The organism is Streptomyces sp. GB4-14 (genome assembly GCF_022696125.1).
Classification (GTDB): Bacteria; Actinomycetota; Actinomycetes; order Streptomycetales; family Streptomycetaceae; genus Streptomyces; species Streptomyces werraensis.
This window is the reverse complement of sequence record NZ_RZHO01000002.1, coordinates 5,722,501-5,776,775: the sequence shown is the minus strand read 5'-3', so window position 1 is coordinate 5,776,775 and position 54,275 is coordinate 5,722,501. Positions and strand designations below refer to the sequence as shown.

56 protein-coding genes, 2 rRNA genes, 2 pseudogenes and 1 riboswitch (2 of these 61 only partly in view) are annotated in these 54,275 nt (G+C 71.5%); of the genes and pseudogenes, 25 read left to right on the top strand and 35 right to left on the bottom strand.

Annotated elements, in window-relative coordinates:
* The 3 genes from ELQ39_RS27660 to ELQ39_RS27650 form a co-directional block, all read right to left on the bottom strand.
* Positions 1–120, bottom strand: partial view of a hypothetical protein gene (locus ELQ39_RS27660; RefSeq protein WP_242594524.1) — the 5' portion only. Its footprint begins 171 nt before the window's first position; 120 of the gene's 291 nt are visible here — the first part of the coding sequence; its start codon is at positions 118–120; its stop codon lies beyond the left edge, outside the window.
* An 84-nt stretch (positions 121–204) separates the two neighbouring features.
* Complete coding sequence (locus tag ELQ39_RS27655; protein WP_242594523.1) at positions 205–486, bottom strand: hypothetical protein; 282 nt, start codon at positions 484–486, stop codon at positions 205–207.
* Between the two features lie 2 nt (positions 487–488).
* On the bottom strand, positions 489–734 hold the full coding sequence (locus ELQ39_RS27650; RefSeq protein ID WP_242594522.1) for a helix-turn-helix domain-containing protein: 246 nt from the start codon (positions 732–734) through the stop codon (positions 489–491).
* A gap of 250 nt (positions 735–984) precedes the next feature.
* Between ELQ39_RS27650 and ELQ39_RS27645 the strand changes: the two genes are divergently transcribed.
* From ELQ39_RS27645 to ELQ39_RS27625, 5 genes and pseudogenes are all read left to right on the top strand, one after another.
* Positions 985–1,353 carry a hypothetical protein gene (locus ELQ39_RS27645; RefSeq protein WP_242594521.1) on the top strand — a complete coding sequence of 123 codons (369 nt, stop codon included), beginning with the start codon at positions 985–987 and terminating at the stop codon, positions 1,351–1,353.
* A 148-nt stretch (positions 1,354–1,501) separates the two neighbouring features.
* Positions 1,502–1,699 (top strand): hypothetical protein, encoded by a 198-nt coding sequence (locus ELQ39_RS27640; protein WP_242594520.1) that lies wholly within the window; start codon positions 1,502–1,504, stop codon positions 1,697–1,699.
* 65 nt (positions 1,700–1,764) lie between these two features.
* Complete coding sequence (locus tag ELQ39_RS27635) at positions 1,765–3,159, top strand: integrase (RefSeq protein WP_242594519.1); 1,395 nt, start codon at positions 1,765–1,767, stop codon at positions 3,157–3,159.
* 5 nt (positions 3,160–3,164) lie between these two features.
* A pseudogene (locus ELQ39_RS27630) lies at positions 3,165–3,296 on the top strand (undecaprenyl-diphosphatase); the annotation flags it as partial.
* Between the two features lie 170 nt (positions 3,297–3,466).
* Positions 3,467–3,646, top strand: a complete 180-nt coding sequence (locus tag ELQ39_RS27625; protein WP_190003598.1) for a hypothetical protein — start codon at positions 3,467–3,469, stop codon at positions 3,644–3,646.
* A 24-nt stretch (positions 3,647–3,670) separates the two neighbouring features.
* Here ELQ39_RS27625 and ELQ39_RS27620 read toward each other — a convergent pair whose 3' ends face one another.
* Positions 3,671–4,411: an SDR family NAD(P)-dependent oxidoreductase gene (locus ELQ39_RS27620; protein ID WP_242594518.1), complete on the bottom strand. Its 741-nt coding sequence runs from the start codon at positions 4,409–4,411 to the stop codon at positions 3,671–3,673.
* A 141-nt stretch (positions 4,412–4,552) separates the two neighbouring features.
* Here ELQ39_RS27620 and ELQ39_RS27615 point away from each other — a divergent pair, with 141 nt between their 5' ends.
* Positions 4,553–5,035 carry a nuclear transport factor 2 family protein gene (locus ELQ39_RS27615; protein ID WP_242594517.1) on the top strand — a complete coding sequence of 161 codons (483 nt, stop codon included), beginning with the start codon at positions 4,553–4,555 and terminating at the stop codon, positions 5,033–5,035.
* Between the two features lie 60 nt (positions 5,036–5,095).
* The gene (gene lnt, locus ELQ39_RS27610; protein WP_242594515.1) at positions 5,096–6,664 is read left to right on the top strand and encodes an apolipoprotein N-acyltransferase; all 1,569 of its coding nucleotides are present in this window, start codon (positions 5,096–5,098) and stop codon (positions 6,662–6,664) included.
* On the opposite strand, the gene ELQ39_RS27605 is transcribed toward lnt, so the two are convergent.
* Both ELQ39_RS27605 and ELQ39_RS27600 read right to left on the bottom strand, forming a co-directional pair.
* A complete protein-coding gene (locus tag ELQ39_RS27605; RefSeq protein WP_242594513.1) occupies positions 6,588–7,493 on the bottom strand; it encodes a Gfo/Idh/MocA family protein in 906 nt (301 codons plus the stop codon). The two genes, lnt and ELQ39_RS27605, sit on opposite strands and share 77 nt — an antisense overlap.
* Positions 7,490–8,773, bottom strand: coding sequence for an FAD-dependent monooxygenase (locus ELQ39_RS27600; protein WP_242594511.1), 1,284 nt, complete (start codon positions 8,771–8,773; stop codon positions 7,490–7,492). The genes ELQ39_RS27605 and ELQ39_RS27600 overlap by 4 nt, the downstream gene beginning before the upstream one ends.
* A gap of 89 nt (positions 8,774–8,862) precedes the next feature.
* Between ELQ39_RS27600 and ELQ39_RS27595 the strand changes: the two genes are divergently transcribed.
* Positions 8,863–9,507 (top strand): TetR/AcrR family transcriptional regulator, encoded by a 645-nt coding sequence (locus ELQ39_RS27595; RefSeq protein WP_242594509.1) that lies wholly within the window; start codon positions 8,863–8,865, stop codon positions 9,505–9,507.
* On the opposite strand, the gene ELQ39_RS27590 is transcribed toward ELQ39_RS27595, so the two are convergent.
* Complete coding sequence (locus tag ELQ39_RS27590) at positions 9,440–10,300, bottom strand: DUF3626 domain-containing protein (protein ID WP_242594507.1); 861 nt, start codon at positions 10,298–10,300, stop codon at positions 9,440–9,442. The genes ELQ39_RS27595 and ELQ39_RS27590 overlap by 68 nt on opposite strands.
* Positions 10,301–10,411: 111 nt before the next feature.
* Here ELQ39_RS27590 and ELQ39_RS27585 point away from each other — a divergent pair, with 111 nt between their 5' ends.
* Complete coding sequence (locus tag ELQ39_RS27585) at positions 10,412–10,924, top strand: DinB family protein (protein ID WP_225644844.1); 513 nt, start codon at positions 10,412–10,414, stop codon at positions 10,922–10,924.
* Positions 10,925–11,037: 113 nt separating this feature from the next.
* The gene (locus ELQ39_RS27580) at positions 11,038–11,544 is read left to right on the top strand and encodes a hypothetical protein (protein WP_443334351.1); all 507 of its coding nucleotides are present in this window, start codon (positions 11,038–11,040) and stop codon (positions 11,542–11,544) included.
* A gap of 12 nt (positions 11,545–11,556) precedes the next feature.
* Here the strand turns inward: ELQ39_RS27580 and ELQ39_RS27575 are convergent, their stop codons facing one another.
* The 5 genes from ELQ39_RS27575 to fabG all read right to left on the bottom strand — a co-directional run bounded on the left by ELQ39_RS27575 (position 11,557) and on the right by fabG (position 16,353).
* Positions 11,557–12,066 (bottom strand): hypothetical protein, encoded by a 510-nt coding sequence (locus ELQ39_RS27575; protein ID WP_242594505.1) that lies wholly within the window; start codon positions 12,064–12,066, stop codon positions 11,557–11,559.
* Positions 12,067–12,206: 140 nt separating this feature from the next.
* A complete protein-coding gene (ung, locus tag ELQ39_RS27570; RefSeq protein ID WP_242594503.1) occupies positions 12,207–12,890 on the bottom strand; it encodes a uracil-DNA glycosylase in 684 nt (227 codons plus the stop codon).
* Positions 12,891–12,980: 90 nt separating this feature from the next.
* On the bottom strand, positions 12,981–14,567 hold the full coding sequence (locus ELQ39_RS27565; RefSeq protein WP_225644737.1) for an ABC transporter substrate-binding protein: 1,587 nt from the start codon (positions 14,565–14,567) through the stop codon (positions 12,981–12,983).
* 254 nt (positions 14,568–14,821) lie between these two features.
* Positions 14,822–15,580 (bottom strand): SDR family oxidoreductase, encoded by a 759-nt coding sequence (locus ELQ39_RS27560; protein ID WP_242594501.1) that lies wholly within the window; start codon positions 15,578–15,580, stop codon positions 14,822–14,824.
* An 11-nt stretch (positions 15,581–15,591) separates the two neighbouring features.
* The gene (gene fabG / locus ELQ39_RS27555; RefSeq protein WP_225629126.1) at positions 15,592–16,353 is read right to left on the bottom strand and encodes a 3-oxoacyl-ACP reductase FabG; all 762 of its coding nucleotides are present in this window, start codon (positions 16,351–16,353) and stop codon (positions 15,592–15,594) included.
* 275 nt (positions 16,354–16,628) lie between these two features.
* Here fabG and ELQ39_RS27550 point away from each other — a divergent pair, with 275 nt between their 5' ends.
* Positions 16,629–17,204 carry an excalibur calcium-binding domain-containing protein gene (locus tag ELQ39_RS27550; protein WP_242594499.1) on the top strand — a complete coding sequence of 192 codons (576 nt, stop codon included), beginning with the start codon at positions 16,629–16,631 and terminating at the stop codon, positions 17,202–17,204.
* A gap of 496 nt (positions 17,205–17,700) precedes the next feature.
* Here the strand turns inward: ELQ39_RS27550 and ELQ39_RS27545 are convergent, their stop codons facing one another.
* Together ELQ39_RS27545 and ELQ39_RS27540 are read right to left on the bottom strand one after the other, a co-directional pair.
* Positions 17,701–18,084, bottom strand: coding sequence for a DUF3037 domain-containing protein (locus ELQ39_RS27545; protein ID WP_190003583.1), 384 nt, complete (start codon positions 18,082–18,084; stop codon positions 17,701–17,703).
* Positions 18,081–18,845 (bottom strand): HipA family kinase, encoded by a 765-nt coding sequence (locus tag ELQ39_RS27540; RefSeq protein ID WP_242594497.1) that lies wholly within the window; start codon positions 18,843–18,845, stop codon positions 18,081–18,083. Before ELQ39_RS27540 ends, ELQ39_RS27545 begins: the two co-directional genes overlap by 4 nt.
* 201 nt (positions 18,846–19,046) lie before the next feature.
* On the opposite strand from ELQ39_RS27540, the gene ELQ39_RS27535 reads away from it, so the two are divergent.
* On the top strand, positions 19,047–19,541 hold the full coding sequence (locus tag ELQ39_RS27535) for a Rieske (2Fe-2S) protein (RefSeq protein WP_242594495.1): 495 nt from the start codon (positions 19,047–19,049) through the stop codon (positions 19,539–19,541).
* Positions 19,542–19,612: 71 nt separating this feature from the next.
* On the top strand, positions 19,613–20,083 hold the full coding sequence (locus tag ELQ39_RS27530) for a pyridoxamine 5'-phosphate oxidase family protein (RefSeq protein WP_242594493.1): 471 nt from the start codon (positions 19,613–19,615) through the stop codon (positions 20,081–20,083).
* Here ELQ39_RS27530 and ELQ39_RS27525 read toward each other — a convergent pair.
* Positions 20,058–21,053 carry a LysR family transcriptional regulator gene (locus tag ELQ39_RS27525; protein ID WP_242594491.1) on the bottom strand — a complete coding sequence of 332 codons (996 nt, stop codon included), beginning with the start codon at positions 21,051–21,053 and terminating at the stop codon, positions 20,058–20,060. The two genes, ELQ39_RS27530 and ELQ39_RS27525, sit on opposite strands and share 26 nt — an antisense overlap.
* A 75-nt stretch (positions 21,054–21,128) precedes the next feature.
* Between ELQ39_RS27525 and ELQ39_RS27520 the strand changes: the two genes are divergently transcribed.
* A complete protein-coding gene (locus ELQ39_RS27520) occupies positions 21,129–22,085 on the top strand; it encodes a DMT family transporter (RefSeq protein WP_242594489.1) in 957 nt (318 codons plus the stop codon).
* A gap of 194 nt (positions 22,086–22,279) precedes the next feature.
* Here the strand turns inward: ELQ39_RS27520 and ELQ39_RS27515 are convergent, their stop codons facing one another.
* A complete protein-coding gene (locus ELQ39_RS27515) occupies positions 22,280–23,617 on the bottom strand; it encodes an aminotransferase class I/II-fold pyridoxal phosphate-dependent enzyme (protein WP_242594487.1) in 1,338 nt (445 codons plus the stop codon).
* 35 nt (positions 23,618–23,652) lie between these two features.
* Between ELQ39_RS27515 and ELQ39_RS27510 the strand changes: the two genes are divergently transcribed.
* Both ELQ39_RS27510 and ELQ39_RS27505 read left to right on the top strand, forming a co-directional pair.
* Positions 23,653–24,339 (top strand): pyridoxamine 5'-phosphate oxidase family protein, encoded by a 687-nt coding sequence (locus ELQ39_RS27510; protein ID WP_190003576.1) that lies wholly within the window; start codon positions 23,653–23,655, stop codon positions 24,337–24,339.
* Positions 24,339–24,974, top strand: a complete 636-nt coding sequence (locus tag ELQ39_RS27505) for an FMN-binding negative transcriptional regulator (RefSeq protein ID WP_242594485.1) — start codon at positions 24,339–24,341, stop codon at positions 24,972–24,974. The genes ELQ39_RS27510 and ELQ39_RS27505 overlap by 1 nt, the downstream gene beginning before the upstream one ends.
* A 141-nt stretch (positions 24,975–25,115) precedes the next feature.
* Here ELQ39_RS27505 and ELQ39_RS27500 read toward each other — a convergent pair whose 3' ends face one another.
* The 4 genes from ELQ39_RS27500 to ELQ39_RS27485 all read right to left on the bottom strand — a co-directional run bounded on the left by ELQ39_RS27500 (position 25,116) and on the right by ELQ39_RS27485 (position 28,814).
* A complete protein-coding gene (locus ELQ39_RS27500; protein WP_242594484.1) occupies positions 25,116–26,078 on the bottom strand; it encodes a DMT family transporter in 963 nt (320 codons plus the stop codon).
* A gap of 224 nt (positions 26,079–26,302) precedes the next feature.
* The gene (locus ELQ39_RS27495; protein ID WP_190003958.1) at positions 26,303–27,256 is read right to left on the bottom strand and encodes an EamA family transporter; all 954 of its coding nucleotides are present in this window, start codon (positions 27,254–27,256) and stop codon (positions 26,303–26,305) included.
* 195 nt (positions 27,257–27,451) lie between these two features.
* Positions 27,452–27,985 carry a Clp protease N-terminal domain-containing protein gene (locus tag ELQ39_RS27490; RefSeq protein ID WP_190003573.1) on the bottom strand — a complete coding sequence of 178 codons (534 nt, stop codon included), beginning with the start codon at positions 27,983–27,985 and terminating at the stop codon, positions 27,452–27,454.
* A gap of 187 nt (positions 27,986–28,172) precedes the next feature.
* On the bottom strand, positions 28,173–28,814 hold the full coding sequence (locus tag ELQ39_RS27485) for a helix-turn-helix transcriptional regulator (RefSeq protein WP_190003572.1): 642 nt from the start codon (positions 28,812–28,814) through the stop codon (positions 28,173–28,175).
* A 181-nt stretch (positions 28,815–28,995) separates the two neighbouring features.
* Between ELQ39_RS27485 and ELQ39_RS27480 the strand changes: the two genes are divergently transcribed.
* Positions 28,996–29,805 carry a PhzF family phenazine biosynthesis protein gene (locus ELQ39_RS27480; protein ID WP_242594483.1) on the top strand — a complete coding sequence of 270 codons (810 nt, stop codon included), beginning with the start codon at positions 28,996–28,998 and terminating at the stop codon, positions 29,803–29,805.
* A gap of 74 nt (positions 29,806–29,879) precedes the next feature.
* Here ELQ39_RS27480 and ELQ39_RS27475 read toward each other — a convergent pair whose 3' ends face one another.
* Together ELQ39_RS27475 and ELQ39_RS27470 are read right to left on the bottom strand one after the other, a co-directional pair.
* Positions 29,880–30,683 carry a CPBP family intramembrane glutamic endopeptidase gene (locus tag ELQ39_RS27475; protein ID WP_242594482.1) on the bottom strand — a complete coding sequence of 268 codons (804 nt, stop codon included), beginning with the start codon at positions 30,681–30,683 and terminating at the stop codon, positions 29,880–29,882.
* A gap of 100 nt (positions 30,684–30,783) precedes the next feature.
* Complete coding sequence (locus ELQ39_RS27470) at positions 30,784–32,304, bottom strand: glutamate-cysteine ligase family protein (protein ID WP_242594481.1); 1,521 nt, start codon at positions 32,302–32,304, stop codon at positions 30,784–30,786.
* Positions 32,305–32,869: 565 nt separating this feature from the next.
* Here ELQ39_RS27470 and ELQ39_RS27465 point away from each other — a divergent pair.
* From ELQ39_RS27465 to ELQ39_RS27435, 7 genes and pseudogenes are all read left to right on the top strand, one after another.
* A complete protein-coding gene (locus tag ELQ39_RS27465; RefSeq protein ID WP_242594480.1) occupies positions 32,870–33,454 on the top strand; it encodes a hypothetical protein in 585 nt (194 codons plus the stop codon).
* A gap of 329 nt (positions 33,455–33,783) precedes the next feature.
* A complete protein-coding gene (locus ELQ39_RS27460; RefSeq protein WP_190003567.1) occupies positions 33,784–33,984 on the top strand; it encodes a DUF5999 family protein in 201 nt (66 codons plus the stop codon).
* A 3-nt stretch (positions 33,985–33,987) separates the two neighbouring features.
* Positions 33,988–34,197, top strand: a pseudogene (locus tag ELQ39_RS27455) (substrate-binding domain-containing protein); the annotation flags it as partial.
* Positions 34,198–34,238: 41 nt separating this feature from the next.
* Positions 34,239–34,634 carry a TOBE domain-containing protein gene (locus tag ELQ39_RS27450; protein WP_242594477.1) on the top strand — a complete coding sequence of 132 codons (396 nt, stop codon included), beginning with the start codon at positions 34,239–34,241 and terminating at the stop codon, positions 34,632–34,634.
* A gap of 162 nt (positions 34,635–34,796) precedes the next feature.
* The gene (gene modA / locus ELQ39_RS27445; RefSeq protein WP_242594476.1) at positions 34,797–35,564 is read left to right on the top strand and encodes a molybdate ABC transporter substrate-binding protein; all 768 of its coding nucleotides are present in this window, start codon (positions 34,797–34,799) and stop codon (positions 35,562–35,564) included.
* Positions 35,561–36,394: a molybdate ABC transporter permease subunit gene (gene modB, locus ELQ39_RS27440; protein ID WP_190003564.1), complete on the top strand. Its 834-nt coding sequence runs from the start codon at positions 35,561–35,563 to the stop codon at positions 36,392–36,394. Before modA ends, modB begins: the two co-directional genes overlap by 4 nt.
* Positions 36,395–36,397: 3 nt before the next feature.
* Complete coding sequence (locus ELQ39_RS27435; protein WP_242594475.1) at positions 36,398–37,456, top strand: ABC transporter ATP-binding protein; 1,059 nt, start codon at positions 36,398–36,400, stop codon at positions 37,454–37,456.
* 69 nt (positions 37,457–37,525) lie between these two features.
* Here the strand turns inward: ELQ39_RS27435 and gcvP are convergent, their stop codons facing one another.
* Positions 37,526–40,411 carry an aminomethyl-transferring glycine dehydrogenase gene (gene gcvP, locus ELQ39_RS27430; RefSeq protein ID WP_242594474.1) on the bottom strand — a complete coding sequence of 962 codons (2,886 nt, stop codon included), beginning with the start codon at positions 40,409–40,411 and terminating at the stop codon, positions 37,526–37,528.
* Between the two features lie 174 nt (positions 40,412–40,585).
* Positions 40,586–40,681: riboswitch (glycine riboswitch) on the bottom strand.
* A 113-nt stretch (positions 40,682–40,794) separates the two neighbouring features.
* Between gcvP and ELQ39_RS27425 the strand changes: the two genes are divergently transcribed.
* Positions 40,795–41,169 carry a PRC-barrel domain-containing protein gene (locus tag ELQ39_RS27425; protein WP_190003561.1) on the top strand — a complete coding sequence of 125 codons (375 nt, stop codon included), beginning with the start codon at positions 40,795–40,797 and terminating at the stop codon, positions 41,167–41,169.
* A 235-nt stretch (positions 41,170–41,404) separates the two neighbouring features.
* Here ELQ39_RS27425 and ELQ39_RS27420 read toward each other — a convergent pair whose 3' ends face one another.
* From ELQ39_RS27420 to ELQ39_RS27365, 12 genes are all read right to left on the bottom strand, one after another.
* Complete coding sequence (locus ELQ39_RS27420) at positions 41,405–42,811, bottom strand: DNA polymerase IV (RefSeq protein WP_242594473.1); 1,407 nt, start codon at positions 42,809–42,811, stop codon at positions 41,405–41,407.
* Between the two features lie 65 nt (positions 42,812–42,876).
* Complete coding sequence (locus ELQ39_RS27415; protein WP_190003559.1) at positions 42,877–43,560, bottom strand: MerR family transcriptional regulator; 684 nt, start codon at positions 43,558–43,560, stop codon at positions 42,877–42,879.
* A gap of 188 nt (positions 43,561–43,748) precedes the next feature.
* On the bottom strand, positions 43,749–44,222 hold the full coding sequence (locus tag ELQ39_RS27410) for a bifunctional nuclease family protein (protein ID WP_004934251.1): 474 nt from the start codon (positions 44,220–44,222) through the stop codon (positions 43,749–43,751).
* 103 nt (positions 44,223–44,325) lie between these two features.
* On the bottom strand, positions 44,326–45,069 hold the full coding sequence (gene ftsR / locus ELQ39_RS27405) for a transcriptional regulator FtsR (protein WP_242594472.1): 744 nt from the start codon (positions 45,067–45,069) through the stop codon (positions 44,326–44,328).
* Between the two features lie 39 nt (positions 45,070–45,108).
* The gene (locus ELQ39_RS27400) at positions 45,109–46,032 is read right to left on the bottom strand and encodes an FHA domain-containing protein (protein ID WP_225629145.1); all 924 of its coding nucleotides are present in this window, start codon (positions 46,030–46,032) and stop codon (positions 45,109–45,111) included.
* A 61-nt stretch (positions 46,033–46,093) separates the two neighbouring features.
* Positions 46,094–47,122 (bottom strand): DUF881 domain-containing protein, encoded by a 1,029-nt coding sequence (locus tag ELQ39_RS27395; RefSeq protein WP_242594471.1) that lies wholly within the window; start codon positions 47,120–47,122, stop codon positions 46,094–46,096.
* Between the two features lie 5 nt (positions 47,123–47,127).
* Positions 47,128–47,460: a small basic family protein gene (locus ELQ39_RS27390; RefSeq protein WP_006134295.1), complete on the bottom strand. Its 333-nt coding sequence runs from the start codon at positions 47,458–47,460 to the stop codon at positions 47,128–47,130.
* Positions 47,457–48,359: a DUF881 domain-containing protein gene (locus tag ELQ39_RS27385; protein ID WP_242594470.1), complete on the bottom strand. Its 903-nt coding sequence runs from the start codon at positions 48,357–48,359 to the stop codon at positions 47,457–47,459. Before ELQ39_RS27385 ends, ELQ39_RS27390 begins: the two co-directional genes overlap by 4 nt.
* A gap of 119 nt (positions 48,360–48,478) precedes the next feature.
* Entirely contained in the window at positions 48,479–50,974 is a 2,496-nt protein-coding gene (locus ELQ39_RS27380) for a mannose-1-phosphate guanyltransferase (protein ID WP_190003554.1), read from the bottom strand.
* A 113-nt stretch (positions 50,975–51,087) separates the two neighbouring features.
* Positions 51,088–51,696 (bottom strand): CDP-alcohol phosphatidyltransferase family protein, encoded by a 609-nt coding sequence (locus ELQ39_RS27375; protein ID WP_167742542.1) that lies wholly within the window; start codon positions 51,694–51,696, stop codon positions 51,088–51,090.
* Positions 51,697–51,805: 109 nt separating this feature from the next.
* A 5S ribosomal RNA gene (rrf, locus tag ELQ39_RS27370) occupies positions 51,806–51,922 on the bottom strand.
* 89 nt (positions 51,923–52,011) lie between these two features.
* Positions 52,012–54,275: ribosomal RNA gene (locus tag ELQ39_RS27365) — 23S ribosomal RNA — on the bottom strand; it runs 861 nt beyond the window's last position.

The following is a 54,275-nucleotide window of genomic DNA, read 5'->3' as shown; positions in this document are numbered from 1 at the left end:
GGCGTGCGTCTTAGTCGCGCAGAGGGTGTGGAGCAGGTACTCGCGCGGCGTCAGGTTCTGCAATGCCGCGTTCTTCGCGCGGACCCGCGCCTTCGCAGCGGCCTTCTGGTCTGAGATCATGGACACGGTGGTCCCTTTCGTTGCGTGCTCTGGATGGGGATCACGAGGCCGGTCCCGTAGGCGCGGGGTCGGCCTCACTGCCGCTCAGGCGGCGACGCGGGCCGGCTTGCTCTGGGCGCGGCGGAGGCGGGCGATCTTCGACCGGTCGGCGGGGATCGCGCAGAGGGCGCGGATCTCGCGGATGTCGTCCTGGCTGAGCCACTTCGCGCGGCCCATGCGGGTGTGGGGGAAGCCGTGACGGTTCAGGCCGTCGAGCAGCCACCGCTCGCCGCAGCCGAGCTCGCGTGCGGCCTCCTTCGGCTTCATGTAGCCGTCGCGGCGCATCATCGAGTCGATGTCGACCTGGGTGGCGTTGGGGGCGGACATGTTCACCTCTCTTCTGAGGGCTCTTCTGGTGGGGGTGAGAGCTGGTCGTCTGTTGCGTTGAGGGCTGTGCGGAGCCGGATGTAGCGCGGGGGTCCCATCCGCTCCCGGGTGCCGGTTTCCAGCCGCTGGAGGTAGCTGCGGGATATGCCCGCTCTGGCGGCGGCTTGCTGGACGGTGAGGCCGAGGCTCTTGCGCTGCTTGCGGAGCGACGGCCCGTGCACCAGGTAGGTGGCTGGGGTTCTTGCCATGCAGAGAATCTACGCGTTTCTACGAGTCTTCGCTACCAGTACTTGTTAGTAACATGCAGAAACTCGCAGTTTTGCCCGCCCTAGATCACGATCGTGGCGGGATGCAGGTCAAGGTTTAGGCCAGAAAACCGGGTGTTCCTAGCTGTTCCTGAGAGTCCCTGCGATGATGTGCGTCATGGCACCCCCATATGAAGAAAGTGCACTTCAGAGGCTCGCCACGCTGGTTATCCAGCGGCGCTCCAGCCTCGGCATGAACAAGATCGACGTCGCCCGTGCCGCCCAGATCCAGATCAACACGTACAGCAAGGTCGAAGACGGCAAGGCGGTGCGGCCAGTCACCTACGGGAAGATCGAACCTGTCATCGGCTGGGCGCGCGGCAGCTGCCTGGAGGTCCTGCGAGGCGCCGCCGGCCCCACCGTGGTGGAGCCCGGACCGGCAGGGGCCGCCGTCTCCCCTGTCCGTGCGGGCGACCTGGCCGACGACGTTGCCGCCGCCGTACAGGATGCCGCCGTATCCGTGAGTGACTCGCTCACGTCGGCCGAGATCCGCGAGCTGAAGCGTCGCGTGGTGGAGGAACTGGCGAAGCGGGGCCGCCTTACCGCAAATGAGCGAAGTTGATCAGCCCTGACGTACAACCTTTTGCGTTTACCGATTCGTTACCTTCCGCGCCCGTGTCACTTACAACGAACATGGTCACAACAGCGCGTCAACGTGGCAGCATCTGAGATCACTTGGGAGGTTCCCTCTCACCCGAAAGGGGGGGCCCATGCACGAACTGCTCACCATCGATCTCGGGCCCGGCTTCAACGGTTTCCGAGGGCAGGTGGATGGGAGAATCGTGTGTGTTGCGACGCCGCGGGTTGAACACGACGAGCAAGCACGACGCGCCGTGCAAGACCTGATAACGCGTCAAGGAGGCGACTGCGCCGCCTGCCGGGCCTGTGTGGTCGGCAAGCACGCGTAGCCGCAGCGGTGGGGCCGGCATCGGGGAAGAATGCCGGCCACCCCGCAAGCACGACAGGGGACAACGTGGCTTACGTCGAGTGGCGCGGGAACACCTGCCGGGTCGTATGGAACACCCGCAAGAAGGACGAACGCGGTAAGTGGATCTACGACCAGAAGGGCGGCTTCACCGACGAGGTCACAGCCAAGAACTACGGGCTGGACCGCGAAGCCGAGATCCGCAACGACTCCTACATCTCCCGCCGCGACGGCTCCGTCACCATCGGCGAGTACGCCAAGACCTGGGTCGACACTCTCGACGTCGGGCACCTGCGCGAGAAGGCCATCCGGTCCATGCTGCGGCTCTACATCGAACCACGCTGGGGCGAGACCGCCATCGCCGACGTCCAGCCGTCCCTCTACCGGGCGTGGAAGAAGCAGCTGAAAGCCCTCCCCAACGTCGGCGACAAGTACGGGGACGAGATCCTCACCGTCTTCTCCATGCTCATGGACGATGCCGTCGACGACGGGCTCCGCAAGACCTCACCCGTCCCCAAGGGGCGCAAGCAGCGCCGCGGCCGGTACAAGAAGAAGCCGCGTGAGCGGAAGCGCGAGATGCGCATCGAGGACGTCCACCAGCTCGCCTGCAACGCGCTTGGCTTCTGGGGGCTGGACGGCTTCGTGTTCGTGTGGACGATGGCCACAACCGGCATGCGGCCCGCCGAGCTGTACGCGCTGCGCCGCGTCTACACCCACCCCCTCTGGCCGGCCTCCGACCCGCTCGACGACCCGGACGAGGCGGGCAGGGAGGAGCGGCACGCCGAGGACCTCGAACGGTACGGGCCCGGCCTGATGCCCGCGGTGCGGGTGCAGTGGCAGCACCAGCGGGAGAACGGCGTGCTGAAGCTGTTCCCGCCCAAGTACGAAAGCAGGCGGACCCTCGTCGTCCCGCCGTTCCTGGCGGAGCTGCTCGAGCTGCTGCTGAAGAGCCACGACGGCGAGTACGTCTTCCGCTCGATCTCCGGCGGCCTGCTGGCAAACGCGAACTTCACCTACCACTACTGGCGGCCCATCGCCGACGGCCGCCCCGCCTCGGAGGAGTTCGAGCGGGTGCGGCTGGGGCAGCGGCAGACGGTGACGTCGCGGCGTCCTGTGCCGGAGCTGCCGGCGACTGCCTACGCGGGGAAGCGTCTGTACCTGCTGCGGCACGGGCACAAGGAGTGGATCGACGAGGCGGGTGGCGTGCACTCGCGTATCGCTGTCGAGTCCCGCATGGGCCATGAAGTCGCAGGCGTGGAGGGCCTCTACGCGAACGTGACAACGGCAATGGAGCGGCGGATGATGGACTCGTTGCAGGAGCGCTTCCTGCGCTTCGTGCGGGAGTCGGAGTGGGAGACGGCGGTGAGTTCTCCCAGTCGTCTCCCAGAGGGCCTGGCCGACTGGTGGAAGCGGCAGGTCACAGCCGCCGAGGCCCTTGAATGATGCACTGGTTCATGAAGTTCATCTCGACCAAGAGCTTCATGCCGTTCGTCTGGTACCGGGTCGCGCTCGGCCTGGTGATCATCGTCCTGGTCGCCGCCGGCGTGCTCAGCCCGCACGCGGCGGAGTCGGCGGGCTGAGCCCGGGCGTGGGGACGCGGCTGGGACCGCGCGGCGCGGGCCGGGCGTGCGGAAACGGTTCTGCCGTGGAACGTACGCCCGGCCCGTGTCCGCGGCACGTGACCGAACCCATACGGGTCCCGTAGCCGTCCGGTAGCGCACCGTCAGTCCATGGCCCTAGGCTTGTCCGCATGTCCCCCGATTTAACGCCCCCTGGTTCCGTGCGGTCCGCCGCCGAGGTGAACGAGCAGATCCGCGCCCTGTGGCTGCGGGCGCGCGGCTCCCTGTCCGCCCAGGAGCGTGAGGAGTACGAGATGCTGGTCGTCGAGTGGGCGGCGGCGATCCGCGGACGGGTCGTCGAGGCGGCCTGACATCCGCCCGCTCCGCGCCCCCTTTCAGCGTCCGCCCGCGACCCTCAGCACCGTCCCCGTGGTGTACGAGGCCTCCGGCGACATCAGCCAGGCGACCGCCGCCGCGATCTCCTCCGGCTGTCCCGCCCGCCGGAGCGGAATGGTCCCGGCCATCTCCCGGACCCGGTCCGGCGCCCCCATCGCGGCGTGCATCTCCGTGTCGATCAGACCCGGGGCGACCGCGTTGACACGCACCCCGGCCGGCCCGAGTTCCTTCGACAACCCCAGAGTCAGCGCGTCCACGGCCGCCTTGGTCGCCGCGTAGTGCACGTACTCGCCGGGGCTGCCCAGGGTCGCGGCGCCCGACGAGACGTTCACGATCACGCCCTCGCCGCGCGGCGTCATCAACTGGGCGGCCCGCCGTGTGCACAGCAGCGTGCCGATGACGTTGACGTCGACGACCCGCCGCAGGGTGTCCGTACTCACCTCCGTGAACGGCCCGAGCGGCCCGGAGACCGCCGCGTTGTTCACCAGCCCCGTCAGCGGCCCGAGTTCGCGCTCCGTCACCTCGAAAAGCCGCTCCACGTCGGCCTCGACGGACGTGTCCGCCCGCACGGTCACCGCCCGCGCCCCCGCGGCCCGCACATCCTCGGCCACCTTCTCCGCGGCGTCGGCGTCCCGCACGTAGTTCACCGCCACGTCGTGCCCTTCCGCCGCCAGCCGACGGCAGGTCGCGGCGCCGATGCCGCGGCTCCCCCCGGTGACCACCGTGACCAGACGCTTCATGAGTACCTCCTGGCGCAGAACGCGGAACGAAGATCCCCAGACTCGCAGACGCCCCCGACCGCGTCGCGCCCGGCCCGGCGGGCCGGGGAAAGTCCGCGCACGCACCTTGGCCGCGTCCCCCGCATGGCCAACACTGAGCCGATGACGCAGCGTGTGGAGTTCGCGACCGTACGGGACCGGATGGACCTGGACGGGCTCGTCACCGACTACGCGGCGGCCGTCGACGACGGCGACTGGGCGGCGTACCGGCGGCTGTTCACCCCGGACGGGCGGGCGGATCACCGTACCGCGGGCGGTGTCGAGGGGGACGCGCAGGCGGTGGCCGGATGGCTGGCCGAACGGTGCGCGGAGTTCCCCGTGCGGCAGCATCTGTTCGTCAACCGCCGGGTGCTCCTCGGCACGTGGGAGCGGGACACCGGGGACACGGCCGAGGTGCGGACCGACTACGTCAGCCCCGCCTCCCGGGGCGGCGGGGACGGGGCCGCCGTGCTCGATCTGCTGAGCGGCGGCCGGTGCGTGTTCACGGCGCTGCCCACGCCCGACGGCTGGCGGCTGAGCCGGGTCGTCGTGCGCGAGAAGTGGCGGCGCCCGACCGGCGGACGGCCGGCCGGTGTGATCGACTGATCCCGCGTCCGGCCGGGTCCGGGACGCACACTGGAGGCATCACGGGGTAGGGAGGCGCCCATGAGGAATCTCGACCACCACCTCGCGTCCCCGAGGCGCCGCTCGGCCGCCGCCGCGGTCGCCGGCGCGCTGCCCGTCCTGGCCTTCCCCGCCCCGAACCTGTGGTGGATCGCCTACGTCGCCCTGGTCCCCTGGCTGCTGCTGATCCGCACCGCGCCGACCGGGCGCCGGGCCGCGTTCGACGGCTGGTGGGGCGGGTTCGGGTTCATGCTGGCCATGCACCACTGGCTGCTGCCCAGCCTGCACGTGTTCACGTTCGTCCTCGCCGCGCTGCTGGGCGCGCTGTGGGCGCCGTGGGGGTGGCTGGTGCGCCGGACGCTGGGCGGCTCACCGTCCGGACGCCGGGTGACGGCCGCGCTGCTGGTGGTGCCGTCGGGCTGGCTGACGATCGAGCTGATCCGCTCCTGGCAAGGGCTCGGCGGGCCGTGGGGCGTGCTGGGCGCGAGCCAGTGGCGGGTGGAGGCGGCGCTGCGGCTGGCGTCGGTGGGCGGGGTGTGGCTGCCGAGCTTCCTGGTGGTGGCGCTGAACGTCGCGGTGGCCGTGCTGGTCGCGGTACGCCGGGCCCGGGTGCCGGCCGTGGCGGGGCTGGTCGCCGTGGCCGCCGCGGGGTCGGCCGCCTGGGCCGGGTCGCCGCGCCCCGAGCAGACCGGGGAGCGGACGCGGATCGCGCTCGTCCAGCCGGGCGTCATAGCCGGCCGGGACAGCGCCGACCGCCGCTTCGACCGCGAGGAGCAGCTGACCCGTGAGCTCGCGGGGCAGGACGTCGACCTGGTCGTCTGGGGCGAGAGCAGCGTCGGCTTCGACCTCGGCGACCGCCCCGAGCTGGCCAGGCGGCTGGCCGCGCTGTCCCGTGAGACGGGTGCGGAAATCCTCGTCAACGTGGACGCGCGGCGCTCGGACAAGCCCGGCATCTACAAGAGCTCGGTGCTGATCGGCCCGGACGGCCCCACCGGCGACCGGTACGACAAAATGCGCCTGGTGCCGTTCGGGGAGTACGTTCCGGCGCGCTCGCTGCTGGGCTGGGCGACGTCCGTCGGCAAGGCGGCCGGGGAGGACCGCAGGCGCGGCTCCGAGCAGGTCGTCATGGACGTGGGCGACGGACTGCGGATCGGGCCGATGGTGTGCTTCGAGACGGCGTTCCCCGACATGAGCCGCCATCTCGTGCAGGACGGCGCGGCCGTGCTGCTCGCGCAGTCGTCGACGTCGACGTTCCAGCAGAGCTGGGCGCCCGGGCAGCACGCCTCGCTGGCGGCGCTGCGCGCCGCGGAGACCGGCCGCCCGATGGTGCACGCGACCCTGACCGGGGTGTCCGCCGTGTACGGCGCGGACGGCGGGCGGATCGGCCCGTGGCTCGGCACGGACGCCTCCGCCGCGCACGTCTACGAGGTGCCGCTGACCCGGGGCACCACGCTGTACGCGAGGTTCGGCGACTGGCTTCCGCAGGCGGCCCTCGTCGTGCTCGCGGTCTACGGCGCGGTGGGTCTTGTGCGGTCTAGGCGAGGCGTTCGTCGACCGCCCGTACCACCCGTTCGCACAGCTCATGGGTCGCCAGTGCGTCACGGGCGCTGAGCGTCTTCCCGGCACGCACCGCGTCCAGGAAGGCGAGCGTCACCTGCTCGATGCCGCGCTGCCGGGACACCGGCACCCAGTCGCCGCGCCGCCGCACGGTCGGCTGGCCCTTGTGGTCGATCACCTCGGCGAGGTTGACCACCTGGCGCTTGGTGTCCTGACCCGACACCTCGAGGATCTCCTCCGTCGAACCGCTGAGCCGGTTCATCACGCCGAGGGCGGTGAAGCCGTCGCCGGCCAGCTGGAGCACCACGTGGTGCAGCAGCCCGTCCTCGGCGCGGGCGCGGACGGTGACGTCGTCGACCTGGCCGGGCACCAGGAAGCGCAGGGTGTCCACGACGTGGATGAAGTCGTCGAGGATCATCCGGCGCGGTTCCTCGGGCAGCCCGACCCGGTTCTTCTGCATGAGGATCAGTTCGCGCGGATGGTCCGCGCACTGCGTGTAACCGGGGGCGTGGCGCCGGTTGAAGCCGACGGCGAGGCTGACGCCGCGCTCCTCGGCGAGCGTCACCAGCCGCTCGGAGTCGGCGAGTTCGTACGCGAGCGGCTTGTCGACGTAGGTCGGCACGCCCGCCTCGAGGAGCCGCGTCACGATCCGCGGGTGGACGTCGGTCGGGGCGTGCACGAAGGCCGCGTCGAGGCCGGCGGCGATCAGCGCGTCGAGGTCGGCGTGCCGCTGGGCGGGCGGCAGGTGGAGGGCGTCGCCGACGCGTTCCAGGGTGGCCGGGGTGCGTGTCTGCAGATGGAGCTCCACGCCGGGCTGGACGGCGAGCACCGGGAGATAGGCCTTCTGCGCGATGTCGCCGAGCCCGATGCAGCCGACCTTCACGGTGTGTTCTCCTCTGGTCCTCGCCTGCCGTGGTCCGCTGCGAGCATACGGGGTGCCCCGGAGCCGTCCCCGTCCGCACCGGACGGCCCTCCCGGCGGCCGCCAGTCGGCGATCCCGTCGAATCCGCGCAGGAACAGTGACGGCGCCGCCTTCGACAGCGCGGCCAGCGCGGAGTTCCGTACGGCCGTGCCGACGCGGCCGGTCGTCAGCACGTTGAGGCGGGCCGTCCGCACGGCGCGGCGTGTGACGGCCGTGGTGCGCGGGAGGCGGGCTGCGGTGTAGCCGGGGAGGCCGTCGGCGACGGGCTCGTCGGCGGAGGGGGGCATGCCCGGGCGGGGGAAGGCGAGGGTGATCGCGTCCTCGACGGCCTGGTTGCCGCCCTGGCCGAGGGTGGGCGGCATGGCGTGCGCGGCGTCGCCGACGAGGGCCACGCGGCCCCGGTGGAAGGCGGGCAGCGGCTCGGCGATGTGGTGGACGTCGTGCCGGAGGACGTCCTCGGGGCGGACGGCGGCCAGCACCTCGGGGATCGGGCTGTGCCAGTCGCCGTAGCGGCGCAGGAGTTCGGCCCGTTCGTCGTCCGGGGCCCGCTCCCCCGCGGGCGCGACGGCGGCGGCGTAGGCGTACACCCGGCCGTCCTTGAGCGGATGGGTGCCCCAGATGGCCCCCCGGCCCCAGGTCTCGTGCGAGGGGAACGCGACGCCGGGCAGCGGGATCACCACGCGCCAGGTGGTGAAACCGCTGTGGACGGCGCCGGGGTGACCGGGGAACAGGGTGCCGCGCACGGCGGAGCGGAGACCGTCGGCCGCCACCACCAGATCGGCCTCCAGCTCCCCTTCCGGCGTCTCCACACGGGCCGGCCTGCGGGGGTCGCCCGGGACGCCGGGGTCGGTCAGCCGGGCGGGGGTGCCGGTGCGTACGGCGCCGGAGGGGAGCCGTCCCGCCAGGTGGTCGACGAGGGTGGCGCGGTGCAGCAGGACGAGCGGGCCGCCGAAGCGCTCGGCCGCGGCGGACGCCTCGGCACGGGCCAGCCACCGGCCGCTCGGCGTCCGCAGCCCGCCGTCGCCCTGCCAGGCGGACAGGGCCCGGATGTCGTCACCCAGGCCGATGACGTCCAGCGCGCGAAGCGCGTTGGGGGACAGCGAGATCGCCGCGCCCACCGGGTCCAGGGAGGGCGCGCGCTCCAGCACGGTGACCCGCGCCCCTCGCACGTGCAGGGCGGCCGCCGCCGCCAGCCCGCCGATGCCCCCGCCGATCACGATCACTCGCTCGACCGCTGCCATGACTTCCTCCCGGAGGTTGCGCTACTACATCTGTAGTGAGACTCCCCTCCACCGTACTACAGCCGTAGTGAACCGAGTAGGTTGACCCCATGTCCGAACGCACCACCACCCGCGCCGCCCGCGCCGCCCGCGCCGACCTGGTCGCCGACACCGCTCTCGCCCTGCTCGCCGAACGGGGCATGCGCGGCCTGACGCACCGGGCGGTGGACGAGGCGGCCGGACTCCCCCAGGGCTCCACGTCCAACGTGGCGCGCACCCGGCAGGCGCTGCTGGAACTGGCGGTACGCCGCCTCGCCGACCGGGAGGAACGGGTCCTCGCCCTCCAGGAGCTCCCCGACCCCCGCGAAGGCACGGACGCCCTCCTCGACGCCCTGGCCCTGACGGCCCATCGCGCGCTCACCCGGAACCGCGACCTCACCCTGGCCCGCTACGAACTCGCCCTGGAGGCCACCCGCCGCCCGGAACTGCGCGCCCACTTCGACGCGGCCGGCGCCCGCTTCCGCACCCACCTCACCGCCCTGGTCACCGCCCTGGGCTCCCCGTCCCCCGACCGCCACGCCCTCACCCTGATCGCCTGGGCCGACGGCCTCCTCTTCTCCTGCGTGGCGGGCTCGTACCACGCGCAGGTGCCGACGGTCCCGGACATCCGGGCGGACCTGCGGGAGATCATCGAGGGGATGCTGGGGACGCGGCCGGCGCCCCGAAGCGCGCCAGACAGTGCCACACCTTCTTGACCGCCTGCGGGTCGTGCCGTCCCGTTGCGGCCGCCTCTCCGACCAGGCGTGGATCGAGCACGCCGGAGACGGCGATCTCCGTGCCCAGCTCGACGATCTCCGGGCCCCGGTATCCGGGGTGCCTGCGCAACTCCTCGACGGTCAGCCTGAAGCCGGGGTGCCATTCCATGGGGCAGGGCAGCAAACGGGCAGCTTCCTCGACGGCCGTGCCCTGGAAGCAGGGGTCGAGGACCAGGGCCTCGACGTCCCGGTCGAGGCGGACCGGGCCGTGCACATGCGCCTCGACGCAGTCGTCGAGGGCGTCCCGCCGGTCGGCGAGCGCCAGTTCGACGAGCGCCATGTGCCCGGCGGTGCCGAAGTCCGAGGGGTCCAGGCAACTGTCCGGGTAGCAGAACGTGGTCCGCTCCAGGGTCGCCGCTGTGAGCCGGAGGTGGGAGGAGCCGAACCGCGGGGCCGCGCCGACCGGACTGTGCCGGTGGTCGAGTGCGCCGTAGACGGGCCGCTCGGCCGCGGGCGCCTGGTCGTAGGCACCGCCGAAGAGCCGACTCTCCCATCGCCACCGGTCGCCGCCGGGGCGCGCGGTCAGGCCGCCGTTGCTGGTGCCGGTGACGAACTGCGAGACGTAGACACCGCTGTCGGCGAGAGAGCGGAGGATTGGCCTGCCTTGGGAGACCCGGTCGGGATGGAAGTTGAGGGTCACCCGCAGGTCCGGGTCCATGGGCGGGCCGGACGCCAGCCGGGCCACATGCGCGAGGGCTCGTTCCTGTGAGGTGCGGAGGATGCCGCGGCTCATGCGGGCAGTGTCCTCGGTACGGACCGGCCCGCGCACGCGAATTTAGGCGCCCCGCGACGCGGAGAGACAAATAGCTGGTGTGACCCCCTGTCAGCAGGAAAGGATCCCCAGATGACGACCCAGCGCACTGAACCCGCCCAGAACGCCGACGAACGGACCATGCTCGAAGGGTGGCTCGACTACCACCGGGCGACGCTCGCCCGGAAGTGCGAGGGGCTGACCGACGAGCAGTTGAGGGCCGCCTCCGTGGCACCGTCGGAGCTGTCGCTGATGGGGCTGGTGCGGCACATGGCGGAGGTCGAGCGCTCGTGGTTCCGGCGGGTGTTCGCCGGTGAGGACGCGGGGCCGATCTACTTCGGGGAGGCCGATCCGGACGGGGAGTTCCACCCCGGTGAGGCGGACACCTGGAAGGACGCGTACGAGACCTGGCAGGCGGAGATCGAGGCCGCCCGGCGCAACGCGGCCGGTCACTCCCTCGACGAGCGCTCCCGGGGTCGTCATCACTCGCACTCCGAGCCGTGCTCCCTGCGCTGGATCTACACGCACATGATCGAGGAGTACGCCCGGCACAACGGCCACGCGGACCTGATCCGGGAGGCGATCGACGGCGCCACCGGCGAGTGACGTCACCCGCCGCGCCGACGGGGCCCTCGAAGGTGGGCGGACATCACCCGTGCGGGGGAGCTCCGCGCCTGTCCGTCCACCGCCCGGCGGGCGGAGCGAGCAAAGTGGCGGGGGTGCAGCGAACGACGACCACAGCAACGCTTCTGGTGACCGTGGCGGTCGCCGCCCTCTCGGGCTGTGTGACGGTCCAGCGTCCCCTCGCACCGGGCCCGGCGACCGCGCCGCCGCCGGGGGCCGGGCACGACGCGGCGGGGCGCGACGCGTCGCCGGTCGTGCAGGCGCCCGCGCGCGAGGCCCTGCAGCGGGTGCCGGCCGACTCCCCCGAGGCGTCCCCGTCGGACCGGGCCACCCCTGGGGGCGAGCCGGCGAAGGGGGACGCCCCTTCCGACGTGCGCGACGGGCAGGCGCCGCGCACTCAGCGGCCCCGCAGCCCCGAACGGCCGCAGCCCACCCGGCGCACCCACGCCCCGCGCCCGCCCGCCCAGCCCCCGGGCGGCGGCGGGTCCCTGCCCGGGGGCGCCTCCGGCGGCTCCGACGTCTGCGCGATGGGCAGGGAGTACGGCGGCTGGCCGGCGGACAGCCCTCAGGCCCGCATCTGCCAGGACACCTACGGCCGCTGAGCAGGCCCCCTCTCACCTCTGCCGGGGCGGTCCCGGTCCCCCGGGCGGCATCCCGTCCTCCCCCAGCCGCCCCTCCAGCCGGCGGATCGCGGAGCGTACACCCTCGCCGTAAGGGTCGTCGGCGAGGGTGCGGGCGGCGCCCCGGGCCCGGTCCAGGTGGGTGCGGGCCGCGTCGGGGCGGCCGAGGCGGACGTAGTCGGCGGCCAGATTCAGATGCAGCGACGGGTACAGGGCTCGCACCGCCGGGGCGCCGTCGTCCGCCCAGGTCCCGCCGGCCTCCTCGGCCGCCGTCAGCGCCCGCAGGTCCCAGGCCAGCTCGTCCTCGGGGTCGTCCTGGGTGTCGGCGAGGTAGTGGGCGAGGGTGCAGCGGTGCAGCGGGTCGCCGTGCTCGCCGATCTCCGCCCACAGGCCGAGGAAGCGGTGCCGGGCCTCCTCCCGGTCCCCCGCGTGGTGCAGCATCACGACTTGGCCGATCCGGGTGAGCAGGGCGTCCGGCGCCGCCTGCTCCTGTCGCTCCGTCACCGCGTCCTCCGCACCGTCGCCCGCTTTCGCCCCCGACGCTAACCGCAGACGGGGACGATTCCGGACAGGCCGCCCCGCGACGTGCCGGGGGCAACGCGCGCGGGCCGGTCCGCACCCGGCCGGGCGGAGACGCGGGCGGATCAGCCCAGGTCGGGGATGGTCCAGTCGATCGGCTGGTGCCGCTGCGCGGCCACCGCCTCGTTGATCTGCGAGAACGGCCGGGAGCCGAAGAACTTCTTCGCGGACAGCGGCGAGGGGTGCGCCCCCTTCACCACCACGTGCCGGCTCTCGTCGATCAGCGGCAGCTTCTTCTGCGCGTAGTTGCCCCACAGCACGAAGACCGCCGGGTCGGGTCGGTCGGCCACCGCGCGGATCACCGCGTCGGTGAACAGCTCCCAGCCCCGGCCCTTGTGCGAGTTGGCCTCGCCCGCGCGGACCGTCAGCACCGCGTTGAGCAGCAGCACGCCCTGCCGGGCCCACGGCATCAGATAACCGTTGTCCGGGACGGGCGTGCCCAGATCGGCGTGCAGCTCCTTGTAGATGTTCCGCAGGGACGGCGGGATCTTCACCCCGGGGCGGACCGAGAAGCACAGCCCGTGCCCCTGGCCCTCCCCGTGGTACGGGTCCTGGCCGAGCACCAGGACCTTCACCTCGTCGTACGGCGTGGCCTCCAGGGCCGCGAAGACCTCCTCGCGGGGCGGGTAGACGGGACCGCGCGCCCGCTCCTCCTCGACGAACTCGGTCAGCTCCTTGAAGTAGGGCTGCTGCAGCTCGTCACCCAGAACCCCGCGCCAGGACTCGGGCAGCATGGCGATGTCGGTCACGTCGATTCCCTTGCTCACATGGTCGTTTCCGGTTCTCCGAACCTACCGGCGACCACTGACAGCCGGCCCCGCGGCCGGTGCCCGGGCGCTCTACCAGCTGGTCTTCCGGGAGAGCTGCCACATCATCATGATCGTGGAGGGGTCCAGGGCGCGCTCGGCGCCCGAGATCTCCCGGCTCGCCGCCACGTACTGCCGCCCCTGCCACAGCGGGAGCAGCCGCGCGTCGTTCACGAGGATCTGCTGGGCCTCCTCGAACTGCTTCACCACGTTGCCCCGGTCGCTCTCGCGACGGGAGCTGGGCAGCAGGTCGTTGACGATCTTCTTGTTCTCGTACGGCGTGCCGAGCGCGTTCTGCTTGCCGACGAACGGCGCGATGAAGTTGTCCGCGTCCGGGAAGTCGGGGAACCAGCCACGGCCGAACACCGGGTACTCACCCTTCTGGTAGCCCTCGACGTAGGTCTTCCAGGGGCGGCTCTTCAGCGTGACGTCGAACAGCTCGGACGCCTCCAGCTGCCGCTCCAGCTCCTTGAACTCCAGGGCGGTCTCGGAGCCGTAGCGGTCCGAGGTGTACCAGAGGGTGAGCGGCACCCGCTCGGTGATGCCGGCGTCGCGGAGGATCTCGCGGGCCTTGTCGGCGTCGGGATCGCCGAAGTCGTCGAAGAAGCCGGTGGTGTGTCCGGTCAGGCCCTTGGGGACCATCGAGTACAGCGGGTCGACGGTGTCCTTGTAGACCTTGTGCGCGATCGCGGCGCGGTCGACGAGCTGCGCGATGGCCTGGCGTACGGCCTTCTTCCCGGCCCACGGGTCCTTCGGGTTGAACACCAGGTAGTTGATGTCGGTGCCGGTGCCGTCGATGAGCTGGATCTCCTCCTCCTTGGAGGTCCTGCCCTGCAGCTCGACGATGTCGCCCGCGGCCAGACCGCGGTAGGTGAGGTCGATGCGCTTGTCGCGCAGCGCGTCGACCATCTCGCCGGAGTCCTGGTAGTAGCGGATGGTGACCGCGTTGTTCTTCCGCTCGGCGTACCCCTTGTAGTTGTCGTTGCGGACCAGCTGGGCCTCCTTGCCCTCCTCGTACGACTGGAGGGTGTACGGCCCCGATCCGACGACGCTCCTGTCCTCGCGGAGCGACCCCGCGGGGTAGGAGTCGGGGTCGACGATCGACATCGCGGGGGTCGCGAGCACGAACGGGAAGGTCGCGTCGGGCTTGTTGAGGTAGAAGACCACCTCGCGCTCGCTCGGCGCCTGGACCCGCTCGAGGCTGCCCAGCAGACCGGCCGGACCACCGTTGACGTTGATCTGGCGGATGCGGTCGATCGAGTGCTTGACCGCCTTCGCGTCCAGTTTGCCGCCGTCGGAGAAGGTGAGTCCCTCGCGCAGCTCACAGCGGAACACCTGGTTGGAGGTGTCGGAGAACTCGCATTTCTCCGCCGCGTCCGGCTGGGGAGTCGTCGCGCCGATCGGGTAACTCAGCAGCGTCTGGTAGATGTTGCGGAACAGCTCCCAGGAGCTGTCCCAGGACGCGGCAGGATCCAGCGTGCTCGGCGAGCTGGTGGTTCCCACGACGATGGGGCCCTCGTCCTCCGGGCTGTCGGACGCCAGGACGCCACATCCGGTCACCAGGGACGATATGGACGCGATGGCCGCCACCCGCCGCAGGCATCGATTCCGGTTGAACACGCGCACGCTCCTCGATCTGCCATACCAAGGGTCGGCGAACGATACCGCAGTGACACACCGGCTGACCCTCCCCGGAACGGCCCTTGAGATCATCTGGTGGATGACTACGTTGTCACGGGCGTTTCGTGCCCGAATCGCCGACACGGACGCCGTTTTCGTCAACGGCGTCCGTGTCGGACGGGGCTGTGGTGACCGGTGCGCACGCCTGGTGCGCGGATCCGGGCCCGGGGATCCGGACCCGTTGGGTGTACGGATCAGCCGACGCCGGCGTTGAGGAAGATGCCGCCGTCGACGACGAGGGTCTGGCCGGTGACCCAGTCGGACTGGTCCGAGGTGAGGAACGCGGCCGCGCCTCCGATGTCGGACGGCACGCCGAGCCGGCCGAGCGGGTAGGACGCGGTGGCCTCCTCCTCGCGGCCCTCGTACAGCGCCTGGGCGAACTTGGTCTTCACCACCGCCGGGGCGATGGCGTTGACCCGCACCTTGGGCGCGAACTCGTGCGCAAGCTGCTGGGTGAGGTTGATCAGCGCGGCCTTGCTGACGCCGTACGCGGCGATGAAGGGCGAGGGTGCGATGCCCGCGACGGACGCGATGTTGACGATCGCGCCGCCGTTGTCCTTCTGCCAGGCGTGCCAGGTCTTCTGCGCGAAGCCCAGCGCCGAGATCACGTTGGTCTCGAAGACCTTGCGCGCCACGTTCAGGTCGAGGTCGGCGATCGGCCCGAACACCGGGTTCGTCCCCGCGTTGTTGACCAGGTAGTCGACCCGGCCGAAGGCCTCCATCACGCGCTCGACGGCGAGTGCCTGATGGGCCTCGTCGTGCGCCTTGCCGGCCACGTACACGGCCCGGTCGGCGCCGAGCTGCTCCACGGCCTCCTTGAGGGCGTCCTCGTTGCGTCCGGTGATGCACACCCGGTCGCCGCGCGCGACCAGCGCCTCCGCGACACCGTAGCCGATGCCGCGGCTGGCGCCCGTGATCAGGGCGACCTTGCCGGTGGGTTCCACTGTCGTCATGTCCGGGTCCTTTAGTCGAGCGGTCCGCCGGCCACGTACAGCACCTGGCCGGAGACGAAGCCTGCCGCGTCCGCGGAGAAGAAGGCGATGGCGTTGGCCACGTCCTCGGGCTCGCCGACGCGGGCGACGGGGATCTGGGTGGCGGCGGCGGCCTTGAAGTCCTCGAAGCCCATGCCGACGCGGTCGGCGGTGGCCTTGGTCATCTCGGTGGCGATGAAGCCGGGGGCGACGGCGTTGGCGGTGACGCCGAACTTGCCGAGCTCCTTGGCCAGGGTCTTGGTGAAGCCCTGCAGACCGGCCTTGGCGGCGGAGTAGTTGACCTGGCCGCGGTTGCCGAGCGCGGAGGACGACGACAGGTTGACGATACGGCCGAAGCCGGCGTCCACCATGTGCTTCTGGCAGGCCTTCGACATCAGGAAGGCGCCGCGCAGGTGCACGTTCATGACGGTGTCCCAGTCGGAGACGCTCATCTTGAACAGCAGGTTGTCGCGCAGGACGCCCGCGTTGTTGACCAGGATCGTCGGCGCGCCGAGCTCCTCGGTGATGCGGGCGACGGCCGCCTCGACCTGTGCCTCGTCGGAGACGTCGCAGCCGACCGCGATCGCCTTGCCACCGGCGGCGGTGATCTTCTCGACGGTGTCCTTGCAGGCGGCCTCGTCGAGGTCCAGCACGGCGACCGCGCGACCCTCGGCGGCCAGTCGTACGGCGGTGGCGGCGCCGATGCCGCGCGCGGCGCCGGTGACGACCGCGACCCGCTGCTCAGTGGTGGACATTGCTGTTTCTCCTCGCCCTTGGGATGCGGCTCCTGCGGCCGGCTCGAATCGGTGAGCGACCGCTTAGTACCTTCAGCAGACGTGACGCTAGAAGCCCTGGCACCCGGTGTCAACGGCACACCGCGCGTGTGTGATCCATTCCCCGCGGCCGGGCGGGCCCTTCCGGCGTCCCGTTCCTTTCCCCGGCACCCGATCGGCCCAGCGCTGCGCGCCGTCCGGGCGGGCGGAACCTAGCGTCGAAGCGCGAGCTTCCGCGGCCGGAAAGGAGGCGCCCGATGCGCCGTCGCACCGGTGCCATAGGCACGCTGATCGCGCTCGCCGCGATCGTGCCGATGGCCGACATCGCCCACGCCCAGGACCTGGACTGCAGCGACTTCACCTACCAGGAGGACGCGCAGACCTTCTTCGAGACGGACCGCAGTGACCCGCACCGGCTCGACGAGGACCCCGGCCCGGACGACGGCATCGCCTGCGAGGCGCTCCCCCGGCGCGGCCTGACCTCCTCCACGTTCCGCCCGGCCCCGACCTCCCGCCCGCCGACGCCGGCCCCGAGCCGCACACCCACGGCGACGGCCTCGCCGACCCGGCCCTCGGCCACACCGACGCGGCCCTCGGCCACACCGACGCGGACGGCGACACCGACCCGGACCCCGACGCCCACGCCCACGCCCACCGCGACGGCGTCCCCGACGCGTACCTCCGCCGCCCCTACTCCGACCCGCGGCGTCCAGGGCGGCCTGGGCGGCACCTCGACCGACGGCCCGACGAGCTGGGACCTCGGCATCGGCGCCACATTCGTCAGCGGCGCGCTCCTGGCCACGGGCTACGTCATCCGCCGCCGCCGATCCTGACGGCACCGCGTCGGGGCAAGGCCGGGCACGGCAACCCGGACCGCCGCCGCAACGCCCGCGCCGCACACGGCGTCGAGGCCGCCGGGACATCGCGATACCGGCGGCCGGTGCGACAGCCCATGGCGCCGCGCAGGCGGAATCGCCCGCCGACGGCGCCGGCTGCCCGGGCGGGGCGCGCACACGCGGCACCGGAGCCGCGACTCCGGCCCCCCATGAGCCCTGTCAGGGGAAGCGCACGCCGTCGGCGACACCGGCTCCCGGGCAGCGCGCGAACGCGGGATGCCGAAGCCTCCCGGGCACCGCGACCCCGGCCACCCGTCCAGCGGCCCACGAGGCGCGCCGGAGTCATCGCCTGCCGACGGCCACCCAGCAGGTGTGCGAACGCGCGCTGGTGCGCCGGGGCGCGGTCACAACGGCGGACGCGCCCCGAACACCTTTGCGCGCGCACCCTCCCTGCTCACGCTTCGATGCCCGCCCCGCGCAGCGGACCCGCGTCCTACCGGACCAGCAGGTCCAGCAGCCGTTCCGTTTCCACCGCAGGGTCCGCCGTCAGGCCCGTGTGGACCGGGCCCGGCTGGACGATCGTCGAGCGGGGGGCGATCAGCCAGCGGAAGCGGCGGCCGGGGTCGTCGTGAGCCGCCTGGCCCGCCGCGTCGCCGCCCGCGCAGACGCCCTCGACGGCGCGCAGCGCGGCCCGTACGCCGGGGACGTCGGCGGCCGGGTCGAGGGCGAGCAGCCGGGCCTCGTCGAGATGCGTGCGGGCCCCGACGTAGGAGAGGCGCCGGCAGTACACCAGCACCCCCGCGTTGATGCGTTCACCGCGTTCGATCCGCGGCACGACGTGCAGCAGCGCGTACTCGTAGACGTGCAGGTCGCTCACCGGTCCCCCCCGAGGCCCTCGATGCGGTCGTGGATGCCGGCGGCGCGGGCGAGCAGCGGGCGGGCGTAGGCGCGCCGGAGGTCGTCGGGGCTGTCGAAGCCGGGTTCGCCGGCCAGCCAGACGTCCGGGACCTGGGCGGTGACCTCGGCCAGCAGGTCCTCGGTGATGCGCGGGGCGAGGTCCGCCGCCGCCGCGGCGACGTCCGGCTCGGCGCCCCGCAGGGCGTGGTCGGAGGCGTCGTAGGGGCGGGCGGCGGAGACCTCGGCGCCGGGCCAGTTGTGGTGCCAGATCATGGTCGCGCCGTGGTCGATGAGCCACAACTCCTCGCGCCACCGCAGCATGTTGGGGTTGCGCCAGGAGCGGTCGACGTTGTTCACCAGGGCGTCGAACCAGAGGATCCGGCCGGCCTCCTCCGGGCTCACCTCGAAGGCGAGCGGGTCGAAGCCGAGGGCGCCGGAGAGGAAGTCCGTCCCGAGATTGGTGCCGCCGCTGGACTTCAGCAACTGCTGCACCTCCTGGTCGGGTTCGCCGAGTCCGAGCACCGGGTCGAGCTCGACGGTGACCAGGCGCGGCACCCGCAGCCCCAGCCGACGGGCCAGTTCCCCGCAGACGACCTCGGCGACGAGCGTCTTACGGCCCTGTCCGGCGCCGGTGAACTTCAGCGCGTAGGTGCCGAGGTCGTCCGCCTCGATCAGTCCGGGGAGCGAGCCGCCCTCGCGCAGCGGCGCGATGAATCGGGTCGCGATGACTTCCTTGAGCATCGCCCCAGGCTACTGGCGTGTCACCGCATGTCGGAGGCGGCCCGGTGGCGCGCCGCCGGTGATCGACAGGCAACCGACAGCTGTGGCTTACGCCCCTCCGACCGCACGCAGGCGAAGCTCTCGGCACTGCCTGAACGGCGTGGGCCCGCCGACCGTACCTGTTTCCAGATCACGCTTCATCCCCGGAAGGGACACACCGGCATGACCGTATCGTTCCAGCCCGCATCGGGACCCGCCCGCCGCACGGTGGTGGCAGCCGCGGGGGCGGCCGGCCTCGCCGTGGCGCTGACCGCGTGCGGAGGTTCCGACGACGACGCGTCCGCCACCCCGGCCGAGTCCGGCGGCACGGCGGACGACGCCGCGGACAGCGGCGGCTCGGGCGGGAGTTCAGATGGCGACGCGGCCGGCGGCACGCCGCTCGCCTCGACCGCCGACATCCCCGAGGGCGGCGGGAAGGTGTTCGCCGACCAGAAGGTGGTGGTCGTGCAGCCGTCGGCGGGCGAGTTCAAGGCGTACTCCGCGACCTGCACGCACCAGGGCTGCGCGGTGAAGAGCGTCTCCGACGGGCTCATCAACTGCCCGTGCCACAACAGCAACTTCTCCGTCGCCGACGGCAGTGTGAACAGCGGCCCTGCGACCAAGCCCCTGCCCGAGGTGCGGATCACCGTCGACGGCGACGCCATCACCCTCGCCTGAACCGCCGGTCCCGTGCACGATGGAGGACTACGTGCACGGCACACGCACAGCACGACTGCAGAAGGGGCCGTATGACCGCCACACAGCGCCGGGGCCGCAAGATCATGATGACGCCCGGGGAGCTGGACGAGTTCCTCACCGAACAGCGCACCTGCCGGGTCGCCACGGTGTCCGCCGACGGCATGCCGCACGTGAGCACCCTGTGGTTCGTGTGGGACGGCGTCTCGATGTGGCTGTACTCGGTGGTGCGCAGCAGGCGCTTCGCGGACCTGCGGCGCGACCCTCGGTTGGCGGTCGTGGTCGACACGGGCGAGGAGTACGACGAGCTGCGCGGCGCGGAGCTGTCCGGGCGGGCGGAGTTCGTGGGCGAGATCCCGCGCACCGGCGAGCTGCGGGCGGAACTGGACGTGCCGGAGACGCTGTTCGCCCGGAAGAACTTCGGCCTGGACGAGATGCCGCACGACGGACGGCACGCGTGGCTGCGGCTCACCCCGGAGAAGATCGTGTCCTGGGACTTCAGGAAGCTGGCGCAGCTGTCCTGACGCCCTCCTGGGGGACCCCGCTCCCGTGCGCGGGGGAACCGGACTCGGGGGCGCTGCTTCCCGGCGCGCCCCCGACCCGCTCCCCCGCCGCCCGCAGCGCCCGGACCGCCGCCCGGATCGACGGGCGGCGGTCCGCGTCGGCGCGCCAGACGACGAACACGTGCCGCCGGACCCGCTGCCGCAGCGGCACGGTCACCACCCCGCCGGGCAGGGGGTCACGTCCCAGCAACGGCGCCACGCACACCCCGAGCCCGGCGGCGACCAGGTTCAGCTGGGTGTGGCTCTCGGCCGCGCGATGCGCCACGATCGGCTCGACGCCCTTGGACCGCAGGGTGAACATCAGCCACTCGTGGCAGAACTCGCCCTCGCCCCAGGTGATCCACTCGTCCTCGGCCAGCTCGGCGAGGTCGATCTCGTCCCGTCCGGCGAGCGGATGGGCGGCCGGCAGGGCCACGTCGGCCGGGTCGTCCAGCAGCAGCGCCTTGACCAGCCCGTCGGGCAGCGGCATCGGCTTGTTGTACCAGTCGAGCACCACCGCGAGGTCGAGGTCGCCGCGGACGACGCCCCGGATGCCGTTCTCGGGCTCCAGCTCCCGCGACCGCACCCGCAGCGCCGGATGGCGTTCCTTCAGGTCGGCGAGCGCGGCCGGGAACAGCCCGCGCGCGGCGGTGGGGAAGGCCGAGACCCGCAGCTCGCCCGCGACCTGCCCACGCTGCGCCTCCAGGTCGGCCTGGGCCAGCTCCGCCTGGGACAGGATGCGCGCGGCGTGCTCGGCGAGCAGCCGCCCCGCATCCGTCAGCCGTACCCCGCGCCCGTGCTTGGCGAGGAGGCGCTGGCCCACCTCGCGCTCCAGCTTGGCCATCTGCTGCGAGACGGCCGAGGTGGTGATGTGCAGCCCCTCCGCCGCACCGCTGACCGAGCCGTGCCGGGCGAGGGCGTCGAGGGTGCGCAGGCGCTCCAGGTTCAACATGTAAGCGATGCTACGAGATACCGCGTGCGATTTCTCGATTGTGCTACGAGGTGGGTCTGCCCCATCGTTACCGGCATGAGCAGTGTCACCGCGACCACCACCACCGCGCCGGATCCGGCCGGCTCCGCACCCGTGTCCGCCCCCGCCCGTCCGCGCCTCGACTGGCGGCTGCGTTTCGCCGCCCTGTCGCTGATCTGGGGCTTCAGCTTCCTCCTCATCAAGGTCGGCACCCAGGGCTACGCCCCCTTCCAGGTCACCCTGGGACGCCTGGCGTTCGGCACGGCCGTGCTGGCGGTGGCCATGGCGGTACGGCGGGAGGGGCTGCCGCGCGGCGCCCGCACCTGGATGCACCTGGCCGTCGCCGGTTTCCTGCTCAACGCGCTGCCGTTCTCGCTCTTCGCCTTCGCGGAGCTGACCATCCCGTCCACCCTGGCGGGCATCTGCAACGCCACCTCCCCGCTCTGGGGGATGGCTCTGTCCCTGGTCGCGCTGCGCGAGGACCGGCCGACCCGGGTGCGGGTGGCAGGCCTGGGCCTCGGCTTCCTCGGAGTGCTGACCGTACTGGGGGCGTGGCAGGGCTTCCACGGCCTGGACGCGCGCGGTACGGCCCTGGCCCTGCTCGCCTCCCTGAGCTACCCCGTCGGCTGGATCTACGTCCGCCGCACCCTCGCCGGCAGCAGCGCGTCGCACCTGTCCCTGACAGGTGGCCAGTTGCTGCTCGCGACGGTCCAACTGGCGGTCGTGACCCCGTTGTTCACCTCCGCGCCGTCGAGCCTGGCCGTCGGCCCGCTGCTCGCGATCGCCGCGCTGGGCACGCTGGGCACGGGCCTGGCGGTCCTCGTCCAGTACGGCATCGTCGCCGAGGTCGGCCCGACGACCGGCCAGATGGTCACCTACTTCGTCCCGGTGATCGCCGCGGCGGCGGGCATCCTGCTCCTGGGCGAGACACTGACGTGGTCGACACCGGTCGGGGCGGCGGTGGTGCTGGCGGGAGCGGCACTCACGCAGGTGAAGCCGAAGCGAGCGGGGTGACCGGGGCGGGGTGACCGGACCCCGCCGGGGGACACCGTCACGCGCCCGGCCCGTGTCCCTGCTCGCCGCGATGTCGCCGCGATGTCGCTGTGACCGCGCACGCGCCTCGCAGACGCCGTGCCGGCCCCAGGGCGCAAGGGCAACGTCAGGGCGCTGCCCGCCGAGCGCCCCCGCCGACTCGCGCGCGGTGACCCTCACGCGTACGTCCGCCGGTCCGCCTCCCCTGGCCGTACGGCCGCCGCGATCGCCTCGGCCAGTGGTTCGATCTCCGCGTCCGTGAGGGTGGAGACGGTGACGCGGATGCCCGGCGGCGTGTTCATCCGGAAACGCGCTCCGGGGGCAACCGCCCAGCCCGTGTGCAGCAAACGGGCGACCGCCCCGGTCTCGTCGGGGACCGGTACCCACAGGTTCATGCCGCTGCGCCCCCGCGCCACGACCCCGCGCCGCCGCAGCGCCTCGGCCAGCGCGTCCCGGCGCTCCCCGTACCGCGCCGCCACGCCCGCCGGGTCCACCGCGCCGTCGGCCCACAGCCGCGCCACCGCGCGCTGGAGGGTGAGGCTGACCCAGCCCGGTCCGAGCCGCTGCCTGCCGCGTACCCGGTCGAGGGTGAGCGCGTCGCCGGTGAGGACCGCGAGACGCAGGTCGGGCCCGTACGCCTTGGCGGCCGAGCGGGAGAAGGCCCAGCGGTGGGTGACACCCGCGAGGGGGTGCAGCGGGAGGTCGACGATGTGGTGGCCGTGGTCGTCCTCGATCAGGAGCGTCTCGGGGTGATCGGCGAGCACCGCACGCAGCGCCTCCGCCCGCTCGGCGGTCAGCGCGGCGCCGGTCGGGTTCTGGGCACGGTCGGTGACGACGAGCGCCCGCGCCCCGCCCTCCAGCGCCCCGCGCACGTCCCTCGGCACCGGGCCCTCGTCGTCCACGGCCACCGGCACGGTCCGCAGACCGAGCGCCGGCACCAGATCCAGCAGACTCCCCCACCCCGGATCCTCGACCACCACCGCGTCCCCGGGCCGCAGATGGGCGGCGAGCACCCGCTCCACCGCGTCCAGAGCGCCCGAGGTGACGGCGACCGGGCCCTCCGGCACCCCGTCGGCGTGCAGTCCGGCCCGTGCCAGCCGCTCCAGCCCGGGATCCACCGGAGCGTCCCCGTACAGCACCGGCTGCTTGTCACCCCGGGCCGCGGCCGCCGCGAACGCCCCGGCCAGCGGGGGCAGCAGCGCGGGGTCCGGGTTTCCGTCGGAGAGGTCACGCACACCCGGCGGGACCTCCACGCGGATCATCTCGCGCGCGGTGGTGGCCGGCTTGGGCCGCACCCGACTGCCCCGCCGGCCCGCCGTTTCGATGACCCCGCGCTCGCGCAGGGTCCGGTACGCGGCGGCCACGGTGTTGGGGTTCACCCCGAGCCGCTCGGCCAAGTCCCTCATGGGAGGCAGCAGTTCGCCCGGCTGCAGGACGCCCTCCCCCACCGCCCGCTCGATGCTCGCGGAAATCTCCGCTGCACGCCGCCCACTGATCCGATACTCTCCTAGCACAAACCACATTATGCACTAGTACAATGGAGTTGGCCATGCAGGGGCCCCAGCGACCGCAGCAGCGACCCGACACCGCCTACACGCCCACCGAGCGCACCGTCCCCACCCGCGCCCCGCAGCGCGCGTCGTACGACAAGGACCTGGTGCACGCGATACTCGACGAGGGCTACGTCTGCCACCTCGGCTTCGTCCGGGACGGCGCCCCGGTCGTCCTGCCCACGCTCTACGGCCGCGTGGGCGAGGTCCTCTACGTCCACGGCTCCACCGGCTCGCGCCCGCTGCGCACGGCCGGACAGTCCGGCCAGGGGCTCCCGGTGTGTCTCACCGTCACCCATGTCGACGGCCTGGTGCTGGCCCGCTCCGCCTTCCACCACTCGGTCAACTACCGCTCCGTGGTGGTGCACGGCACGGCGTACGACGTGACCGACCCGCAGGAGAAGCGGCAGGCGCTCGACGCCCTCGTCGACCACGTCGTCCCGGGCCGCTCCGCCGACTCCCGCCCGGCGGACAAGAAGGAACTGGCCGCCACGGCCGTCCTCCGCATCCGCCTGGACGAGGTCTCCGCCAAGGCGCGCACGGGCGGTGTCAACGACGAGCCCGAGGACCTGTCCCTGCCCCACTGGGCCGGCGTCCTCCCGGTCCGCACGGTCCACGGCGCCCCCGAGCCCTCCCCGGACCTCGCCCCCGGCACGGAGGTCCCCGGCTACCTGACGGCCCTGTGATGCTGATCCGTCCCTGGGACGCACCGGACGACGACACATGGCAACGGTGGCTCACCACGCACGACTTCGGCCAGCTCGCGGTCAACGGCCCGCCCGGCGAACCGCCGTTCGTCCAGCCCCTGCACTTCGCCTACGACGCCGAGCGCGGCGACGCGGTCACCCACCTGGCCCGTCCCCACCCGCTCTGGCCCGCGCTCGAGGCCGCGCCGGACGTCCTGCTGAGCGTGGTCGACGACTACGCGTTCGTCCCCGGCCCCTGGCAGGCCGAACCGGGCACCCCACCCGGACACGGCGTCCCGACGAGCCTGTACGCCGCGGTCCAGCTCCGCTGCCGCGCCCACGTCGTGGACGACCCGGCGGAGAAGGCGACCCTGCTGAACCGCCAGGTCGGCCACTTCCAGCCGGAGGGCGGCTCCGCACGGGCAGCGGCCGGCGAGGCCCCGTACGGCAGGCTGCTGTCCGGCATCCGCGGTCTGCGCCTGGAAGTGACCGAGGTCCGGGCGAAGTTCAAGTACGCGGGCAAACGGTCCCAGGCCGTCCGCGACCGCATCGCGGCCGGCCTGGCGGACCGGGGGCGGACTCGGGACGCCGCGGCACGAGGGCATGTCCTGAGGGTGGCACCGAAGGCCGGTTGACCGGACACGGAGGGCGGCGGGTGCGTCCGCGCGGAACCCCTGCCCCAACGGCAACCCGGCACCCATCGGCGCGCACGACCGCCGTACCCGCCCAGAGTCCGAGGGTGCCCCTGCCGGCCGGCAGGGGCACCCTCGCTCACCTCACGCCGGAACGGCCTCCCCCCGCGCCCTGCGGGCGGCCCGCGCGTCGCGGGCCTCCCCCGCCGCCAGGCCCGCCACCGAGCCCAGCATCAGCAAGGTGCCGACCAGGGTGGCCGCCGTGAGCCGCTCGCCGAGTACGGCGACAGCCAGCACCGCCGCGCTGACCGGTTCGAGCAGCATGATCACGGACACGGTCGCCGACCGGACGACCGCGGCGCCCGCGAAGTAGAGGCCGTAGGCCAGCGCGGTCGGCACGGTCGCGACGTAGGCGAGCAGGAGCAGCAGAGCACCGGGCGCGTCGGTGTGCGGCATCAGCCCCTCCACCGCGGCGAACGGCAGGAGCACCAGGCTGGTGACGGCGAACGCCCCGACGGTCGCGCCGGAGGAGTCGGTGCCGCCGTCGCGCCCCCACCACCGGGTGAGCAGGGTCATGGCCGAGTAGCCGGCGGCGGACAGCAGGGCGAGCAGGACGCCCGCCGGGTCCACCGTCGCCTTCCCGCCGCCGAGGACGAGCACCACGAGTCCGGTGAGCGCGCCGGCGACGGACGCGAGCCCGCCGCGCCCCAGTCGCTCGCCCATGGTGATCCGGGCGCCGAGGGCGATCAGAACGGGACCGGCGCCCAGGGTGACGACGGTGGCCACGGCCAGCCCGGTCGCCGACACGGCGGCGAAGTAGGCCGTCTGGAACACCGCGAGTCCGGCGCCGGTGGCCGTCGCCCGCGCGACCCGGCGGCCCAGCGGTGCCGGAGCGGCGTCGGCACGGGAGCGCCCGGACAGCAGGCGCGCCGCGTACAGCACGGCAAGACCGGCGGCGCACCGCCAGAAGGACAGGGCGATCGGACCCATGTCGCTGGTGCGGTACACCAGCGAGGCCGCGGCGCCCGCGGTGCCCCAGGCGGCACCGGCGACGACGAGGTAGATCAGGCCACGCCCGACGGGCAGGCCGGAGACGTTGTTCGACACGTGTTCTCTCTCCGCAGAGTCGCGCACCACGCGTCGGCGTGGGCGCGGAAGTTCGGAAGGGAGCCCGGCTCAGGCCCGGCCGGGGCCGAGGGACCGGGGTCCGCGGACTTCGTCTGCGGGCAGCACCGCGACGCCCGGCACGCTGCCGGGCGTACAAGCCGGAGGGCCCGCCTCAGGCGGCCGGCGGCGGAAGAACACGTGCGCGCGTATGCATGATCAGCACCTTATGCGGTGGTTCCGGGGGTGGACAACTCCCGTTCGGGACCGCCGCCGGCGACGGGTTCCTCGGGGGTCTTCGCCGGGGCGGAGGACTGGGCGATGAGGGCGCCGGCGAGGACGACCACACCGCCGACGATCTGCGGCGCCGACAGATGCTCGCCGAGCAGCACCCAGGCGAGGACGGTGGCGATGACCGCCTCCAGACAGGCGACGACGCCCGCCACCTGCGGTGAGAGGCGGCGCACCGACACCACGCCGGTGACGTACGCGGCGACCGTGGCGACGAGGACGATCCACCCCAGGAGCAGGAACGCGGCGACGGGTGTGCCGTCCATCGCGGCGGTGCCGGTGAGCACGGACCAGTCCATGGACCAGGGCCGCGCGACGACGGTGAGCACGGCGGCGCCGATCAGCAGCCCGTACGCGATGACGCCGAGCGGGTCGGGGGACTCCTCGCTGTCGCTGCCCTGGTCGGACAGGACGAAGTAGCCGACCTGGCAGCAGGCGGCGCCGAGCGCGAGGGCGAGTCCGAGGGCGTCGAAGCCGAGTCCTGCCCACACCTCGACGACGCAGGCGAGGCCGCCCACGGCGAGCACCACGCCGACGGCGGCCGCACGCGTCACCGGCCGCCGCTGCACGAACCGCACCCAGCCGAGGACGAGCGCGGGCGCCAGGTACTCGACGAGCAGTGCGACGCCGACGGGGATGCGGGAGATGGCGGCGAAGTAGCAGGCCTGCACACCGGCCACGGCGAAGAGCCCGAACCCGGCGAGCAGCGCGGGCCGTCGCCTGAGCAGCGCGCGGTGGCGTACGGCGAGCGGCAGCATGACGAGCGCGGCGCCCGCCACCCGCAGCCATACGACGTGCAGCGGGTCCAGCCCGGCCTCGATCAACGGCTTGGCCGCCACACCGGACCCGCCAAAGGCCACGGCGGACACCAGCGCGAGGGTGAGCCCCATGCCCTTGGGGTGAGTCTTGAACACCGCCACATGATGTCACCCCCCGACAGCACCGTCACCCCTCAAGACACCTGACGGGAAACCCCCCGCAGGGGCGCGGGGAACCGCGCGAAGGGGGGTGCGGGCGCGAAGCCGTCGAGGGACGGGAAGGGAAGGGGCGGAGGGGTGAAGAAAAACCCTGCCGCCGCACCCCGCTCATCCCGCAGTTCCGGCATCCACCCCCCGCACCACCTCCCCCGGCTCCACCCCGGCCCGCCGCACCACCTCGACAGCCCGAGCCCGCGGCTCCGCGACAAGCGCCGCCAGCAGGTCCGTCCCCCGAACCACCCCGTCCCCCCGCCGGGCAGCCCGCTCCCGAGCCCGCGCCACACACACCGCCGCCAGGGGCGAGAACCCGGTCACCCCCTCCACGACCGGCAGGCCGCCCGAGTCCTCGACGCTCCCCTGCCACCTCAGCCCGTACCCGATGCTCCGCTGCACCAGATAACCGAGCAGCCGCGCCACCGTGGCTCCGTCGCCGAACGCGGCCCGTACCTCGGGGTCGGACTCGAGCAGGGAGTGCAGCAGATGTGCGGTGTCGATGTGCCGGTCGCCGCCCCGCACCACCCTGCGCCGGGCGCCGGCCACGACCTCCGCCAGTTCCGCGCCGAGCCCGGCGTCGCCGTCCGCGCCGCGGGCGGCCTGCGCCTGGGGCCACTGGGCCTGCTGCCGGGGGATACGGGATCGCACATCTCCCACCCCATCAGTCCCGGCGGCCCGGCGCATCGGCGGCGGGACGCATCTTGGCGTCCCGCGGGAAGTGGACGTCGCATGGCGAAATCTCCTCCTTGGGAACGAGATCAGGGCGCACACGCCCGAGGGGCGCACGCCATGCGGCGCACGCCCCTCAGCTCCCCGCCGACTGTCAGCGGCCGGCTCAGTCCTCGTCCGCGAGGATCAGGTACAGCTTCTTACGGGCCTCGTTGATGACCGCGAGGGCCTTCTCCCGCTGCTCCTTGCTCCCCGTCTTCCAGACCTGCCCGAAGGCCTCCATCAGGCCGAACCCTGCCTGCCGGATCTCACCCAGCGCCTCCCAGTCGACGCCGCGCGAGGCCTCCTCCCAGGGAGCCTCGGGTCCGTCCTCGGCGGCCGTGCGGCCGGCCTCGGTGAGGGAGAACAGCTTCTTGCCGCCCTCGGACTCGCTGACGATCAGGCCCTCGTCCTCCAGCAGCTGGAGGGTGGGGTAGACCGAGCCGGGGCTGGGCTTCCATGCCCCGCCGCTGCGCTCGGCGATCTCCTGGATCATCTCGTAGCCGTGCATCGGACGGTCCTTCAGCAGCGCAAGGATCGACGCGCGGACGTCACCGCGCCGCGCCCTCCCCCTGGGTCCGCCGCGCCCTCGGCCGCCCCAGGGGCCGCCGTGACCGAAGCCGGGACCCCAGGGACCGCCGGGTCCTCCCGGACCACCCGGCCCGAATGGACCGAAGGCCGCACGCAGGCGCTCGAAGTCGCCCCGTCCGCCGCCCCGCGGCCCGCCGTGCCCATGACCGTGTCCGTGCTCATGACCGTAGCCACGCATCGCCACCACTCCATTCCATCGTTGATCTATTGCGATGCTTCAACGATATATCGGAACAGCTCGCTCGACAAGCCGCTCCGTCCGAGCACCCACCGTCCGGGCCGTCCACCGCCCCCGAACAAGGCCACCGCCCGCGCATTGGCCCGATCGCCCGCGGCCGTCCGCCCTCTACCGTCGGGGGATGCGGATCCGAATCGTCGACGCCTTCACCGACCGTCCCTTCACCGGCAACCCGGCCGGAGTGATGCTGCTCGATGCCTTCCCGGACGACTCCTGGCTGCAGAACGTCGCCCTGGAGGTCAACCACGCCGAGACGGCCTTCGCCCACCCGCTGCCCGAGAGCGAGGAGGCCGACTGGGCGCTGCGCTGGTTCACACCCGTCACCGAGGTGGCCATGTGCGGCCACGCCACGCTCGCCACCGCGCACGTCCTGCACACCACCGGCGCCCACAAGGGCCCGGTACGCTTCGCCACCCGCAGCGGCGTGCTGGTCGCGCAGACCGCGCAGGACGGCGCCGTCACCCTGGACTTCCCCACGGCCCCGCTCACCGCCGTCGACGTGCCCGAGGGCGTCGCGGAGGCGCTAGGCGCGCCCGTCCTGGCGGCGTTCGACACCGGCCCCTACGTCGGCGACCAGCTGGTCGAGCTGGCCGACGAGCGCACGGTGCGCGCCCTGCGCCCCGACCACAAGGCCCTGAGGACGTACTCCGAGCGCGGGATCATCGCCACCGCCCGAGCCGAGGAGCCTGCGTCGGAGCACGACTTCGTCTCGCGCTGCTTCTTCCCCAACGTCGGCATCGACGAGGACGCCGTCACCGGCAGCGCGCACACCGCGCTGGCTCCCTACTGGTCGCAGCGGCTCGGCCGCGCCGCCCTCACCGGACTCCAGGCCTCACCGCGTTCCGGGTTCGTCCGCACCGAGGTGCGGGGCGCCCGCACCCTGCTGGGCGGCCGCGCGGTGACGGTCATCGAGGGCGAGCTGCTGGTCTGATCCGAACCCCGGCACGGCGAAGGGGGCGTACGTTCGGCCCTCAAGACCCGTACGTACGCCCCCTTCGGCTCAGCTCACGCCGTCGGCAGCCAGTCGACCTTCCCCGCCAGCACCGCGTACCCGACGAACGCGCCGATATCCAGCAGCGTGTGCGCGGCCACCAGCGGCCCGACGCGTCCCCAGCGGCGGTACAGGTACACGAAGACCACGCCCATGACCATGTTGCCGATGAAGCCGCCGATGCCCTGGTACAGGTGGTACGACCCGCGCAGCACCGCGCTCCCCGCCATCGACGCAGTGGGCGACCAGCCGAGCTGGTCGAGCCGGCGCAGCAGATAGCCGACGACGACGACCTCTTCGAGGATCGAGTTCTGCGCGGCCGACAGGATCAGCACGGGGTACTTCCACCACACCTCGGGCAGCGCCTCGGGCACCACGGTGAGGTTGAAGCCGAGCGCGCGCACGGCCAGGTAGAAGGCGATGCCGCTGCTGCCGATGACCGCCGCGATCGCGGCGCCCCGGCCGAGGTCGGACCAGGGCCGGGTGCGGTCGAAGCCGAGGGTGCGCAGTCCGGCGCCCTCGCGCAGCAGCAGGTGCGCTACCAGGGCCACCGGCACCAGCGCGGTGGTGATGCCGAACAGCTGCCAGGCCAGGTCCAGCCAGGGGCGGCCGGGCGCGGCCGAGGCGTTGAGGGTGGCCGCCTGGTCCTTCAGCCCGCCCGGCCTGGTGACCGAGCCGATGAAGCTGATCAGCGCCGACACTCCGCTCGCGCCGAGCGACAGCGCGAGGACCAGCAGTGTCTCGTCGCGCAGCGTCCTTCGCGAAAGGGTCCGCTCCGGATACGCATCGGCCCCCGGGCCCGCCGCCTCCGCCTGCACACCTGCCTCCACATCACCGATCGGTCCGATCAGTATGAAGGCACTACCTGTGCGGCGGGCCGCGGGTCCGGGGCGCCGATCGCTGCCTCCCCGGCTCCGGTCAGGCCGTCGTCGGAACCGGTTCCGGCAGCCCGACCGGCCAGGTGTGCACGGGCTCGCCCTGCTTGGTCAGGGCGCGGTAGCGGCGGGTGGTGGCCGCCAGCGCCTCCTGCCGGCCGAGTCCCGCGTCCAGCGCCCGGTGGAAGGTCGCGGCCTGCCAGGACGCACCGTTGACCCGGCGGCGGCAGCGCTCCTCGATCACCCCGAGGTACCGGTCCCGGTCGGCGGGCTCGATGCCCCAGGCGTCCAGTCCGGCCTCGGCGAGCGGCAGCAGCTCCTCCCGTACGAGGGCGACCGCGTCCACCTCGCCCAGGCCGCCGAGGCGTCCTCGCCGGGGCCAGGTGAAGCGGGCGTCGATGCCGTCCTTGCATGCGGCGTCGAAGTTGGCGGCGGCCGCCTCGAAGGGCAGCCGGCTCCACACCGGGCGGCTGTCCTCGGCGAGGGCGCGGACGAGTCCGTAGTAGAAGGCCGCGTTCGCGATCACGTCGGTCACCGTGGGCCCGGCGGGCAGCACGCGATTCTCCACGCGCAGGTGGGGCACGCCGTCGGCGATGTCGTAGACGGGCCGGTTCCAGCGGTAGACGGTGCCGTTGTGCAGGACGAGTTCCGCGAGCGAGGGGACGCCCCCGCAGTCCAGCACCTCGAGCGGGTCCTCCTCGTCGCAGATGGGCAGCAGGGCCGGGAAGTAGCGCAGGTTCTCCTCGAAGAGGTCGAACGCCGAAGTCACCCAGCGCTCCCCGAACCAGGTGCGCGGCCGTACGCCCTGCGCCTGCAGCTCGGGCGGGCGGGTGTCGGTGGACTGCTGGAACAGCGGTGGCCGCGACTCGCGCCACAGCTCACGTCCGAACAGGAACGGCGAGTTGGCGCCGACCGCGATCTGCGCGGCGGCGACCACCTGCGCCGCGTTCCACACGTCGGGGAAGCGTTCCGGCGTGACCTGGAGGTGCAGCTGCACCGAGGTGCAGGCGGCCTCCGGGGCGATCGACTTCGAAGTGCACCTGAGGTGCTCCACGCCCTCGATGTCCAGGGTGAAGTCCTCACCGCGCGCGGCCACGATCTGATCGTTGAGCAGGGCGTAGCGGTCGACGTCGGAAAGGTTGGACGACACGAGGTCGTCGCGGTCGAGCGTCGGCAGAATGCCGATCATCACAATGCCGGCGTCCACCTCCTGGGCCTTGCGGTCGGCGTAGGAGAGCGAGGTGCGCAGCTCCTCGTCGAGCTGGTCGAAAACCCTGCCGCCCAGCCGGTGGGGAGCGATGTTCACTTCCAGATTGAACATCGCGAGTTCCGTTTGGAAGTCCCGGCTCGCGATGCGTTCGAGGACTTGCGCATTCAACATTTTCGGCATGCCGTCGGCACCCGCGAGATTGAGTTCGATCTCCAGCCCCATCAGGTTCCTGGGGCGGTCGAACCTCTTCTCCGCCAGGAGTCGCTCCAGGCCCGTCAGGCACCTGCGGAGCTTCTCGCGGTAGCGCTGGCGATCGGACAGGTCGAACTGACCCGCCACGACCTTTTCCCCCATCGAAGCGTCCCTCCTCGGATGGCGTACCGAAGATCGGCCGCCGGGGTCCCGGTCCACAAGCAAGGATGCCCCGCGGATGCGATCGATAACGCCCCGGATCCGTGTGGCGCCCGCTACTCTGGTCGAGGTGTCCAGTGGCACATTCACGGGGCAATACGCGGGAACGCGTATCACGACGCCGTTGCGAACTCGTGAAAAACGCAGACCGGAATGGGCCGACCGCTCGGCGGTCATTTCCCGAGGTCAGTGCGGTGACCCGTTTGGGAAATCACCATCTTTTTCGCATATCACCGGCCGGAAATACCCTTGTCGGGGCCGCCGGGGAGAGCTAGACGAAACATAGTCTCAACCCGTGTCGTATAAACTCCCTTCACAAGGCAGAACCAGGTTGGCGCCCACGGTCGAGTGATCCAGCCGTGAGACGGCGTGCGGCTCTCCTCACCCCCGTCTCCCGCTCAGACCCTCCGGGCCCCTGCCTGCCTGACCTTCGCGAGCTGACAGCGCCGTCCGCACCGCCACGCCCCGCCCTCGCGCCACTGTGCCTTCGAATGAGAGGCGACCCACCATGCCGCTGCACGTACCCCCGGCTCCCGCGCCCGCACTGCGTTCCGTCCTGACCGCGCTCTCGTCGCCGACCGCCGTACGGGACGCCCGAACTCCCTCCCTGCTCCGCGCACAAGGGCCCGCCTCGGCCGAACTCCCGCTGCCCGTGCACGTCCTCGACCGGGTCACCGCCGACGGCGAGACCTCGACGACGCTCGCCGGATGGCGCTTCCTGATCCGCACCGGCGACCGGGCGGCGGCCGCCGCCGACACCGTGCTCACCGCCGACGGCTGGGTCTTCTCCCGCTTCTTCGAGGGCCCGTACATCGCGTCCACCGAGCTGGCCCTCCGCCAGGCGGAGGTCATGACGCAGCCCTACCAGCCCCGTTTGCTGTCGGTGCCCGGCCTCTACATGCTGGCGCTCTGGCTGCACGGCGACACCGAGGCGGACGGCGCCGCCGGCGGCCCGGCCCCCACCGACCTGCTGGTGCCGCTCGCGCCCGCCCCGCCCGGCATCGCCGCCCACCGGCCGCACCGGGTCACCGAACTGCTTCCGGTGCTCACCCACCGCGTGACGCCCACCCGGCTGCTCGGCTCACCCGCCTGACCCGCCCGCTTCCGCACCCCGTCGCCTGCACCCGGGCGGCGGGGTGCGTGCGTCGGGTGACAGGGCGTACGCATGTGCGGACTAGTCCTGTCCGGCCACTGCGAACCACCCGAAAGGACAGTGCAGTTGGGATGAACCGTCCGCGTGGGTGACGCGTCATGAACCTGTGAGGAGCGGTGCCGCGAAATGCCTGCGGATCCTCGTCCGTGGGGCAACACTGGATCCCGACCGACTCATCACCACGGGGGGCGGCCATGAACGACGCTTCACGCCGCGCAACGGACACGACAGCCCACACACAGGTCATCACAGAGCGAAAGAACCCACCCATGTGCCAGCACCAGCCACCGTGCCCCTCAGCCGACTCCGCCGACCGGGAATCCGCCCGCCTCGTGGCGCACCACCCGGAGCAGGGCTGGAGCCTGCTGTGCAACGGTGTCGTGCTCTTCGAGGACACCGGTGAACTCCTGCCCGACGGCAGGATCATCGCCCCGCAGCGTTTCCGGGACGTCACGCTGACGTCCGCCTGAGCAGACATGAGCGTCGTCGGCTTCGACGACCTCCCGGAGGTGCGCTGGCCGGCCACGCCGCTCACCACGGTCCGCCGGCCCTTCGCCGACATGGGCGCCCTCGCCGTCCGTACGGTGCCCCGCCTCGCCCGGGGCGAACAGCCGGACCCGCCCCGCGTGGAGCCGGGCACCGACCTGGTCGTGCGGGCGAGCACCGCGCCGCCCGCGTGGTAGCCGGTGCGTCCCCGGCGGGCGCGCACCCTATCGTGACCGGCATGCAGTCCTACACGATCGGCCAGGCAGCGCGGCTGCTCGGAGTCAGCCCGGACACCGCACGCCGCTGGGCGGACGCGGGGCGGCTCGCCACCCGCCGCGACGACGCCGGACGCCGGGTGGTCGACGGCCGCGACCTGGCGGCGTTCTCCGTCGAGCTGGCCAAGTCGGCCACGCCCGAGGAGGACACCCCGTACACCTCGGCCCGCAACGCGTTCCCCGGCATCGTCACGGCGATCAAGCTCGGTGACGTCGCCGCCCAGGTGGAGATCCAGGCGGGCCCCCACCGCCTGGTCTCCCTGCTCACGCGGGAGGCGGTCGAGGAACTGGGCCTGGAGGTCGGAGTGGAGGCCACCGCACGTGTGAAGTCGACGAACGTTCATATCGACCGGACCTGACGCCGGACGTCGCATGGAGACGCACATGCGAGCCTGTGGTGCATCATGGCCTCGCTCATACGAAGAGACAGGTGCACCCTGCCTCGCAGATGCGTCATGATGGAGCAACGCGCGGGGTGAGTGTCCCCGCGCGATGCCCGCCACCGCGAGGGAGTGCACCGGATGATCCGTTCCGCCCGCCTGGCCGCCCTCGTCCTTCTCGCCTCCCTCGGGCTCAGCGCCTGTTCCTCGTCGGGCGGCGGCGACGGCAGCGCCGGCGGCACCGTGACCGTCTTCGCCGCCGCCTCGCTGAAGGAGAGCTTCACGGAGCTGGGGGAGCGCTTCGAGGAGGACCACCCGGGCACCGAGGTGACCTTCAACTTCAACGGCAGCGACTCCTTGGCCGCCGGCATCGTGGGCGGCGCCCCCGCCGACGTCTACGCCGCCGCCAGCTCCTCCACGATGGCGCGCGTGACGGACGAGAAGCTCACGGCGGGCGATCCGGTCACCTTCGCGCGCAACCGTCTGGCCGTCGCCACCGCCCCCGGCAACCCCCACGGCATCGACTCCCTGGAGGACCTGGCCGCACCCGGCCTGAAGGTCGTGCTCTGCGACGGGACCGTGCCCTGCGGCGCCGCCGCCCGGAAGGCCCTCGCGGCGGCCGGCGTCGAGGTCAGGCCCGTCTCCTACGAGCAGGACGTGAAGAGCGCGCTGACCAAGGTGCGGCTCGACGAGGCGGACGCCGCCGTCGTGTACCGCACGGATGTGAGGGCGGCCGGTGACACAGTGGACGGCGTGGACTTCCCGGAGGCCGCACAGGCCGTCAACGACTACCCGATCGCCCGGCTCGAGAACGCCCCCAACGCCCCGGCCGCGGACGCCTTCGTCGCGTTCGTGACCTCACCGGAGGGGCAGAAGGTGCTCGGGAAGGCCGGTTTCCTGGCGCCGTGACCAGCACCGCCCAGGACACCCGCCGCAAGGCCCGCCGTCCCCGCGCCCCCGGCCGCGGTGTCCCGCCCGCCCTCCTCGCGCCCGCCCTGATCGGCCTGGCGTTCCTCCTGGTGCCGCTGCTGGCCCTCGTCGTCCGGGCGCCCTGGCGCGACCTGCCCGAGCAGCTGACCAGTCCCGCCGTGTGGGACGCGCTGCGACTGTCGCTGGTCTGCGCCACCACCGCGACCGCGCTGAGCCTCGTCGTCGGGGTGCCGCTGGCCTGGCTGCTGGCCCGCACCGACTTCCCCGGGCGGAGTCTGGTGCGCGCCCTGGTGACGCTTCCGCTGGTGCTGCCGCCGGTGGTCGGCGGTGTCGCCCTGCTGCTGGCGCTGGGCCGCAACGGCATCGTGGGCCGGTGGCTGGACGAGTGGTTCGGCGTCACCCTGCCGTTCACCACCGCCGGTGTCGTGCTCGCGGAGACCTTCGTCGCGCTGCCGTTCCTGGTGATCAGCGTCGAGGGCACACTGAGGGCCGCCGACCCGCGGTTCGAGGAGGCCGCGGCCACCCTGGGCGCGTCCCGCTTCACCGCCTTCCGCCGGGTCACCCTGCCGCTGATCGCCCCGGGCGTCGCGGCGGGCGCCGTACTGGCCTGGGCCCGCGCGCTCGGCGAGTTCGGCGCGACGATCACCTTCGCCGGGAACTTCCCGGGCCGCACCCAGACCATGCCGCTCGCGGTCTACCTCGCCCTGCAGAACGACCCGGCCGCCGCGATCGCCCTCAGCCTCGTGCTGCTCGCGGTGTCGGTGGCCGTGCTGGCGGGGCTGCGGGACCGCTGGACGAGGGCCGTCTGACCCATGACGAGACACCCGCCGTCCCAGGGCCTGGACGCCCGCCTCGTCGTCGAACACGGCTCCTTCCGCCTCGACGTCACGCTGTCGGCCGCGCCCGGTGACGTGGTCGCCCTGCTCGGCCCGAACGGGGCGGGCAAGACCACCGCCCTGCGGGCCCTGGCAGGACTCGCGCCCCTCACCGACGGCCATCTGCGCCTGGACGGCGCGGACCTCGCCCGTACCCCGCCCGAGTCGCGTCCGGTGGGCGTCGTCTTCCAGGACTACCTGCTCTTCCCGCACCTCACCGCCCTCGACAACGTGGCGTTCGGCCCGCGCTGCCGCGGCGCCGGCAGGAGCGAGGCCCGTGCGCGTGCCGCCGCGTGGCTGGAGAGGATGGGGCTGGCCGAGCACGTGGGCGCCAAACCCAAGCGGCTCTCCGGCGGCCAGGCCCAGCGCGTGGCGCTCGCCCGCGCCCTGGCCACCGACCCGCGCCTGCTGCTCCTGGACGAGCCCCTCGCCGCCCTCGACGCCCGCACCCGCCTCGAGGTCCGGGCGCAACTGCGCCGCCACCTGGCCGACTTCGAGGCCGTCGCGGTCCTGGTCACGCATGACCCGCTGGACGCGATGGTGCTCGCGGACCGGCTGGTCGTCGTGGAGCGCGGCCGCGTGGTGCAGGAGGGCGCGCCCGCCGACATCGCCCGCCACCCGCGCACCGACTACATCGCCCAGCTCGTCGGCCTGAACCTCTACCGCGGCCGGGCGGACGGCCACACGGTACGGCTCGACGCGGGACCGGAGGTGAGCACCACGGAGGACCTGTCCGGGCCCGCGTTCGTCGCGTTCCCGCCCGGCGCGGTCATCCTGTACCGGGACCGGCCCACCGGCTCCAGCGCGCGCAATCTGTGGCGTTGTGAGGTGGCGGGGCTGGAGAGCCACGGCGACCAGATCCGCGTGGAGCTGACCGGCGAACTGCCCCTGGCCGCCGACCTCACCGCCGTGGCCGTGGCCGAACTGGGCCTGCACCCGGGCGCGCCCGTCTGGGCGGCGGTGAAGGCGACGCAGACACACGCCTACCCCGCCTGAGGCCCCCCAGGAGACGCCCAGGGGCCCCGCCCGGTTCGCCCGGGCGGGGCCCCTTCACTTCCCGGCGGGTCAGTCCTGGTACGCGTCCAGCGGCGGGCAGGAGCAGACCAGGTTGCGGTCGCCGTAGGCCTGGTCGATGCGGCGCACCGGCGGCCAGTACTTGTCGGCGGCGTTCACCTCGCCCGGGAACACGGCCTCCTCGCGGGTGTAGGCGTGCTCCCACTCCCCGCCGAGCACGGACGCCGTGTGCGGGGCGTTGCGCAGCGGGTTGTCGTCGGCGGGCCACTCGCCCGAGCCGACCTTCTCGATCTCGGCGCGGATGGCGATCATCGCCTCGCAGAACCGGTCGAGCTCGGTGAGGTCCTCGGACTCGGTGGGCTCGATCATCAGCGTGCCGGCCACCGGGAAGGACATGGTCGGTGCGTGGAAGCCGTAGTCGATGAGGCGCTTGGCCACGTCGTCGACGGTCACGCCGGTCGCCTTGGTGAGCGGGCGCAGGTCGATGATGCACTCGTGCGCGACCAGCCCCCCGGGGCCGGTGTAGAGCACCGGGTAGTGCGGCTCGAGGCGCTTGGCGATGTAGTTGGCGCTGAGCACGGCCACCTGCGTGGCCCGCTTCAGGCCCTCGCCGCCCATCAGGCGGACGTACGCCCAGGAGATGGGCAGGATGCCCGCCGAACCCCACGGGGCGGCCGAGATGGGTCCGACGCCCGTCTCGGGTCCGGCCTCCGGCTGCAGCGGGTGGTTCGGCAGGTACGGGGCGAGGTGGGCGCGGACGCCGACCGGGCCGACGCCGGGGCCGCCGCCGCCGTGCGGGATGCAGAAGGTCTTGTGCAGGTTCAGGTGGGAGACGTCGCCGCCGAAGTGGCCGGGCTTGGCCAGGCCGACCAGGGCGTTGAGGTTGGCGCCGTCGACGTACACCTGGCCGCCGGCCTCGTGCACCTGGGCGCAGATGTCGGCGACGTGCTCCTCGAAGACGCCGTGCGTCGACGGGTAGGTGATCATCAGCACGGCCAGCTCGTCGCGGTGCTGCTCGATCTTGGCGCGCAGGTCCTCGACGTCGACCTCGCCGTTCCCGGCGGTCTTGACGACGACGACCTTCATGCCGGCCATCACGGCGGACGCGGCGTTGGTGCCGTGCGCGGAGGACGGGATCAGGCACACGGTGCGCTGTTCGTCGCCGTTGGCGCGGTGGTAGCCGCGGACGGCGAGCAGACCGGCCAGCTCGCCCTGGGATCCGGCGTTGGGCTGGAGGGACACCTTGTCGTAGCCGGTGACCTCGGCGAGACGTTCCTCCAGCTCGCGGATGAGCGTGAGGTAGCCCTCGGCCTGCTCGGCCGGGACGAACGGGTGCAGCTGACCGAACTCGGGCCAGGTGACCGGCTCCATCTCGGTGGTCGCGTTGAGCTTCATGGTGCAGGAGCCCAGCGGGATCATGCCGCGGTCCAGCGCGTAGTCACGGTCGGCGAGGCGGCGCAGGTAGCGCAGCATGGCCGTCTCGGAGCGGTGCTGGTGGAAGACCGGGTGGGTGAGGTAGTCGTCGGTGCGCAGCAGCGCGTCCGGCAGGGCGTCCTGCGCGGAGGGGTCCAGGGCCTCGACGTCGGCCTCGACGCCGAAGGCGCGCCACACGGCGGCGAGCTGGTCGCGGGTGGTGGTCTCGTCGCAGGCGACGGAGACCGTGTCGGCGTCGACGAGGCGCAGGTTGACGCCGTTGTCGCGGGCGGCGGCGACGACCTCGGCGGCCCGCCCGGCGACCCGCACGGTGAGGGTGTCGAAGTAGGAGCCGTGGACGACCTCGGCGCCGCCGGAGCGCAGGCCCTCGGCGAGGATCGCGGCGTAGCGGTGGGTGCGACGGGCGATCGTCCGCAGGCCCTCGGGACCGTGGTAAACCGCGTACATGCCCGCCATGACGGCGAGCAGCACCTGCGCGGTGCAGATGTTGCTGGTGGCCTTCTCCCGGCGGATGTGCTGCTCACGCGTCTGCAGCGCCAGGCGGTACGCCTTGTTGCCGTCGGCGTCGACGGATACGCCGACGAGGCGGCCGGGCAGACTGCGGGCCATCTTGTCCTGCACGGCCATGTAGCCGGCGTGCGGGCCGCCGAAGCCCATGGGGACGCCGAAGCGCTGCGTGGTGCCCACCGCGATGTCCGCGCCCAGCTCGCCGGGGGACTTCAGCAGGGTGAGGGCGAGCAGGTCGGCGGCGACGGTGACGAGCGCGCCACGCTCGTGCGCCTGGTCGATGACCGGCTTGATGTCCCGGACGGCGCCGGACGCCCCCGGGTACTGGATCAGGACGCCGTTGATCTCACGTCCGTCGAGCTCGGCGGGGATGCCGTCGCTCAGATCGGCGACGACGACCTCCACGCCGGTCGGCTCGGCGCGGGTCCGTATGACGGCGACGGTCTGCGGCAGGGCGTCCGCGTCGACCAGGAAGAGGCCCTTCTTGTTCTTGCCCATGCGCCGGGACAGCGCCATCGCCTCGGCGGCGGCGGTGCCCTCGTCCAGCAGGGAGGCTCCGGACGTGGGCAGGCCGGTGAGGTCGGCGACCATCGTCTGGAAGTTCAGCAGCGCCTCGAGCCGGCCCTGCGAGATCTCCGGCTGGTACGGCGTGTAGGCCGTGTACCAGGCGGGGTTCTCCATGACGTTGCGCAGGATGACCGGCGGGGTGAAGGTGCCGTAGTAGCCCAGACCGATCATGGAGCCGAGGACCTGGTTGCGGCCGGCGAGGGCGCGCAGCTCGGCGAGCACCTCGGCCTCGCTGCGGGCGCCGGGCAGGTCCAACGCGTCGGCGTTCTTGATCACGTCGGGCACGGCGGCGGCGGTCAGCTCGTCGAGCGAGCCGTAGCCCACCTGGGCCAGCATCTTCGCCCGGGCCTCGTGGTCGGGGCCGATGTGGCGCTGCTCGAAGGGAATTCCCTGTTCGAGCTCGGAGAGCGGGGTGCGGGGGGCAGTCATTGAGGAGGCCTCCTGGTCCGACGACCTTCGAGGGGCACCACGGCGCAGGTGCCCGGACGGCCTCCCCCTCTGTCATCTCAACCTGAGAGTTTCACCGGGACGCCGCTGGCGGTCCGGTTTTCACCGTCGGTGAGAGCGGAAGCCGTCGACACCCGCCCTGCTTTCCAGAGTGACCTCGTCCGTGCGGTACGTGTGCCTGAGAGATTCCGGGGAGGATTTGCTCCTTCGGCGCCTCCGGTGGTGCCTGGAGGACTCTCCCGCACGGGGTCAGCGGCCGTTGCCAGCGTACCAGCGAGGTTCGGACCCCCGCCTTCGAGTGGCCGTTCCGCGGATTGTGCCTTTCTGTAGTGCTATCGGATGAGTTTGCTACGAGTGGAGGGCCCGTGCAGACGGACATCGACCCGCGTCACCTCATCGGCCGCAAGGCGTACGACCGCAACGGCACCCGCATCGGCACGATCGACGAGGTCTACCTCGACGACGCCACCGGCGTGCCGGAGTGGGCGGCGATACGCACCGGCCTGTTCAGCCGGGACGCCTTCGTGCCCCTGGAACCCAGCGAGCTGATCGACGGGGCCCTGCACGTGCCGTTCGAACGGACTCTCATCAAGGACGCGCCGGACTTCGGCGTCGGCCGCCATCTGTCCCCGGAGCAGGAGCTCCAGCTGTACCACCACTACGGCCTGGACGTGGGCTCCCCTCCCCCGCTCCCGGACCGCGACTTCGGCAAGCTGGCGGGCCAGGAGGAACACACCTGACGCCCCCCGGGGGGGCCACGGTCCCTCAGGTGCGTCCGCCCCACAAACCCGGGACCGGCCCGCGGCGCTTCGCAGGACCGGCGCGGCTCCCTCGGGCCGTGTCTCACGGCGAGCCGCCACGGCGCAGCCTGCGCGGTGGGACCGTCTCGCACGCGGCGAGTTGGGACCGCCTGCACGGGCACGCCGGGCGCCCCACCGCAGCAACGGGTTCCCGGCGCGGGCCCGGCCCGCGCCCTCAGGCTTCCGGTGGCCGGGGCGGAGGAGGCAGCATCTCCGGGGGTCCCATCGGCTCGGGCAGGGCCGGCGGCGCCTCCACCAGCGGCAGCGGATCCGCTGCTTCCAGCGCCGGGTCGTCGACGCGGAACGTCTTCACCCGGCCGGGCGCCGAGCCGGGTGTCTCGAACCGGACCGTCACGCGGCCCAATCCGCTGCCCTGCACCCACCCGTGCCCGTACTCGGTGTGCCGGACGTCGTGGCCCGCGGGCCAGCGCCGCTCCACCGGGACCTCCGGACGCCGTTCGGGCGCGGGCTCGGACTCCTCGCCCTCGGCGACCTCCTCCCCCGCACCGCCCGCCGCCTGGGCGAACAGGTCCTCCTGCGTGTAGTCGGCCAGCCCGCTGACGCCGACGCCGAGCAGTCGTACGCCGCCCGTGGTGTCCACCGAGTCCAGCAGCCGCGCCGCCGCCTCCCGGACGACGGCCGGGTCGTCGGTGGGGCCGCGCAGCGTCTCGGAGCGGGTCAGCGTGGAGAAGTCGTACCGCCGTACCTTCAGCACGATGGTGCGTCCGGACAGCCCCGCCCCCCGCAGCCGGCGCACGCAGCGGTCGGCGAGCCGCTGCACCTCCAGGCCGACCCGCACCCGGTCGTGGATGTCCACGTCGTACGTGTCCTCGACGGACACCGACTTGGTCTCGCGCTCGGCGACGACGGGCCGGTCGTCCCGGGCCAGCGCCATCGCGTACAGCGCGTGTCCGTGGGCCTTGCCCAGCAACCGCACCAGCTCGTCCTCGCCCGCCTCGGCGATCTCGCCGACCGTGTGGATGCCGGCCCGCCGCAGATGGTCGCCGGTGGCGGGCCCGACGCCGGGAAGGGTCCGCACCGGCATCGGTTCGAGCATCGCCCGCTCGGTGCCGGGCTCGATGACGACCAGCCCGTCCGGCTTCGCCTGCTCCGACGCGATCTTCGCCAGCATCTTGGAGGCGGCCAGCCCCACGGAGCCGGTCAGACCGGTGACCGCGCGGATGTCCGCGCGCAGCTTCGCGCCGGCCAGCCGCGCCGACCGCTCGTCCCACGCCGTGCCGCCGGCCTCCAGGTCGACGAACGCCTCGTCGAGGCTGAGCGGCTCCACCAGGGGCGAGAGGGCGCGCAGCAGTGTCATCACCTGGTCGCTGATCGAGCGGTACAGCGCGAACCGGGGCACCAGATACGCGGCGTTCGGCGCGAGCCGCCGGGCCTGGGACATGGGCATCGCGGAGTGCACACCCAGCACACGCGCCTCGTAGGAGGCAGTGGCGACCACGCCTCGGGGCCCGAGTCCGCCCACGATCACGGCCTTGCCGCGCAGACTCGGCTTGGACGCCTGCTCCACCGAGGCGTAGAAGGCATCCATGTCGAGATGCAGGATCGTGGGAGCGGATCTCACATCTTCGATGCTGCCCTACGCCACTGACAACGTCCTCGTCGGGCCGGGCCCCGCGCGGCGCGGACTCAGACCGCGCGGTTCCTGCGCCGGGCCAGCTCGTCCATCGGGTTGTGCCCGATCAGGGTCTCCCCCGTGTCGACCCGCTCGCCGTGCAGCTGCGACAGGGCGCTCTCGACATCCCGCCACACCACGCCGACGGCGATGCCGAAGACGCCCTGACCGCCCTGGAGCAGGGCGTGGACCTCGTCGGGCGACGTGCACTCGTAGACCGTGGCGCCGTCGCTCATCAGCGTCATGCGCTCCAGGTCGCTGAAGCCGCGCTCGCGCAGGTGCTGGACGGCGGTGCGGATGTTCTGCAGGGACACGCCGGTGTCCAGGAACCGCTTCACGATCTTCAGCACGACGACGTCGCGGAAGCTGTACAGCCGCTGGGTGCCGGACCCGTGGGCGGGGCGCACGCTCGGTTCGACCAGCCCCGTGCGCGCCCAGTAGTCGAGCTGGCGGTAGGTGATGCCGGCCGCCGCGCAGGCCGTGGGCCCCCGGTAGCCGATCTCCTCGGACGCCATGGCCACCGCCCCTCCACCGCCCGGCACAGCCGCCGGTCGCTGCGGAGCGGGATCGATCGCACCGCCACGCGCGGGATGGCCCCCGCCCGAGCGGAGCGGAGAGCTCTGGGGAGGATACGGCCCGCCCGCCCCGAAAACGCGTCCGGGGGCACCCCCAGCCGTACCGTCGCCGCTGCTTCTCACGCCGACCTCCGTCCTTGACCTGCCTCCTCGACGGTAGGCAGTCACCAAGGGTGCGTCAACGATCGCCACACTCGGCACGCCGAGTGATAATCACCCTGAGAGTGGTTTCCCGTGCCCCGTCCCGGGGAAAGGCTAGCCGAATGTCCTCGGCGCGGACCGCGACCGGCGCCGAGGCCCCGGGAAACGGCTCACTGGTTGCTGGTCCCGAAGTCCTCGGGCGAGATCTGGTCGAGGAACTCGCGGAACTTCTCCACCTCGTCCTCCTGCTCGTCCGGAATCGCGATGCCGGCGTCGTCCAGCACCGTGTCGCTTCCGTAGATCGGCGTTCCCGTACGCAGGGCCAGTGCTATGGCGTCGGAGGGACGGGCGCTCACCTCGACACCGCTGGCGAAGACCAGCTCGGCGTAGAACACGCCTTCCCGCAGGTCGGTGATGCGCACTTCCGTGAGCTCCTGTCCCACGGCCTCCAGCACGTCCTTGAACAGGTCGTGGGTCAGCGGCCGTGCGGGCGCCATGCCCTGCTGGGCGAAGGCGATGGCCGTCGCCTCCCCGGGGCCGATCCAGATGGGGAGGTAGCGGTCGCCGCCCACTTCACGCAACAGCACGATCGGTTGGTTGGAGGGCATTTCGACCCGGACACCTACGACATCGAGCTCGTTCACACAGCAACCCTAGGCCGTGCCCGGGACGTTTGGGTAGTCGGGCCGGGATCGGGTGGCCGATCCGGCCGCGCTGTGCTGTTCCCCGGAGGTCTCGAGGTCCTCCTCAGGGCAGCCGCACCCCGAGCGCCGACCGCACCAGCGCCGCGTGCAGCTTCATGGTCAGACCGGCCAGTTCCCTGGTGCGGTCCTCGGCGTGCGCCCTGGTCTGCGGGTTGCGGTGGCGCCGCAGCGGCGCGACGACCTGCTCCACCAGCCCGGCCTCCCGCTCGGCGGCCGCCTTCATGGCGCGCAGATGGCGGGGCTCGATCCCGTACCGCCCCAGTTCCGTGAGGAGCCCGGCGACGGTGACCGCCTCCGCGTCGTACACCCCGTCCCCGACCGGGACGAGCAGTCCGTACGACTCCCACTCGGCGAGCCGCTGCTCGTCCACGCCCGCGGCGGCGAGCAGCTGGATGCGGCCGATGCGGGCGGCGGCGGGTGTCTCCGGGGCGCCGCAGTCGGCGGGGTCCTCGCCGTCACCCGGACGGCTCAGCGCCGGCAGGGACAGGGCCTCGCCGCGCTCCATGGCAGCCAGGTGCTCGCGGATCACCTTGAGCGGCAGGTAGTGGTCGCGCTGCATGCGCAGCACATGGCCGAGGCGTTCCACGTCCTCGGCGCTGAACTTCCGGTACCCCGACGGGGTGCGGCGCGGCTCGACGAGCCCCTCCGACTCCAGGAAGCGGATCTTGGAGATGGTGACCTCGGGGAACTCCTCGCGCAGCACGTTCAGCACCGCACCGATGCTCAGCAGTCCGGTGTCCGTGACGGCGGCGCCGTGGCCGGCGCCGCCGCTCGGTGTCTGCACCATCGACCCTTCCTGGAGTCCCCGGACCGCGGCCGGGGGCTGTCAGTAGTTCTGCTGGCTCGCGTAGAAGACCAGCCGGTACTTGCCGATCTGCACCTCGTCGCCGTTGGACAGGGCGACCTGGTCGATCCGCTCGCGGTTGACGTAGGTGCCGTTGAGGCTGCCGACGTCGGCGACCGTGAACGAGCCGTCCGGGCTGCGGCGGAACTCCACATGGCGCCGGGAGACCGTCACGTCGTCGAGGAAGATGTCGCTCTGCGGGTGACGCCCGGCCGTGGTCAGGTCGCCGTCCAGCAGGAAGCGGCTGCCCGAGTTCGGACCGCGGCGCACGACCAGCAGGGCGGAGCCCACCGGCAGCGCGTCGACGGCCGCCTGCGCCTCCGGGGAGAGCGCCGGCACCTGGTGCTGGCCGGTGGCCTCGGAGTCGTAAGCCTCGAGGCCGGAGATGGAGATCGTGGACGTCGTCTCGGAAGGGCGCTCCGGGGTGACGCCCGGCTTCAGCGGCGCACCGCAGTTCGAACAGAAGCGGCTGTTCTCCGCGTTGCGGTTGCCGCACCTGGAACACACCAGGGCCATGGACGGATCCTCCTGCCGCGGCTGCCCGCCGGGGGCATGGGACGCGTACGGACCGGAGTGACCTCCGCCCGCACCTGGGCTCGACGGCTGCCCAGAACCTATGCCGCCCGACCGCGCAGGGTCAACGGAGGCCCCGCCCGTCTCGTCCCGGAACAGCGGACGCTGACCTTCCGCACCGGGCTGCGCGCGGTGACGAGCGGTCGCGCTGTCGCCGTCCTCTCGCCGCGCGCTCTTGCCGAACAACTTCCCAAACAACTTCACGGGCGATTCCCCTTGACCGAAACAGACCCGCCCGTGGGGCAGGACGAACCCTGACTGAACACATTGGCCGACCCGGACATCTTCACAACGTCCGCCTCCGCCAGACAGTTTCCACCACGCACCACCCATTCGGTGCGCCGACCCCCCGCAACCTCATGCCCTGGCCGGACAACCCCCATGCACCCCCGGTTCACCGGGAGGACGACCGAGCGTAGTCAGGCCGCTTCGGCGCTCGCAAGGCGTCCACAACGATCTTGTCCGACCGCTCCACGGTAACGGTGGCCTGTTCCTTCTCGAGCGTCTGCACCACGCCTCCGGGGATGTTGAGCGCCGGTTCCAGGTCCTGCGGCTTGCCGATGACCTTGAAACGATACGGGGACTTGATCTTGTTCCCGTCCACGGAGACTCCGCCGTCCACGTCCGACAGATACGTGCCGGCCACCACTCGCACCCCGTTCACCTGGATCGCCTCCGCGCCCGCGGCGCGCAGCTCCTGGACGGCGTCGAGCAGCATGTCCGACTCGACCGTCCCCTTCGTGTCCTCGATGGTCATCTCGATGCCGGGCCCCTGCGCGGCCACGGTGCCCGCCAGGACACCGAGTTGCCGTTCCTTCTCGATCGTCTGCCTGCGCGCCTCCTCGGCCTGGTCGGAGCTGTTCTCCAGCTCCTCCCGCTGCTTCTCGAGACCCTGTTTCTCGTCTTCAAGACGCTCGGTCCGGTCGTCGAGTTCATCGAGGATGCGCACAAGATCTTCCTGGCGTGCGCCACGGAGCGCGCTGTCGGTGTCGCTGGTGGAGGCGACCTGCACGGCGAGACCGAAACCGAGGCCGAACAGCAGCAGGGCGACGATCAGTTGCGCTCGCGTCACGCGCGGCGGCCACAGCCCGTTGACGAGCCGCCGCCGTCCGGTCAGCTCGGGCTCGCCCGGCTCGTCGGCGGCGGGCGTCCCGGACTTCTGCGGCCCACGGGGCACCTGGGACCGCGGAGAGACATGGGGCGTGTAAGCCTGGCGGGGAGCCTCACTTCCACCGGTCCTCTCGGACGCGGTCCGCGGGGCGGCCGGGGGCACTTCCGCGGGCAGCTCCCGGCGCAGCCCGGGGCGCGGCGCCGCCCCGGGTGTGGACGAGGGCCTGTCCGGGGTGGACGCGGGCGTGTCGGGGGCGGCCCGCGGCGGCGTGACCGCCGGGCGCGTCGTCTCTGGCTGTTCGCGCTCGTTCATCGGCCTCACGCCCGGAACACGTGGCGGCGGATCGCCGCGGCGTTGGAGAAGATGCGGATACCGAGGACGACCACCACACCCGTGGACAGCTGCGCCCCGACGCCCAGCTTGTCGCCGAGGAACACGATCAGCGCGGCCACGACGACGTTCGACAGGAACGACACCACGAAGACCTTGTCGTCGAAGATCCCGTCGAGCATGGCCCGCAGACCGCCGAACACGGCGTCCAGCGCGGCGACGACGGCGATCGGCAAGTAGGGCTCGACGACCGCCGGCACCTCGGGCCGGACCAACAGGCCGGCCACCACTCCCACAATGAGGCCCAGTACGGCGATCACGATGTGCCCTTCTCGGTTATCGGCTGTGCGGTTCGTACGGTCACACTCGGTGCGGCGGGCAGCCGGACGTCGTCCTCCACGGACAGGGCCGTCCGGATGCCGTAGTTCTCCTGCAGGACGTGCAGGTACACTCCGTCGGCGCTGTCCTGGAACCGGTCCCCCAGTTCTTCGCCGTCCCCCACCGCCAGGACCGTGTACGGCGGCACCAGCGGCTTGTTGTCGACCAGTATCGCGTCTCCCGCGGCCCTGATCGCCGACAGGGCGGTCAACCGCCGCCCGTTGATCGAGACGGCCTCCGCGCCGGACTCCCACAGCCCGTTGACCACCCGCTGGAGGTCACGGTCGCGGACCCGGCCGGTGTCGGCGAAACCGGACGAGGAGCGGGCGTCGCCGTCGCCGCCGTCGGCGGTGTCCTCCGCGTCGTTCACCACGAGCCGTACGCCCGGTCCGTGGACGGGCGTGGCGCCGGACAGGATGCCCAGGAGCGTCGACCGGTCGCCGCCGCTGTCCCGCAGCGCCTCGCGCTGCCGTGCGCCGACTTCCTCACGCAGTTCGTCGACGCTCTCCTCGAGCCGGTCGGCGGCCGCGGTCGCCTCGTCGATACGGTCGATGAGCTCCTCGCGCTCCTTGGCGACGACCGGAGCGGCGACCCGGGCCTGGGCCGCGCCGACAGTGACCACGCACGCGGCGAGGACGAGCCCGGCGGCCAGACCGAGCTTCGCCCGCAGGGTCCTCGGCAGGCCGGCGGTCCCCTCGCTCCGCTTCCGGGCGGCGGCCTCGGCGTAGCCGTCGTCGAGACTGTGGTCCATCACGTTGGTGATCAACGACATGGACGCGTCCGGGCGTGCGGGCCGCGCGGGTGTGCTCCGAACGGGGGGTTGCTGCGGCATGCCGCACATCGTCGCACGCCGCGCCCCCGACCTCCGAACGACCCCGGCGGCGTGCCGGACGGGCCCCTTCCGGGGCTCCGTCCGGCACGCCGCCGGTCACTGCGTCTACCGCGTGCGGATCGGCTGGGTCACCTGCCGGCGCTGTCCACGACCGCCGACCACTCGTCGAGCAGCGCCTGCGCGGAGGCGTCGTCCGGGCCCTCGGCCCAGAGGTGGGTGACGGCCTCCGCCGGGTCGGGCAGCACCATGACCCAGCGCCCGTCGGCCTCCACCACGCGCACACCGTCGGTGGTGTCCACGGAGCGGTCCCCGGCCGCCTCGACGACCCGTCGCATGACCAGGCCCTTGACGGCCCACGGGGTCGCCAGGTCCCTCTTGAGGACGTGCGCCCGCGGGATACGGGCGTCGATCTGGCTCAACGTCAGCTGGGTGCGCGCGACCAGCCCGATGAGCCGGACGAACGCCGCGGTGCCGTCGTAGACGCTGCTGAACTCGGGGACGATGAAGCCGCCCTTGCCGTCGCCGCCGAAGATCGTCCCTTCCTCACCGCCGACCCGCGTGAGGTCGTCGGGCGAGGTGGTCGTCCACTCGACCTGCGTGCCGTGGTAGGCCGCCACCTGCTCGGCGATGCGGGTGGTGGTCACCGGCAGGGCGACACGGCCGCTGCGCCGCTCGGAGGCGACCAGGTCGAGCATCACGAGCAGCGCCCGGTCGTCCTCGATGATCCGCCCCTTCTCGTCGACCAGCGACAGCCGCTCGCCGACGGGGTCGAAGCGGACGCCGAAGGCGGCGCCGGAGGACGCCACGATCTCCCCGAGCCGCACCAGGCCGGCGCGACGCATGTCGGCCGTCTCGGTGGGCCGGGACTCGTCCAGACCGGGGTTGATGGTCAGCGAGTCGACGCCCAGCTTGCCGAGCAGGCTGGGCAGCACCAGGCCGGCGCTGCCGTTGGACGCGTCGACGACGACCTTCAGCCCGGCCTCGGCGATGCCGGAGGTGTCGACGTTGCGCAGCAACGACCCGGTGTAGGAGTCGAAGACGCTCGCCGGGAAGTGCAGGTCGCCGATCTCGCCGGGGAAGGCACGCCGGTACTCCTGCCGCGCGAACACGCGGTCCAGCTTGCGCTGGCTGCCCTGCGACAGGTCGGCGCCCTGCCCGTCGAAGAACATGATGTCGACGGAGTCGGGCACGCCCGGCGTGGTGCGGATCATGATGCCGCCGGCGCTGCCCCGCGCGGTCTGCTGCCGTGCCACGGGCAGCGGCACGTTCTCCAGGTCGCGTACGTCGATGGCGCTGGCCTGGAGCGCGGAGATGACCGCGCGCTTGAGGGCCCGGGCTCCTCGGGAGTGGTCGCGGGCCGTGGTGACGGTCGAGCCCTTCTTCAGGGTTGTCGCGTAGGCGCCGGCGAGGCGGACGGCGAGCTCGGGTGTGATCTCGACGTTCAGGATGCCGGAGACGCCGCGCGCGCCGAAGAGGTGCGCCTGGCCGCGGGACTCCCAGATGACCGAGGTGTTGACGAAGGCGCCGGCCTCGATGGTCTTGAACGGATAGACCCGCACATTGCCCTGAACGATCGATTCTTCACCGATCAGGCACTCGTCGCCGATGACGGCGCCGTCCTCGATCCGCGCGGCCCGCATGATGTCGGTGTTCTTGCCGACGACACAGCCGCGCAGGTTGCTGTGCGGGCCGACGTACACGTTGTCGTGCACCACGGCCTTGTGCAGGAAGGCGCCGCTCTTGACGACGACGTTGGAGCCGACGACCGTGTGCTCGCGGATCTCCGCGCCGGCCTCGACCTTCGCGTAGTCGCCGATGTACAGCGGACCGCGGAGCACGGCGTCGGGGTGCACCTCGGCGCCCTCGGCGACCCACACGCCGGGCGCCATCTCGAACCCGTCGATGTCGACGTCGACCTTGCCCTCGAGGACGTCGGCCTGGGCCTTGACATAGCTTTCGTGGGTGCCGACGTCCTCCCAGTAGCCCTCGGCGACGTAGCCGTAGATCGGCTTGCCTTCCTTCATCAGCTGCGGGAAGACGTCGCCGGACCAGTCGACGGGAACGTCGGGCTCGACGTAGTCGAATACCTCGGGCTCCATCACGTAGATACCGGTGTTCACCGTGTCGGAGAAGACCTGGCCCCAGGTCGGCTTCTCGAGGAAGCGCTCGACCTTGCCCTCCTCGTCGACGATGGTGATGCCGAATTCCAGCGGGTTGGGCACCCGGGTCAGGCAGACCGTGACCAGTGCGCCCTTTTCCTTGTGGAAATTGATCAGCTCGGTGAGGTCGAAGTCCGTCAGGGCATCGCCGGAGATGACGAGAAAGGCATCGTCCTTCAATGCCTCCTCGGCGTTCTTGACGCTCCCGGCGGTACCGAGTGGCTTCTCCTCATTGGCATACGTGAGCTCCATCCCGAGCTCCTCGCCGTCACCGAAGTAGTTCTTGACCAGCGAGGCAAGGAACTGGACGGTCACAACGGTTTCGTTGAGCCCGTGCCTTTTGAGCAGCCGCAGCACGTGCTCCATGATCGGCCGGTTGGCCACCGGCAGGAGCGGCTTGGGCATGCTTGAGGTCATGGGGCGAAGACGGGTGCCTTCGCCCCCGGCCATCACGACGGCCTTCATGTCGGAAGCGTCCTCCTCGAAGAGACGACGGTCTGGCCGACTTCACCCGCCAGGATTGCCGCACGCTTATTCAGCGTGGGCATCGCGCGCCCCGTTGCGCGTGAGGAAGCGAGTCAATCGGCCATGGCGTCCGCACGGATCAAGCGGCGGACTTGGACCACATAGAGCACTCCTGCCCACCAATAGAGGGTTGTACCCCATCCGGCGAACGCCCAGCCGAAAATTGCAGCGAGTGACGAGATCCAACCACTACCGTCACTGAGCAGGAGCAACGGGAAGGCATACATCAGGTTGAAGGTCGCGGCCTTCCCCAGGAAGTTCACCTGCGGTGGCGGATAGCCGTGGCGCCGCAGGATGCCCACCATGACCAGGAGGACCAGCTCTCGGGCCAGCAGGGCGACGGTCAGCCAGAGCGGGAGGATCTCCCGCCAGGTGAGTCCGACCAGGGTCGAGAGAATGTACAGCCGGTCGGCCGCGGGATCGAGCAGCCGGCCGAGGCTGCTGATCTGATTCCACCGACGGGCGAGCTTGCCGTCCAGGTAATCGCTGACGCCGCTGAAGGCCAGCACCAGGAGCGCCCAGCCATCGCTCTTCGGCCCGCCGAACTCCGGCCTCAGGATCAGCCAGAGGAACAGGGGTACGCCGACGAGCCGTGCCATGCTGAGCACGTTCGGGATGGTGAGGACACGGTCTGTCTGGACCCGTGTCTCCTGGACCTCCACCCGGGATCCTCCTGTGGGAAACGTTTCTACGATGCTCCTTGACCCTACCGCAACGCGAAAAAGCTCCGGCTCTCGGGCGGGGAGCCCAAGAGCCGGAGCTTTAAAAGGAGTTCGGCGGCGTCCTACTCTCCCACAGGGTCCCCCCTGCAGTACCATCGGCGCTGTAAGGCTTAGCTTCCGGGTTCGGAATGTAACCGGGCGTTTCCCCTACGCTATGACCACCGAAACACTATGAAACTGACAACCGCACCATGCCGTGACCATGGCATGGGGTTGTTCGTGGTTTCAGAACCAACACAGTGGACGCGAGCAACTGAGGACAAGCCCTCGGCCTATTAGTACCGGTCAACTCCACACGTTACCGTGCTTCCATATCCGGCCTATCAACCCAGTCGTCTACTGGGAGCCTTACCCTCTCTAGGAGGTGGGAGTCCTCATCTCGAAGCAGGCTTCCCGCTTAGATGCTTTCAGCGGTTATCCCTCCCGAACGTAGCCAACCAGCCATGCCCTTGGCAGAACAACTGGCACACCAGAGGTTCGTCCGTCCCGGTCCTCTCGTACTAGGGACAGCCCTTCTCAAGACTCCTACGCGCACAGCGGATAGGGACCGAACTGTCTCACGACGTTCTAAACCCAGCTCGCGTACCGCTTTAATGGGCGAACAGCCCAACCCTTGGGACCGACTCCAGCCCCAGGATGCGACGAGCCGACATCGAGGTGCCAAACCATCCCGTCGATATGGACTCTTGGGGAAGATCAGCCTGTTATCCCCGGGGTACCTTTTATCCGTTGAGCGACGGCGCTTCCACAAGCCACCGCCGGATCACTAGTCCCGACTTTCGTCCCTGCTCGACCCGTCGGTCTCACAGTCAAGCTCCCTTGTGCACTTACACTCAACACCTGATTGCCAACCAGGCTGAGGGAACCTTTGGGCGCCTCCGTTACCCTTTAGGAGGCAACCGCCCCAGTTAAACTACCCATCAGACACTGTCCCTGATCCGGATCACGGACCCAGGTTAGACATCCAGCACGACCAGACTGGTATTTCAACGACGACTCCACCCGAACTGGCGTCCGAGCTTCACAGTCTCCCAGCTATCCTACACAAGCCGAACCGAACACCAATATCAAACTGTAGTAAAGGTCCCGGGGTCTTTCCGTCCTGCTGCGCGAAACGAGCATCTTTACTCGTAGTGCAATTTCACCGGGCCTATGGTTGAGACAGTCGAGAAGTCGTTACGCCATTCGTGCAGGTCGGAACTTACCCGACAAGGAATTTCGCTACCTTAGGATGGTTATAGTTACCACCGCCGTTTACTGGCGCTTAAGTTCTCAGCTTCGCCCACCCGAAAGTGAGCTAACCGGTCCCCTTAACGTTCCAGCACCGGGCAGGCGTCAGTCCGTATACATCGCCTTACGGCTTCGCACGGACCTGTGTTTTTAGTAAACAGTCGCTTCTCGCTGGTCTCTGCGGCCACCCCCAGCTCTAGCAGCAAGTGCTATCACCAGGTGTGGCCCCCCTTCTCCCGAAGTTACGGGGGCATTTTGCCGAGTTCCTTAACCATAGTTCACCCGAACGCCTCGGTATTCTCTACCTGACCACCTGAGTCGGTTTAGGGTACGGGCCGCCATGAAACTCGCTAGAGGCTTTTCTCGACAGCATAGGATCATCCACTTCACCACAATCGGCTCGGCATCAGGTCTCAGACACATGGTGTGCGGATTTGCCTACACACCGTCCTACACCCTTACCCCGGGACAACCACCGCCCGGGATGGACTACCTTCCTGCGTCACCCCATCACTCACCTACTACCAGCTCGGGTCACCGGCTCCACCACTCCGACCTCGTCCGAAGACTCAGCCGGCGGCTTCACGGGCTTAGCATCACTGGATTCGATGTTTGACGCTTCACAGCGGGTACCGGAATATCAACCGGTTATCCATCGACTACGCCTGTCGGCCTCGCCTTAGGTCCCGACTTACCCTGGGCAGATCAGCTTGACCCAGGAACCCTTAGTCAATCGGCGCACACGTTTCTCACGTGTGAATCGCTACTCATGCCTGCATTCTCACTCGTCAACCGTCCACAACTCGCTTCCGCGGCTGCTTCACCCGGCAGACGACGCTCCCCTACCCATCACAGCACCCGTTGGGGCTATCTGCTGCAATGACACGACTTCGGCGGTACGCTTGAGCCCCGCTACATTGTCGGCGCGGAATCACTAGACCAGTGAGCTATTACGCACTCTTTCAAGGGTGGCTGCTTCTAAGCCAACCTCCTGGTTGTCTGTGCGACTCCACATCCTTTCCCACTTAGCGTACGCTTAGGGGCCTTAGTCGATGCTCTGGGCTGTTTCCCTCTCGACCATGGAGCTTATCCCCCACAGTCTCACTGCCGCGCTCTCACTTACCGGCATTCGGAGTTTGGCTAAGGTCAGTAACCCGGTAGGGCCCATCGCCTATCCAGTGCTCTACCTCCGGCAAGAAACACACGACGCTGCACCTAAATGCATTTCGGGGAGAACCAGCTATCACGGAGTTTGATTGGCCTTTCACCCCTAACCACAGGTCATCCCC

What these genes read in the sequence shown, in the direction of transcription:
- ELQ39_RS27655 (WP_242594523.1), bottom strand. Translation starts at nt 486, where the DNA reads ATGTCCGCCCCCAACGCCACCCAGGTCGACATCGACTCGATGATGCGC.
- ELQ39_RS27650 (WP_242594522.1), bottom strand. Translation starts at nt 734, where the DNA reads ATGGCAAGAACCCCAGCCACCTACCTGGTGCACGGGCCGTCGCTCCGC.
- ELQ39_RS27645 (WP_242594521.1), top strand. Translation starts at nt 985, where the DNA reads ATGAACAAGATCGACGTCGCCCGTGCCGCCCAGATCCAGATCAACACG.
- ELQ39_RS27640 (WP_242594520.1), top strand. Translation starts at nt 1,502, where the DNA reads ATGCACGAACTGCTCACCATCGATCTCGGGCCCGGCTTCAACGGTTTC.
- ELQ39_RS27625 (WP_190003598.1), top strand. Translation starts at nt 3,467, where the DNA reads ATGTCCCCCGATTTAACGCCCCCTGGTTCCGTGCGGTCCGCCGCCGAG.
- ELQ39_RS27620 (WP_242594518.1), bottom strand. Translation starts at nt 4,411, where the DNA reads ATGAAGCGTCTGGTCACGGTGGTCACCGGGGGGAGCCGCGGCATCGGC.
- ELQ39_RS27615 (WP_242594517.1), top strand. Translation starts at nt 4,553, where the DNA reads ATGACGCAGCGTGTGGAGTTCGCGACCGTACGGGACCGGATGGACCTG.
- lnt (WP_242594515.1), top strand. Translation starts at nt 5,096, where the DNA reads ATGAGGAATCTCGACCACCACCTCGCGTCCCCGAGGCGCCGCTCGGCC.
- ELQ39_RS27600 (WP_242594511.1), bottom strand. Translation starts at nt 8,773, where the DNA reads ATGGCAGCGGTCGAGCGAGTGATCGTGATCGGCGGGGGCATCGGCGGG.
- ELQ39_RS27595 (WP_242594509.1), top strand. Translation starts at nt 8,863, where the DNA reads ATGTCCGAACGCACCACCACCCGCGCCGCCCGCGCCGCCCGCGCCGAC.
- ELQ39_RS27590 (WP_242594507.1), bottom strand. Translation starts at nt 10,300, where the DNA reads ATGAGCCGCGGCATCCTCCGCACCTCACAGGAACGAGCCCTCGCGCAT.
- ELQ39_RS27585 (WP_225644844.1), top strand. Translation starts at nt 10,412, where the DNA reads ATGACGACCCAGCGCACTGAACCCGCCCAGAACGCCGACGAACGGACC.
- ELQ39_RS27560 (WP_242594501.1), bottom strand. Translation starts at nt 15,580, where the DNA reads ATGACGACAGTGGAACCCACCGGCAAGGTCGCCCTGATCACGGGCGCC.
- fabG (WP_225629126.1), bottom strand. Translation starts at nt 16,353, where the DNA reads ATGTCCACCACTGAGCAGCGGGTCGCGGTCGTCACCGGCGCCGCGCGC.
- ELQ39_RS27550 (WP_242594499.1), top strand. Translation starts at nt 16,629, where the DNA reads ATGCGCCGTCGCACCGGTGCCATAGGCACGCTGATCGCGCTCGCCGCG.
- ELQ39_RS27540 (WP_242594497.1), bottom strand. Translation starts at nt 18,845, where the DNA reads ATGCTCAAGGAAGTCATCGCGACCCGATTCATCGCGCCGCTGCGCGAG.
- ELQ39_RS27535 (WP_242594495.1), top strand. Translation starts at nt 19,047, where the DNA reads ATGACCGTATCGTTCCAGCCCGCATCGGGACCCGCCCGCCGCACGGTG.
- ELQ39_RS27530 (WP_242594493.1), top strand. Translation starts at nt 19,613, where the DNA reads ATGACCGCCACACAGCGCCGGGGCCGCAAGATCATGATGACGCCCGGG.
- ELQ39_RS27525 (WP_242594491.1), bottom strand. Translation starts at nt 21,053, where the DNA reads ATGTTGAACCTGGAGCGCCTGCGCACCCTCGACGCCCTCGCCCGGCAC.
- ELQ39_RS27520 (WP_242594489.1), top strand. Translation starts at nt 21,129, where the DNA reads ATGAGCAGTGTCACCGCGACCACCACCACCGCGCCGGATCCGGCCGGC.
- ELQ39_RS27510 (WP_190003576.1), top strand. Translation starts at nt 23,653, where the DNA reads ATGCAGGGGCCCCAGCGACCGCAGCAGCGACCCGACACCGCCTACACG.
- ELQ39_RS27505 (WP_242594485.1), top strand. Translation starts at nt 24,339, where the DNA reads ATGCTGATCCGTCCCTGGGACGCACCGGACGACGACACATGGCAACGG.
- ELQ39_RS27495 (WP_190003958.1), bottom strand. Translation starts at nt 27,256, where the DNA reads ATGGGGCTCACCCTCGCGCTGGTGTCCGCCGTGGCCTTTGGCGGGTCC.
- ELQ39_RS27485 (WP_190003572.1), bottom strand. Translation starts at nt 28,814, where the DNA reads ATGCGTGGCTACGGTCATGAGCACGGACACGGTCATGGGCACGGCGGG.
- ELQ39_RS27480 (WP_242594483.1), top strand. Translation starts at nt 28,996, where the DNA reads ATGCGGATCCGAATCGTCGACGCCTTCACCGACCGTCCCTTCACCGGC.
- ELQ39_RS27470 (WP_242594481.1), bottom strand. Translation starts at nt 32,304, where the DNA reads ATGGGGGAAAAGGTCGTGGCGGGTCAGTTCGACCTGTCCGATCGCCAG.
- ELQ39_RS27465 (WP_242594480.1), top strand. Translation starts at nt 32,870, where the DNA reads ATGCCGCTGCACGTACCCCCGGCTCCCGCGCCCGCACTGCGTTCCGTC.
- ELQ39_RS27460 (WP_190003567.1), top strand. Translation starts at nt 33,784, where the DNA reads ATGTGCCAGCACCAGCCACCGTGCCCCTCAGCCGACTCCGCCGACCGG.
- ELQ39_RS27450 (WP_242594477.1), top strand. Translation starts at nt 34,239, where the DNA reads ATGCAGTCCTACACGATCGGCCAGGCAGCGCGGCTGCTCGGAGTCAGC.
- modA (WP_242594476.1), top strand. Translation starts at nt 34,797, where the DNA reads ATGATCCGTTCCGCCCGCCTGGCCGCCCTCGTCCTTCTCGCCTCCCTC.
- ELQ39_RS27435 (WP_242594475.1), top strand. Translation starts at nt 36,398, where the DNA reads ATGACGAGACACCCGCCGTCCCAGGGCCTGGACGCCCGCCTCGTCGTC.
- gcvP (WP_242594474.1), bottom strand. Translation starts at nt 40,411, where the DNA reads ATGACTGCCCCCCGCACCCCGCTCTCCGAGCTCGAACAGGGAATTCCC.
- ftsR (WP_242594472.1), bottom strand. Translation starts at nt 45,069, where the DNA reads ATGGTGCAGACACCGAGCGGCGGCGCCGGCCACGGCGCCGCCGTCACG.
- ELQ39_RS27400 (WP_225629145.1), bottom strand. Translation starts at nt 46,032, where the DNA reads ATGGGTGGTGCGTGGTGGAAACTGTCTGGCGGAGGCGGACGTTGTGAA.
- ELQ39_RS27395 (WP_242594471.1), bottom strand. Translation starts at nt 47,122, where the DNA reads ATGAACGAGCGCGAACAGCCAGAGACGACGCGCCCGGCGGTCACGCCG.
- ELQ39_RS27385 (WP_242594470.1), bottom strand. Translation starts at nt 48,359, where the DNA reads ATGTGCGGCATGCCGCAGCAACCCCCCGTTCGGAGCACACCCGCGCGG.
- ELQ39_RS27380 (WP_190003554.1), bottom strand. Translation starts at nt 50,974, where the DNA reads ATGAAGGCCGTCGTGATGGCCGGGGGCGAAGGCACCCGTCTTCGCCCC.